This is a genomic window from Flavonifractor sp. An52, assembly GCF_002159385.1.
Lineage (GTDB): Bacteria > Bacillota > Clostridia > Oscillospirales > Oscillospiraceae > Flavonifractor > Flavonifractor avicola.
In genome coordinates this window covers 1-55,024 of sequence record NZ_NFIB01000001.1, presented here as the reverse complement: position 1 = coordinate 55,024, position 55,024 = coordinate 1, and the positions used below count along the sequence as shown (strand labels likewise).

Annotated in this window: 59 protein-coding genes and 1 tRNA gene (1 of these 60 cut by a window edge); 39 read left to right on the top strand and 21 right to left on the bottom strand. The window is 60.9% G+C overall.

Annotated features, from left to right (window positions below):
- The 3 genes in view from B5G06_RS00290 to B5G06_RS00280 are tightly spaced (each overlapping or abutting the next) and all read right to left on the bottom strand, a layout consistent with a single transcriptional unit that may run on beyond the window.
- A protein-coding gene (locus B5G06_RS00290) for a DUF2812 domain-containing protein (protein ID WP_087187119.1) crosses the window boundary here: on the bottom strand, nt 1-25 show its start. 1,106 nt of this gene lie to the left of the window's left edge; 25 of the gene's 1,131 nt are visible here — the first part of the coding sequence; the start codon lies at nt 23-25; the stop codon falls past the left edge of the window.
- Entirely contained in the window at nt 22-1,263 is a 1,242-nt protein-coding gene (locus B5G06_RS00285; RefSeq protein WP_087187118.1) for a DUF2812 domain-containing protein, read from the bottom strand. The genes B5G06_RS00290 and B5G06_RS00285 overlap by 4 nt, the downstream gene beginning before the upstream one ends.
- The gene (locus tag B5G06_RS00280) at nt 1,260-1,583 is read right to left on the bottom strand and encodes a PadR family transcriptional regulator (protein WP_087187117.1); all 324 of its coding nucleotides are present in this window, start codon (nt 1,581-1,583) and stop codon (nt 1,260-1,262) included. The genes B5G06_RS00285 and B5G06_RS00280 overlap by 4 nt, the downstream gene beginning before the upstream one ends.
- 168 nt (nt 1,584-1,751) lie before the next feature.
- Between B5G06_RS00280 and B5G06_RS00275 the strand changes: the two genes are divergently transcribed.
- Nucleotides 1,752-1,839, top strand: a tRNA-Leu gene (locus tag B5G06_RS00275).
- 71 nt (nt 1,840-1,910) lie between these two features.
- The gene (locus B5G06_RS00270) at nt 1,911-2,339 is read left to right on the top strand and encodes a PaaI family thioesterase (protein WP_087187116.1); all 429 of its coding nucleotides are present in this window, start codon (nt 1,911-1,913) and stop codon (nt 2,337-2,339) included.
- Between the two features lie 40 nt (nt 2,340-2,379).
- On the opposite strand, the gene B5G06_RS00265 is transcribed toward B5G06_RS00270, so the two are convergent.
- The 4 genes from B5G06_RS00265 to B5G06_RS00250 all read right to left on the bottom strand — a co-directional run bounded on the left by B5G06_RS00265 (nt 2,380) and on the right by B5G06_RS00250 (nt 7,347).
- Entirely contained in the window at nt 2,380-3,540 is a 1,161-nt protein-coding gene (locus B5G06_RS00265) for a DUF4358 domain-containing protein (protein WP_087187115.1), read from the bottom strand.
- Nucleotides 3,537-5,582: a sensor histidine kinase gene (locus B5G06_RS00260; RefSeq protein ID WP_087187114.1), complete on the bottom strand. Its 2,046-nt coding sequence runs from the start codon at nt 5,580-5,582 to the stop codon at nt 3,537-3,539. Before B5G06_RS00260 ends, B5G06_RS00265 begins: the two co-directional genes overlap by 4 nt.
- Nucleotides 5,557-6,255: a response regulator transcription factor gene (locus tag B5G06_RS00255; RefSeq protein ID WP_087187113.1), complete on the bottom strand. Its 699-nt coding sequence runs from the start codon at nt 6,253-6,255 to the stop codon at nt 5,557-5,559. Before B5G06_RS00255 ends, B5G06_RS00260 begins: the two co-directional genes overlap by 26 nt.
- Nucleotides 6,256-6,402: 147 nt before the next feature.
- Nucleotides 6,403-7,347, bottom strand: coding sequence for a S1 RNA-binding domain-containing protein (locus B5G06_RS00250; RefSeq protein WP_242955284.1), 945 nt, complete (start codon nt 7,345-7,347; stop codon nt 6,403-6,405).
- 135 nt (nt 7,348-7,482) lie between these two features.
- Between B5G06_RS00250 and B5G06_RS00245 the strand changes: the two genes are divergently transcribed.
- The 9 genes from B5G06_RS00245 (at nt 7,483) to B5G06_RS00210 (ending at nt 13,350) form a co-directional block, all read left to right on the top strand.
- Entirely contained in the window at nt 7,483-7,677 is a 195-nt protein-coding gene (locus B5G06_RS00245; protein ID WP_087187111.1) for a DUF951 domain-containing protein, read from the top strand.
- Complete coding sequence (hisC, locus tag B5G06_RS00240) at nt 7,674-8,738, top strand: histidinol-phosphate transaminase (RefSeq protein ID WP_087187110.1); 1,065 nt, start codon at nt 7,674-7,676, stop codon at nt 8,736-8,738. The genes B5G06_RS00245 and hisC overlap by 4 nt, the downstream gene beginning before the upstream one ends.
- A 2-nt stretch (nt 8,739-8,740) precedes the next feature.
- Nucleotides 8,741-9,082: a DsrE family protein gene (locus B5G06_RS00235; protein ID WP_087187109.1), complete on the top strand. Its 342-nt coding sequence runs from the start codon at nt 8,741-8,743 to the stop codon at nt 9,080-9,082.
- 142 nt (nt 9,083-9,224) lie between these two features.
- Entirely contained in the window at nt 9,225-10,073 is an 849-nt protein-coding gene (locus tag B5G06_RS00230; protein WP_087187108.1) for a sigma-E processing peptidase SpoIIGA, read from the top strand.
- 12 nt (nt 10,074-10,085) lie between these two features.
- Nucleotides 10,086-10,808 carry an RNA polymerase sporulation sigma factor SigE gene (sigE, locus tag B5G06_RS00225; RefSeq protein WP_087187107.1) on the top strand — a complete coding sequence of 241 codons (723 nt, stop codon included), beginning with the start codon at nt 10,086-10,088 and terminating at the stop codon, nt 10,806-10,808.
- A gap of 71 nt (nt 10,809-10,879) precedes the next feature.
- Entirely contained in the window at nt 10,880-11,320 is a 441-nt protein-coding gene (locus tag B5G06_RS00220; protein WP_087187106.1) for a MarR family winged helix-turn-helix transcriptional regulator, read from the top strand.
- 119 nt (nt 11,321-11,439) lie between these two features.
- Nucleotides 11,440-12,351 (top strand): MATE family efflux transporter, encoded by a 912-nt coding sequence (locus B5G06_RS00215; RefSeq protein ID WP_343286343.1) that lies wholly within the window; start codon nt 11,440-11,442, stop codon nt 12,349-12,351.
- A complete protein-coding gene (locus tag B5G06_RS14590; protein WP_343286342.1) occupies nt 12,233-12,754 on the top strand; it encodes an MATE family efflux transporter in 522 nt (173 codons plus the stop codon). The genes B5G06_RS00215 and B5G06_RS14590 overlap by 119 nt, the downstream gene beginning before the upstream one ends.
- Before the next feature lie 17 nt (nt 12,755-12,771).
- Nucleotides 12,772-13,350: an AAA family ATPase gene (locus tag B5G06_RS00210; protein ID WP_087187105.1), complete on the top strand. Its 579-nt coding sequence runs from the start codon at nt 12,772-12,774 to the stop codon at nt 13,348-13,350.
- A gap of 52 nt (nt 13,351-13,402) precedes the next feature.
- Here B5G06_RS00210 and B5G06_RS14115 read toward each other — a convergent pair whose 3' ends face one another.
- Nucleotides 13,403-13,579 (bottom strand): hypothetical protein, encoded by a 177-nt coding sequence (locus B5G06_RS14115; protein ID WP_164475006.1) that lies wholly within the window; start codon nt 13,577-13,579, stop codon nt 13,403-13,405.
- Between the two features lie 211 nt (nt 13,580-13,790).
- Here B5G06_RS14115 and B5G06_RS00205 point away from each other — a divergent pair, with 211 nt between their 5' ends.
- From B5G06_RS00205 to rbr, 11 genes are all read left to right on the top strand, one after another.
- Entirely contained in the window at nt 13,791-15,074 is a 1,284-nt protein-coding gene (locus B5G06_RS00205; RefSeq protein WP_087187104.1) for a dihydroorotase, read from the top strand.
- A gap of 30 nt (nt 15,075-15,104) precedes the next feature.
- Nucleotides 15,105-16,031 carry an orotidine-5'-phosphate decarboxylase gene (gene pyrF, locus B5G06_RS00200; protein ID WP_087187103.1) on the top strand — a complete coding sequence of 309 codons (927 nt, stop codon included), beginning with the start codon at nt 15,105-15,107 and terminating at the stop codon, nt 16,029-16,031.
- Between the two features lie 12 nt (nt 16,032-16,043).
- On the top strand, nt 16,044-16,298 hold the full coding sequence (locus B5G06_RS00195; protein WP_087187102.1) for a hypothetical protein: 255 nt from the start codon (nt 16,044-16,046) through the stop codon (nt 16,296-16,298).
- A gap of 18 nt (nt 16,299-16,316) precedes the next feature.
- On the top strand, nt 16,317-17,096 hold the full coding sequence (locus tag B5G06_RS00190; protein WP_087187101.1) for a dihydroorotate dehydrogenase electron transfer subunit: 780 nt from the start codon (nt 16,317-16,319) through the stop codon (nt 17,094-17,096).
- Nucleotides 17,089-18,006 (top strand): dihydroorotate dehydrogenase, encoded by a 918-nt coding sequence (locus B5G06_RS00185; protein ID WP_087187100.1) that lies wholly within the window; start codon nt 17,089-17,091, stop codon nt 18,004-18,006. Before B5G06_RS00190 ends, B5G06_RS00185 begins: the two co-directional genes overlap by 8 nt.
- Before the next feature lie 33 nt (nt 18,007-18,039).
- Nucleotides 18,040-19,200, top strand: coding sequence for a bifunctional histidine phosphatase family protein/GNAT family N-acetyltransferase (locus B5G06_RS00180; RefSeq protein ID WP_087187099.1), 1,161 nt, complete (start codon nt 18,040-18,042; stop codon nt 19,198-19,200).
- A gap of 12 nt (nt 19,201-19,212) precedes the next feature.
- Nucleotides 19,213-21,177, top strand: coding sequence for a YgiQ family radical SAM protein (locus B5G06_RS00175; protein ID WP_087187098.1), 1,965 nt, complete (start codon nt 19,213-19,215; stop codon nt 21,175-21,177).
- Nucleotides 21,178-21,315: 138 nt separating this feature from the next.
- Nucleotides 21,316-22,863, top strand: coding sequence for a stalk domain-containing protein (locus B5G06_RS00170; RefSeq protein ID WP_158094641.1), 1,548 nt, complete (start codon nt 21,316-21,318; stop codon nt 22,861-22,863).
- A gap of 174 nt (nt 22,864-23,037) precedes the next feature.
- A complete protein-coding gene (locus B5G06_RS00165) occupies nt 23,038-23,421 on the top strand; it encodes a Fur family transcriptional regulator (protein ID WP_087187096.1) in 384 nt (127 codons plus the stop codon).
- Between the two features lie 73 nt (nt 23,422-23,494).
- The gene (locus tag B5G06_RS00160; RefSeq protein ID WP_087187095.1) at nt 23,495-23,881 is read left to right on the top strand and encodes a desulfoferrodoxin family protein; all 387 of its coding nucleotides are present in this window, start codon (nt 23,495-23,497) and stop codon (nt 23,879-23,881) included.
- Between the two features lie 52 nt (nt 23,882-23,933).
- A complete protein-coding gene (gene rbr, locus B5G06_RS00155) occupies nt 23,934-24,467 on the top strand; it encodes a rubrerythrin (protein WP_087187094.1) in 534 nt (177 codons plus the stop codon).
- Between the two features lie 347 nt (nt 24,468-24,814).
- Here rbr and B5G06_RS00150 read toward each other — a convergent pair whose 3' ends face one another.
- The 9 genes from B5G06_RS00150 to ylxM all read right to left on the bottom strand — a co-directional run bounded on the left by B5G06_RS00150 (nt 24,815) and on the right by ylxM (nt 31,381).
- Nucleotides 24,815-25,309 carry a GNAT family N-acetyltransferase gene (locus tag B5G06_RS00150; RefSeq protein WP_087187093.1) on the bottom strand — a complete coding sequence of 165 codons (495 nt, stop codon included), beginning with the start codon at nt 25,307-25,309 and terminating at the stop codon, nt 24,815-24,817.
- Nucleotides 25,310-25,407: 98 nt separating this feature from the next.
- Entirely contained in the window at nt 25,408-26,244 is an 837-nt protein-coding gene (locus B5G06_RS00145; RefSeq protein ID WP_087187092.1) for a DegV family protein, read from the bottom strand.
- Nucleotides 26,245-26,370: 126 nt separating this feature from the next.
- Nucleotides 26,371-27,729: an alpha-amylase family glycosyl hydrolase gene (locus B5G06_RS00140; RefSeq protein WP_087187091.1), complete on the bottom strand. Its 1,359-nt coding sequence runs from the start codon at nt 27,727-27,729 to the stop codon at nt 26,371-26,373.
- Nucleotides 27,730-27,750: 21 nt separating this feature from the next.
- Nucleotides 27,751-28,500 (bottom strand): tRNA (guanosine(37)-N1)-methyltransferase TrmD, encoded by a 750-nt coding sequence (gene trmD, locus B5G06_RS00135; RefSeq protein WP_087187090.1) that lies wholly within the window; start codon nt 28,498-28,500, stop codon nt 27,751-27,753.
- Entirely contained in the window at nt 28,493-28,993 is a 501-nt protein-coding gene (rimM, locus tag B5G06_RS00130; protein WP_087187089.1) for a ribosome maturation factor RimM, read from the bottom strand. Before rimM ends, trmD begins: the two co-directional genes overlap by 8 nt.
- A gap of 99 nt (nt 28,994-29,092) precedes the next feature.
- The gene (locus tag B5G06_RS00125) at nt 29,093-29,323 is read right to left on the bottom strand and encodes a KH domain-containing protein (protein ID WP_087187088.1); all 231 of its coding nucleotides are present in this window, start codon (nt 29,321-29,323) and stop codon (nt 29,093-29,095) included.
- A gap of 18 nt (nt 29,324-29,341) precedes the next feature.
- Nucleotides 29,342-29,581, bottom strand: a complete 240-nt coding sequence (rpsP, locus tag B5G06_RS00120; protein ID WP_007489428.1) for a 30S ribosomal protein S16 — start codon at nt 29,579-29,581, stop codon at nt 29,342-29,344.
- 68 nt (nt 29,582-29,649) lie between these two features.
- Nucleotides 29,650-31,008, bottom strand: coding sequence for a signal recognition particle protein (gene ffh / locus B5G06_RS00115; protein ID WP_087187087.1), 1,359 nt, complete (start codon nt 31,006-31,008; stop codon nt 29,650-29,652).
- Between the two features lie 4 nt (nt 31,009-31,012).
- Nucleotides 31,013-31,381, bottom strand: a complete 369-nt coding sequence (gene ylxM, locus B5G06_RS00110; RefSeq protein ID WP_087187086.1) for a YlxM family DNA-binding protein — start codon at nt 31,379-31,381, stop codon at nt 31,013-31,015.
- A gap of 210 nt (nt 31,382-31,591) precedes the next feature.
- Here ylxM and B5G06_RS00105 point away from each other — a divergent pair, with 210 nt between their 5' ends.
- Nucleotides 31,592-32,854, top strand: coding sequence for an Ig-like domain-containing protein (locus tag B5G06_RS00105; RefSeq protein WP_087187085.1), 1,263 nt, complete (start codon nt 31,592-31,594; stop codon nt 32,852-32,854).
- Nucleotides 32,855-32,897: 43 nt separating this feature from the next.
- Here the strand turns inward: B5G06_RS00105 and B5G06_RS00100 are convergent, their stop codons facing one another.
- The gene (locus tag B5G06_RS00100) at nt 32,898-34,037 is read right to left on the bottom strand and encodes an MFS transporter (RefSeq protein ID WP_087187084.1); all 1,140 of its coding nucleotides are present in this window, start codon (nt 34,035-34,037) and stop codon (nt 32,898-32,900) included.
- A gap of 307 nt (nt 34,038-34,344) precedes the next feature.
- Between B5G06_RS00100 and B5G06_RS00095 the strand changes: the two genes are divergently transcribed.
- Together B5G06_RS00095 and murF are read left to right on the top strand one after the other, a co-directional pair.
- Nucleotides 34,345-35,394 carry a D-alanine--D-alanine ligase gene (locus B5G06_RS00095; RefSeq protein WP_087187083.1) on the top strand — a complete coding sequence of 350 codons (1,050 nt, stop codon included), beginning with the start codon at nt 34,345-34,347 and terminating at the stop codon, nt 35,392-35,394.
- A 40-nt stretch (nt 35,395-35,434) separates the two neighbouring features.
- The gene (gene murF, locus B5G06_RS00090) at nt 35,435-36,826 is read left to right on the top strand and encodes a UDP-N-acetylmuramoyl-tripeptide--D-alanyl-D-alanine ligase (RefSeq protein ID WP_087187082.1); all 1,392 of its coding nucleotides are present in this window, start codon (nt 35,435-35,437) and stop codon (nt 36,824-36,826) included.
- A 53-nt stretch (nt 36,827-36,879) separates the two neighbouring features.
- Here the strand turns inward: murF and mtnA are convergent, their stop codons facing one another.
- Nucleotides 36,880-37,869: an S-methyl-5-thioribose-1-phosphate isomerase gene (gene mtnA, locus B5G06_RS00085; protein ID WP_087187081.1), complete on the bottom strand. Its 990-nt coding sequence runs from the start codon at nt 37,867-37,869 to the stop codon at nt 36,880-36,882.
- Nucleotides 37,870-37,957: 88 nt separating this feature from the next.
- On the opposite strand from mtnA, the gene abc-f reads away from it, so the two are divergent.
- The 11 genes from abc-f to B5G06_RS00030 all read left to right on the top strand — a co-directional run bounded on the left by abc-f (nt 37,958) and on the right by B5G06_RS00030 (nt 48,821).
- Nucleotides 37,958-39,859: a ribosomal protection-like ABC-F family protein gene (gene abc-f / locus B5G06_RS00080; RefSeq protein WP_087187080.1), complete on the top strand. Its 1,902-nt coding sequence runs from the start codon at nt 37,958-37,960 to the stop codon at nt 39,857-39,859.
- A complete protein-coding gene (locus B5G06_RS00075; protein ID WP_087187079.1) occupies nt 39,856-40,491 on the top strand; it encodes a YdcF family protein in 636 nt (211 codons plus the stop codon). The genes abc-f and B5G06_RS00075 overlap by 4 nt, the downstream gene beginning before the upstream one ends.
- A 12-nt stretch (nt 40,492-40,503) precedes the next feature.
- Nucleotides 40,504-41,568 carry a peptide chain release factor 1 gene (prfA, locus tag B5G06_RS00070; protein WP_087187078.1) on the top strand — a complete coding sequence of 355 codons (1,065 nt, stop codon included), beginning with the start codon at nt 40,504-40,506 and terminating at the stop codon, nt 41,566-41,568.
- A 40-nt stretch (nt 41,569-41,608) separates the two neighbouring features.
- Complete coding sequence (locus B5G06_RS00065) at nt 41,609-41,866, top strand: hypothetical protein (protein WP_087187077.1); 258 nt, start codon at nt 41,609-41,611, stop codon at nt 41,864-41,866.
- A gap of 147 nt (nt 41,867-42,013) precedes the next feature.
- On the top strand, nt 42,014-43,039 hold the full coding sequence (locus B5G06_RS00060; protein ID WP_087187076.1) for an L-threonylcarbamoyladenylate synthase: 1,026 nt from the start codon (nt 42,014-42,016) through the stop codon (nt 43,037-43,039).
- A gap of 106 nt (nt 43,040-43,145) precedes the next feature.
- The gene (locus tag B5G06_RS00055; RefSeq protein WP_087187075.1) at nt 43,146-43,397 is read left to right on the top strand and encodes a hypothetical protein; all 252 of its coding nucleotides are present in this window, start codon (nt 43,146-43,148) and stop codon (nt 43,395-43,397) included.
- Nucleotides 43,398-43,434: 37 nt separating this feature from the next.
- Nucleotides 43,435-43,917: an RNA polymerase sigma factor gene (locus B5G06_RS00050; RefSeq protein WP_087187074.1), complete on the top strand. Its 483-nt coding sequence runs from the start codon at nt 43,435-43,437 to the stop codon at nt 43,915-43,917.
- Nucleotides 43,910-44,638, top strand: coding sequence for an anti-sigma-I factor RsgI family protein (locus B5G06_RS00045; RefSeq protein WP_087187073.1), 729 nt, complete (start codon nt 43,910-43,912; stop codon nt 44,636-44,638). Before B5G06_RS00050 ends, B5G06_RS00045 begins: the two co-directional genes overlap by 8 nt.
- Before the next feature lie 351 nt (nt 44,639-44,989).
- Entirely contained in the window at nt 44,990-45,583 is a 594-nt protein-coding gene (coaE, locus tag B5G06_RS00040; protein WP_087187072.1) for a dephospho-CoA kinase, read from the top strand.
- A gap of 25 nt (nt 45,584-45,608) precedes the next feature.
- Nucleotides 45,609-47,018, top strand: coding sequence for an aminopeptidase (locus tag B5G06_RS00035; protein WP_087187071.1), 1,410 nt, complete (start codon nt 45,609-45,611; stop codon nt 47,016-47,018).
- Between the two features lie 153 nt (nt 47,019-47,171).
- Entirely contained in the window at nt 47,172-48,821 is a 1,650-nt protein-coding gene (locus B5G06_RS00030; protein WP_087187070.1) for a stalk domain-containing protein, read from the top strand.
- A gap of 45 nt (nt 48,822-48,866) precedes the next feature.
- Here B5G06_RS00030 and B5G06_RS00025 read toward each other — a convergent pair whose 3' ends face one another.
- Both B5G06_RS00025 and B5G06_RS00020 read right to left on the bottom strand, forming a co-directional pair.
- Nucleotides 48,867-50,300: a M15 family metallopeptidase gene (locus tag B5G06_RS00025; protein WP_087187069.1), complete on the bottom strand. Its 1,434-nt coding sequence runs from the start codon at nt 50,298-50,300 to the stop codon at nt 48,867-48,869.
- Between the two features lie 12 nt (nt 50,301-50,312).
- Nucleotides 50,313-50,726, bottom strand: coding sequence for an S-layer homology domain-containing protein (locus tag B5G06_RS00020; protein ID WP_087187068.1), 414 nt, complete (start codon nt 50,724-50,726; stop codon nt 50,313-50,315).
- 182 nt (nt 50,727-50,908) lie between these two features.
- Between B5G06_RS00020 and B5G06_RS00015 the strand changes: the two genes are divergently transcribed.
- From B5G06_RS00015 to B5G06_RS00005, 3 genes are read left to right on the top strand one after another with little or no spacing between them, the layout of a single operon-like run.
- A complete protein-coding gene (locus B5G06_RS00015; RefSeq protein WP_242955283.1) occupies nt 50,909-51,757 on the top strand; it encodes an undecaprenyl-diphosphate phosphatase in 849 nt (282 codons plus the stop codon).
- A gap of 49 nt (nt 51,758-51,806) precedes the next feature.
- Nucleotides 51,807-54,491, top strand: coding sequence for an FtsK/SpoIIIE family DNA translocase (locus tag B5G06_RS00010; protein ID WP_087187066.1), 2,685 nt, complete (start codon nt 51,807-51,809; stop codon nt 54,489-54,491).
- Between the two features lie 5 nt (nt 54,492-54,496).
- Nucleotides 54,497-54,904 (top strand): GNAT family N-acetyltransferase, encoded by a 408-nt coding sequence (locus B5G06_RS00005; protein WP_158094640.1) that lies wholly within the window; start codon nt 54,497-54,499, stop codon nt 54,902-54,904.
- Nucleotides 54,905-55,024: the final 120 nt, after the last annotated feature.

The window sequence follows — 55,024 nt, the reverse complement described above, 5'->3', positions numbered from 1 at the left end:
TACAAGTTTCTTTCCCCTGTTTCATGCCGTGGAAGCCTCCAAATGAATAAGTACCTGATCCAGCCACTGACTGGCGGGTGGTCCGCTCTCCGCCCACAGGATCGTATTACCCCGTCGGAGCACGTAGCTGTCCCCGTCGGTCCACACGCCATCATAGCCGGGGAGAGGGGCCATATTCTGTTCTGTCAGCGCGTTCTGCATACCGTCGGCCAGCCAGTTCCAGGGCAGCACCCAGCCCTGGCCCTCCAGCGTAAGCGTGTAATCTGCCCCATCCGGCGACCACCACTCGGTCCATTGAGTATGAGCGGCCAGGAAGGTAGCGCTGTCCTCCCGGAGGGCGGCCTCCGCGGTTGGGAGGAGCTGCTGTCCTGCCAGGGGAGGGGCCACCTGGAGCCGGGTAGTCAGGGGAGACAGGGGCAGCAGACTGACCACCAGCATCACCGCCGCGCCCCCGGCCATGATCCAGTTGCCCCGCCGGGCCCGGCGGTAGGCTGGGTCCTGTTTGAGCAAGCCGTAGAGGAAAGCGCCGATGATACTGCCTACCATACATGCACGGGAGTATACTCCGGCATTCACATCCAGCAGCAGAGCCAGGAGGAAAAGGGGGATCAGCAGGCAGCCCAGCACCACCAGCAGGCGGGCCGCCATGGCGCTTTTAGGTCCTGGCGTGGGGAAGGGGAGGCCTGCACTTGCCGCCTGCCGCCACTGGATCAGCCGCAGCAGCAGCCGTCCGGACCACAGCAGTCCTCCGGCCAACAGGAGGGGCAGACACAGAAAGACCAGCGCCGCAGTGTTGTACCTGGTAAGAATCCATACCCAGAAGAGCAGGGCCGTCCCTGTACCTGTCCAGTTGGTGGCCACGCCCAACAGGGGCAGCAGCAGAAAACAGATCAGGCAGACCGCCCAGCCGAACATCATACGGTGAAGGGATTTTTTCCGGAACCGCCGGTACTCCAGTTCACCGTCTGTCTGGATGGGAGGTGTGCCCGCCGGGGCCTCATAGATGTTCCAGTAGCCGGTCTGGGCCGCCTGATACCACCCGGCGTCGGCCAGCAGGCGGAGGTAGTCCGGCCCATCCTCCCGAGCGGGGTCGTACCAGTCCAGACTGTAGGTCACCGGCTTCTCCGCCGGAACAAAGCGGGCCAGCAAGTTGAGCCACAGCTTTTCCAGCCGCCAGCCTTCTTCAGCCCGGCGGTTGAGCATAGCCTCCGCCGCCTTGATGTCCATGACAGGATAGGCAAAGAGCGTCCATTTCCGCTTCATGTCGTTTCCTCCTCACGCAATACCTGTTCCATATCCGCCGCCTGCTGGCGGATGCGCTGGTACTCGTCCTGAAGCACCTTGTCTCCCTGAGGGGTAAGCTGATAGTATTTCCGGTTGAGTTCCGTCCGGGTGAGCAGGATCAAACCATCCTTTTCAAATCGCTCCAGCAGGGCGTACAGGGTACCGGCTCCCACGTTCACCCGGCCATTGGTGAGGGCGGTGATGGACTGCATGATACCGTAGCCGTGGCGCTCCTGCCGCAGGACCAGCAATACATAGAACATCTGCTCCGTCAGCGTCTCCAGCTTCTTGCGTGCCAATGGTAACCACCCCCCTTTGTCAGCTTCATTGTATAGCGATATTCGATACAAAGTCAATAGCGAATATCGATATAAAAAGAAATTTAAAAAAAGTGAAAAAGAGTGTTGACAACCTGGATTCGACGTGGTAATATATATCTCGCGCTGAACGACAGCGCAACGCCAAATGCGCGAGTGGTGGAATTGGCAGACTCGCTAGATTCAGGTTCTAGTGTGCATTACGCACGTGCGGGTTCAAGTCCCGCCTCGCGCACCAGATGAAAGGACATCCGAAAGGATGTCCTTTTGTTTTTACTCTGATGATGTCGCAGGAAAGGAGATTGATCTATGCCTGAGCTGAATGAGATCCGGAGCCGCTTTGCAGGGGACCGTTTTGCCACCGAGGCCGCCGGCGCTGCCATCCGGGAGGCCGGGCCCGGACGGGCGGTGTGCGTGATGCCCATCCGGCCGGTTCACCTGAACGCCAACTCCGCCCCTATGGGAGGCGCGGTGTTCACCTTGGCCGACTTTGCCTTTGCGGTGGCTGCCAACGGATTCAGTGACCGTATCACCGTTACCCAGCAGGTGTCGGTCAGCTTTCTCTCCGCCGCCCGGGGGAGCACCCTGATCGCTGAAGCCAGATGCCTGAAGGCCGGCCGTACCACTTGCCTCTATGCCGTGGAGGTGACTGACGATCTGGGGGCCAAGGTGGCCTACCTCACCGTCAACGGCTATACCGTGGGGGCCGCCCCCGGGGCCGGGAAAAATCCTGTCTGAGCGCAAAAAATGGCTGCCGCCGGCAGCCATTTTTTGCGTTTCAGCGTCTCCGGGTGAGGTGCCGCCAGGTCCAGCAAGTACCCTCCGCCTCCTGGACGGCGTCGTAGTCCCACTGGTGGTCGGTCTGCCGGAGAAAATCGCTGGTCACATTAAAGTAAGTGTGGTGCCCAGACTCATTGGCGGCGGGTACATCCACAAAACCGCCCAGAGGATCGTCCCAGGTGGTGTCCACTGCGTACCAGTCCCCATCCAGCTGTACCAGGTTCCAGGCGTGGTCCTGCCGGGAGTCGCTGGAGGCCCCGATCACCGTGACGCAGGGGATATCCAGCAGGTCCATAAACAGCTGGAACGTGTTGGCGTACCCCATGCAGATGGCCTGTCCCTCCACCAGCAGGCCGTAGGGATGGCTGCGGTTGGGGGAGGAATGGGTCTCGTCATAGGCGGCGTGGTCAATGATCCAGTCGTGGACCGCCAGTTCCTGCTCCGCCGGGGACATATCGTTGTCAATCTCCGCCTCCAGCACCTGCCGGCATATCTCCAGAATGGCGGCGTCCTCTTCGGACAGGGCGGAGGTATCCCCAGTGCGGTAGGCCTCCACCACAGGGGCGGTGTCGTAGAGGGGCATCTCCTCCTCATTGGGAGGATCAAAGACCACATAGCCCCGGCTGTCCCGCTCCACCGTATAGGGGCGGGCCGCTGTCTGGGTGGTATCGCCGTCAAAGCGGATCAGGAAGGCATCCTTGGCGGCCTCGGGATCGGGGCAGATGGCCAGCAGAAGCCAGCGTCCCTGCCGGAGCAGCAGAGCGTCCTCCACCAGGGCAGCCTGGTCGGGGGCGTAGCCTGTAAAGTCGGCCTGGCGGCCTTCCAGATAGGCCAGCAGCAGCTCCTCCGCCGATCCGGCATCCACGCCGTCAGCCAGCTGGATCACCGCCAGCTCATAGGCCTGGAGCCCTTCAGAGTAGGCTGCTACGGCGTCCACCCAGTCCTCCCGGTCCAGGCCGTAGGCCGCCGTCAGATAGGCCTCCAGCCCCTCTGGGTCAAGTTCGCTGGAGAGGGGCGTCAGGCCATTGGAGAATTCCTCCGGCTGGGACTCTGCCACCACGCCTCCCAGATCGATGGCGGAGGCGTCTGTGGTGGGTTCCTTGGGGGCGCAGCCCGCCAGCAGCAGAAGTGACAGCAGAAGCAAAGTCACTCGTTTCATGGTGACACCTCCGGTTGGGGTCTGGTCTGGGTCAGGGGGAAGGTTACTGACGCGGTGAACAGATCGGCCTGAGTGCGGATGGAGAAGGAACCGCCGCAGGCCTCGGTAAAGGTACGGGCAATGGACAAGCCCAGGCCGCTGCCCCCATCGGTGCGGCTCTGGTCCCCCCGGACAAAGCGCTCGGTGAAGTCCACGCCGTAGGGAAGCTCCTCCCGGGAGGTGTTCTGAATGACAGCGGCGGCCCTGTCCCCCTCCACGGAGAGGGTGAGGTAGATCCGGGAGCCGTCCAGAGCATATTTCAGGGCATTGCCAATAAGGTTCTGGAACACCCGGTACAGCCGGTCCCCGTCAGCCATAATCCACACCGGTCCATCGGGCAGATTGGAGCGGAGCGCAAGGCCGGAGGCCTGGATGTCCTCGTCCAGGTCGGCCAGAGTCTGGCGGAGCAGCTTGGCGAAGTCCAGGGGCCGTATGGTGACCGGCAGGTTGCCGGTGGCCGCCTTGCTCACGTCAAACACATCCTGCACCATAGCCTGGAGCCGCAGGGTCTTTTGATAGAGCACCAAAATATAGTCCCGAACATGGTCAGGCAGGTCCTCCTCCTGCCGCAGCAGCTCGGTGTAGCTCACCATGGAGGTGAGGGGGGTCTTGAGATCGTGGGACACGTTGGTGATGAGCTCCAGCTTCAGCTTTTCACTCTTCATCTGCTCAGACAGGGCGTCTTTCAACCGTACCTCCATCTGGTCCAGCCCCTCCACCGCAGCCCGCAGGTCAGAGTCTTGGGGCAGAGGTGCGGCTGAGGCTTGACCAGTCCCAGCAGCCTGGATGCGGGAGAGCAGGGTATCCACGTCGGCGGCGGTGCGGCGGTTCTGGCTCATAAGCCACAACTGGGCGGCGATGAGGAAGAGCCCTGCCAGGGCCAGCAGCAACAGGAGAAAGAAAATAGGGAGGCGGGACATGGTGGGGCCGAACAGAAGAAAAAAGACCACGATACAGCCCAGAATAAAGGGCACAGCCGCCAGGAACTGTAGGGCAGAGCGGCGCATCATCCGCTGTCCGGCGGGCCAGGACAGCTCCCCGCCCCGGTACAGCCGGGCCAGAAGGGCGCACAGGCTGTTGGCGGTGATGTGGCCGAAGTTGTATCGCAGGTCGTTGAGATAGAGGTAGGCCCACCATAGGGCCACCGGTACCGACAGATAGAACCAGATGGTGTAATAATGAGCGGTATACAGGCTCACCAGACAGAAAAAGGCGGCGATGCAGGCCAGAAAAAAGGGAATGAGCAGCACCAGCTTGACCTCCAGCCAGATCTTCCCGGTGAACCATGCAATGGCCTGGTCTGCCCGCACCTTGTGTTTGTGCCACAGGATGGACCAGAGCAGCAGCACAGCTCCCACCGCCAGCGGGACCACCACGAACAGGATCAGGGGAAACTGCAGGCGGGCGGCATAATCCATTGTGGAGTAGAGGCCGCTGTCGGTTATGACATCACCGGTCAGAGCAGCGGTGTCCGCAATATAGGCCACCGGTTCTTTGGCTACAGCCATAGTGATGGTGAGCCCGGCGTAGGACTGGGGGACCGGTATATTGTGGTAGCCGGGCAGGTTCCACTGATCTTCCCCCCGATAGTAGCCGTCGCCGTAAATGTCTATTTCCTGGCCGTCCTTTTGAATGGTGACGGTCTCCCCGTTAAAATAGAGCAGGAAGTTGTATCCCTCCGGCAAAGCGTCGGGGGAGAGGCCGTCGGCGTTGGTGGTCACCGTCTGACCGTCTTTGGTTACCTTGTAGAGCAGATTTTGATCGCTCAACTGGTAATGTTCCTGCCAGTCCGGGTCGGCAAAGCTGTAAAACCACTGTGAGATGGTGCGCCGAAAGTCGGCGGTATTCTGATAATCGGACTGGAAAGCGTCGCTGATGCCGTGCCAGCCCAGGGTGTGGACTGCTGAATAGCCGGCGGCCAGGGCCAGTATGAGCAGATTGACGCCGAAAAACAGGGCCCAAAAGGCCAGGGCGGGCTTAATGCTTCTCGATTTTGTATCCAATGCCCCACACCACCTTTAAATACTCCGGTTCTTTGGGATTGAGCTCGATTTTTTCCCGAATGCGGCGAATATGTACCATCACCGTGTTTTCTGCGGAATAGGGCTCCTCGTTCCACACCCGGCGGTAGATTTCCTCGGCGGGGAACACCCGGCCCAGATTGCGCATCAGCAAGTCCACGATCTTCAGCTCAGTGGCGGTGAGCCGCACCGGCGCACCGTCAGCCAGCAGCGTCTTTTGGTCGGGCAGATAGCACAGCCGCCCGGTGACCAGTTCCGCCTTCTGGCTGGGAGCGTTCACGTCTCCCAGTTGGGTGTACCGCCGCAGGTGGCTGCGTACCCGGGCCACCAGCTCCTGGGGGTGGAAGGGCTTGGCGATATAGTCGTCCGCCCCCATGGACAGACCCAGGATCTTGTCGGTATCCTCCCCCTTGGCGCTGAGGATGAGAATGGGCAGGTTGCGCTGCTCCCGGATCTTGAGCACGGCAGACAGCCCGTCCAGCTTGGGCATCATCACGTCCATCAGGATGAGCCGCAGAGACGGGTCCATAGCCAGATCCAGGGCCTGGAGGCCGTTGTAGGCCTTCAGCACCCGGTAGCCCTCTTTTTCCAGCAAAATCGCGATGGCGCGGACGATTTCAGCGTCGTCGTCCACCACAAGAATGGCTTCATTCATATTGATCCCTCCATGGGTACAGCATAGCAGAGGTTTCTTTCAAAGTCGGGGAGGAAACCTTTCGTATTTCTTACGATTTTATCATACCCAAGGAGGGATGGGCAATAACAGAAGCCCCCGGACAGCAAAAGCTGTCCGGGGGCTTGCTCAGTCGGCAAAGATGGTCTCTGCGCCCACCTTCACGCAGCCGGGGGGTGCGTATTTCCAGTGGTCCAGCCGCCCTTCCCGGATGAAGTAGTGGAGAGGCTGGGGGTCTCCCAATGGAGGCAGGGGCTCAATGGCCAGCAGCTTGATCTTCATCCGCGCGGGCAGGATGGCCTTGATGTACACCGACACCCGAGCGCCCTCGGTGAGGCGGCAGTCCTGCTCCGCCAGTCCGGACAGGTTGGGGGTCAGTTCCACGAACACGCCATAGTCCTTGACCCCACGCACCACCCCAGGCACCGTCATGCCCGGCTGGAAGGGGGCGGCGTTCTCTGCCCAGGTGCCCAGCAGCTCCTTGTGGGTCAGGTAGATCCGGCCCAGGGCCGGGTCCAGGTCCAGCACCGCCGCCAGAATGTCCTGCCCCACCCGGAACCGGACGGCGGGGTGGGGGATGCGGGACACCGAAATATTTTCCACCCCAATGAGGGAGGGTACCCCGCAGCCTATGTCCACAAAGGCGCCAAAGGGCTCCAGATGGGTGACCCGGGCGGAAATGACCTGACCGGACTTCCAGTGCTCCAGCAGGTAGGACAGCGCCTTCTGCTGGGCCCGCCGCCGGGAGAGCAGGGGGCGGGGCTCCCCTCCGGATTCCTCCAGAGAAGTAACTGTAAAGCAAACCGGCTTGCCAACCCTGGAGAGGATGGCAATGTCCCGGGTGACCCCCTCGGCAATGCCCAGGGCGGCCTCTGTTCGGGGGATGAGCCCCCGATAGGGGCCTACGGCCACAACGAGATCGTGCTCCGGCGTACACAGCAGGGCGGTCCCCTCCAGCACCGCCTCCGACTCCATAGCCTGCCTGAGCCCTTGGGCGTCGGCGCAGGCAGCCTGATTTTCCGGGGTGTGGAGCAGCCGCCCCTCGGGTGGAAAACGGTTCGTCAATCTGACCAAATCCTTTCTGCGTTGGGGTGATTTTTTTCTTACCAGACAATGATATGCAATGGGGAACCTTGAATTGACAGAGGAGGACCGGGAATTTATAATATTCTTTACACGGATAAAGTGAAGCAAAAAGGGGGAGGACCTATGGACATCCACGTGGGCGACGTGCTGGAGCTGAAGAAGGAGCACCCCTGCGGCAGCCGCCGGTGGCAGGTGCTGCGGGTGGGAATGGACTTCCGCCTGCGCTGCGCGGGATGCGGACATGAGCTGATGATCCCCCGGAGCAAGGCGGAAAAAAGCATTAAGAAGATCATTCGGCCGGGGGAGGACAAGACATGAACCAGTATTGGAGCGCGCGGGCCAGAGCCCTGACACCCTATGTACCGGGGGAGCAGCCTCGGGACCGGAAATTTATTAAGCTGAACACCAACGAGAACCCCTATCCTCCGTCCCCCATGGCCCTGGCGGCCATCCGGGAGGCCGCCTGCGACACCCTGCGGCTCTATCCCGATCCGGAGTGTACCACCCTGCGGGAGCTGCTGGGGGCCACCTACGGCCTCAAGCCTGAGCAGGTCTTTGTGGGCAACGGCTCGGACGAGGTGCTGGCCCTGTGCTTTCAGGCCTTCTTTGACCCGGACCGGCCCATCCTCTTTGCGGACATTACATACAGCTTTTATCCCGTCTATGCCGACCTGTACGGCCTGACCTACCGGGAGGTGCCGCTGGACGAGAATTTTGCTCTGCCTCTGGAGCCTTTCCTGGAGCCCAACGGCGGCGTAGTGATTGCCAATCCCAACGCCCCCACTGGACGGGAGCTGTCCCTGTGCGGCATCCGGGCGGTGCTGGAGGCCAATCCCCAGTCGGTGGTGGTGGTGGACGAGGCCTATGTGGACTTCGGCGCCCACTCCGCCGTGGAGCTCATTGACCGATACCCCAACCTGGTGGTGGTGCAGACCATGTCCAAATCCCGGTCCCTGGCCGGGCTGCGGGTGGGATTCGCCATGGGCAATGAGGAGCTGATTGCCGCCCTCAACTGCGTCAAGAACTCCTTCAACTCCTACACCCTGGACCGGCTGGCCCTGGCGGGGGCAGAGGGGGCCCTGCGGGACCGGAACTACCTGCGGGCCACCGCCATGAAGATCAGCAATACCAGAGAGTATACCGCTGCCCACCTGAAGCAGCTGGGCTTTGCGGTCACCGACTCGGCCGCCAACTTCCTCTTTGTCTCCCACCCGGACGTGCCCGCCAAGACCCTGCTGGACGGCCTGCGGGAGCGGGGTATTCTGGTGCGCTGGTGGAACAAGCCCCGCATCAGCAACTACCTGCGGATCACCGTAGGCACTGACCAGGAGATGCAGGCTCTGTGCGCCGCTATGGCGGAACTGGTGGGGGGAAACTGACCATGGATGAGAATCACCTGCATATTTTGTGGACCAACGCCGACCCTACTGTCTTTGACAAGATGGTGCTGATGTACGCTGTCAACAGCCTGGTCCGGGGCTGGTGGGAGAAGGTGACCGTCATTATCTGGGGAGACACGGCGGCCCTGGCCGCCCATGACCCGGCGGTGCGGGAGCGCATCACCCTGGCCATGGAGCAGGGGGTGGCCTTCTCGGCCTGCGTCACCTGCGCCCGGGAGCTGGGAGTGGAGCAGGAGCTGCGGGATATGGGCCTGGAGGTGATCCCCTGGGGTCCGCCCCTCACCGAGCTTATCAAGAGCCGGGCGCCCCTGCTCACCATCTGATTCCATCAAATCCTGTCATAAAATGGCCCGCCGCGGAGTGTAAATCCGCGGCGGGCCATTTTTGCGCCCTGTCCCCAATCTGACCTTTTTTATGGAGACAGGCAGGTATAATAATGCCTGCACGCTGGAAGGGGGGAGGGGCATGAGGGTGGTCTATCTGGACCAGGTGTTTCTGCTGAACTTTGTGGTGGACTATCTGCTGCTGCTGGCCGCCGGACGGATGGCGGGGGAGATACTCCGCCGGGGGCGTTTGGCTTTGGGGGCCGCCCTGGGGGCGACTTACGCCGGGGCGGTGTTCCTGCCGGGGCTGGGCTTTCTGGTCCATCCCGTGTGTAAAGTGGGGGCAGGGGTGCTGACGGTACTGATCGGCTACGGCGGCAGCCGACGGCTGCTGCGGGTGTGCCTGGTGTTCTTTGTGGTGTCCGCTGCCTTTGGCGGAGGTATCTTTGCCCTTCAGTTGCTGGGCAGCCGCAGCCTTACCATGGCCAATGGGGTGTTGGCATCTCCCCTTGACCTGAAGTTGGTGCTGCTGTCGGCGGCGGGGTGCTATGGGCTTGTTACCCTGCTCTTTCAGCGTGCCGCCCGCCACAGCTCCCGGCGGGAGCTGGCCCCGGCAGTCGTGGAACTGGGGGGACGGCGGGCGGTCCTCACCGCATTGGTGGATACGGGCAACACGCTTACCGACCCGGCCACCGGCAGGCCGGTATTGGTGGCAGAGGGGGAGAAGGTAAAGACCCTGTTTCCGCCGGGGACCGCCCCCTGCCAGGCAGAGCTCCGCGACCCTTCCGCAGCTCTGGAGCGGCTGAGCAACGCAGGCCTGCGGTGCCGGCTGTTGCCCTATCAGGCGGTGGGGGTGGAGTGCGGGCTGCTGCTGGCCCTCCGCAGTGACAAGGTAAAGGTGGGCGGGGAGGACTACGGTCCTTTGCTGGTGGCGCTGTCGCCCACCGGGCTCACCGACGGGGGCGGCTACTGCGCCCTCATCGGAGCATAAAGGAGGATGGCTATGAAGAGCTGGAAGACGCGCTGGTATGGGCGCATACAAAAGCTGCTGGCGCGGCTGGGGCTGAGGCTGCCGGGCAAAATCATGTACATCGGGGGGAGCGACACCCTGCCGCCCCCACTGTCCCGGGATGAGGAGGCGGAACTCATCCGCCGCCTGGATGAGGGGGACGAGGGGGTGAAATCCCAGCTCATTGAGCGCAACCTGCGGCTGGTGGTGTATATCGCCCGCCGGTTTGAAAATACGGGGGTAGGTATTGAGGACCTCATCTCTATCGGCACCATCGGGCTTATCAAGGCCATCAACACTTACCAGCCTGCCAAAAACATCAAATTGGCTACTTATGCCTCCCGATGTATCGAAAATGAGATTTTGATGCATCTGCGCAAGACCACCAATCTGAAAAGCGAGGTATCCTTTGACGAGCCGCTAAATACCGACTGGGACGGCAACGAACTGCTGCTCTCCGACATTCTGGGCACTGACAGCGATCTGGTGATGAAACCCATCGAGGAGGATGTGGACCGCAAGCTGCTCTCCGACGCTCTGGAGCGGCTGGAGGAACGGGAGCGGCATATCATTACCCTCCGCTTCGGGCTGGACGGCAAGCCTGAGCGTACCCAGAAGGAGGTGGCCGACAGCCTGGGCATCTCACAGTCCTACATTTCCCGGCTGGAAAAACGGATTATCGCCCGGCTCAAGCGGGAGATTTTACGGCTGATGTGACCGGCCGCCTTGACAAACCGCGGGAAGGGGTATAATATGTAACTAGTTACTTATTTGGATGAGGTGGAAGTATGACGGGAAGGATGCCCTTTGGCCTGAAGATCGCAGTCATCAGCCGGGAATTTCGCAGGCGGATGGATGAGAAGGCAGCTGCCATGGGGCTGACCTGGGCCCAGCTGCGGGTGCTGGGATCGGTGAGCCGCCTGGAGGCGGCCGGGAAAGAGGAGATCCACCAAAACGATCTGGAGCACATCGAGCACGTGACCCATCCGGCCATGACCAAGATGCTCCAGCGGCTGGAGAGCAAGGGCCTGGTCCGGTGCGTGCCCAGTGAGAAGGACCGGCGATATAAGAAAATTACCTGTACCGAGCGCTCTGCAGGAATCCATGAGACCATTTTGGAGCAGGACAGGGAGGTACTGGAGGAGCTGTGCCGGGATTTTACGCCCCGGCAAAAGGAAATGCTGGGGGAGGCCATTGATCTGATCTTGAGCAACATCGATCTGGAGTGACCCTTTCCGTCAGAAAAAGTGAATTCCCAGGCAGTGTGCTGAGGAGATAACTCAAGCGCGCTGCCTGCTTTTTTATCGCTAAATAAGTAACTAGTTACATAAAAGGGGTGCAAGTCAAGATGGAAAAAGAAGTACCAGAGCGCGAGAGTCCCTTTGCCACGGAGCCCATTGGCCGGTTGATCCTGAAATTTGCCGTTCCCAGCGTCATTGCCCTGCTGGTCAATTCCCTGTACAACATCGTGGACCAGATCTTCATCAGCTGGGGCGTGGGCTACCTGGGCAACGGCGCCACCAATGTGGTGTTTCCCATCACCATCATTGCCCTGGCACTGGCTATGATGATCGGCAACGGCGGCGCGGCCTTTCTGAGCCTGAAGCTGGGTGAGGGCAAGGTGGACGTGGCCAAGAAGGGCGTGGGCAACGCGGTTGCCCTGGTGACCGTGGTCAGCATCGTCCTGGCTGTGGTGTTCCTGCTGTTCATCGACCCGATCCTGACCCTCTTCGGCGCAACCGACCTGCTGCGGTCTCTGGCCTTGGAGTATGGCTTCATCATTGGCCTCGGTTTGCCTTTTATGATGATATCAGCCGCCATCAATTCCATGATCCGTGCGGATGGCAGCCCCAAATACGCCATGTTTTCCATGATCATCGGTGCGGTCCTCAACGTGATTCTGGACCCGGTCTTTATCTTTGTTTTTCATATGGGGGTACAGGGTGCCGCTATCGCCACAGTGATCGGGCAGGTGGCCTCCTTTGTGGTGTCGGCGGTCTATCTGCCCCGGTTCAAGACCGTCCATCCTGATGCCGCCTCCTTCCGCCTGAACGGCCGGACCTGCGGCAATATCCTTACCTTCGGCCTGAGCAGCTTTATCACCCAGTTTGCCATCACCTGTGATGAAGGTCAACCAGATCATGATTGCCATTCTGCTGGGCATCGCCACCGGTACCCAGCCCATCATCGGTTTCAACTACGGTGCCAAGAACTTCAAGCGGGTGAAAAAAGCCCTGGAAATTTCCCTCATCGCCTCTGAGGTGGTATCCATCGTAGCCTTTTTGATTTTCCAGTTCGCGCCCATGAGCGTAGTCATGCTGTTTGGCTCCGAGGAGGGGCTTTATAACGAGTTTGCTGTAAAGGCCTTCCGCATCTTCCTGATGCTCTGCCCCCTTACCGGGTTCCAGACGGTGGCGGCAGTCTATCTCCAGGCGGTAGGCAAGCCTGTTAAATCCGCCATTCTCTCCCTGGCCCGTCAGATCATTTTCTTTGTGCCCGCGGCTTTGATCCTGCCCCTGTTCCTGGGGGTGGAAGGGGTGCTGTGGACCGGCCCTGTAGCCGACGGCCTGGCCTTCCTGCTCTCTCTGGGCCTGCTGATCCATGAGCACAGCCACCTGAAGCGGGAGCACCGGCTGCAATCCGAAGCGCCTGAGATCGCATAAAAAGGAGTGGATCAATCATGAAAAACCGGATCATTACCATCAGCCGTGAATTTGGCAGCGGCGGTCGTACCATTGGCAAAAAGGTGGCCGAAGCTCTGGGCATTGCCTGCTATGACAGTGAGCTGATTGAGAAGATTGCGGCGGAGAGTGGTTTTCACAAAAATTATATCAAGGAGGCGGGGGAGTATGCCCCCGGCGGGATACTGGCCTCCGCCTTTGCCCACGGTACCGCGGGCCCCACCAACGAGGACTATATCTGGAAGATCCAGTGCAGGATCATCACCAAACTGGCGGAGAAGGAATCCTGCGTCATTGTGGGCCGGTGTGCCGACTATATCCTTCGGGACAAGGCCGACTGCCTGCGGGTATTTATCCGCGCGGATATGGCCTTCCGGGCCAAACGGATCGTGGAGGTGTACGGTGAGCGGGAGGCCTCTCCGGAGCAGCGGCTGAAAGAGAAGGATAAGCGCCGGGCGGCCTACCACCGGTTCTATACCGATATGAAGTGGGGCCACGCCCAGAACTATGACCTTACCCTCAACAGCGGAACCCTGGGCATCGACCGCTGTGCGGAGCTGATCCGGCAGCTCTACTGAGTAATTGCAGCAAAAAAGACCGCCAACGGCGGTCTTTTTTGCTGTTTTTGGCTTAAAAGCCCATGGTGTCGGCCAGATCATCCTTCATCTGGTCCATCTTCCGGGTGGCCTTTTTGGCCATGCGGCGCATTTTGGGATTCTGCATCCCCTTGGCGGCTACCGCCATGCCCATAGCGGCCCCGGCCAGAATGCCAAGGCCCATGCCGCCTAAAAAGGTGTGATTAGTCATTTGCTCAGCTCCCTTCCTTGGATGTCCGTATTTATTATTGCCCGGAATGCTGAAAAATCCATTGCTAAAATATGCGATTCAAGTTATAATGAAGGGCGAAGAACAGAGCGGCTTGCAGGAGGGGACGGGGGAAGGACCTGTACCCTTTTTTGCTGTGCAAATGCGGGTTTCGGCCCAAAAGCCGGCCCGTAGAACGGAAAGGAGTGATCCAGTGAAACTGTTGATTCGTCAGGGACGCCTGGTGGACCCTGTGGGGGGCATCGGCGGTGTCATGGATATCCTGATGGAAGACGGAAAGGTGACTGTCATCGGCAGCAACATCAATGAGCCGGGCGCTCAGATCATCGATGCGGCAGGACTGACCGTGTGCGCCGGACTGGTGGATATGCACGTCCATCTGCGGGAGCCCGGATTTGAGTACAAGGAGACCATCGAGACGGGCGCGGCAGCCGCCGCCCGGGGCGGTTTTACCTCTATCGCCTGTATGCCCAACACCAGGCCCACGGTGGACTGCCCCGAGCAGGTGGACTTTGTCCGCAGAAAGGCGGCGGAGGCCTGCGGGGTCCATGTCTGGCCCATCGGCTCGGTGTCCAAGGGACAGCGAGGCCAGGAACTCACCGATTTTGAGGCTCTGAAAGGTGCTGGAGTAGTGGCCCTGTCCGACGACGGTGTGCCCATCCAGAACGCCAATCTGATGCGGGATGGCCTCATCATGGCCCACCGGCAGGATCTCACCATCCTGTCCCACTGTGAGGATGCGGATATGGTGAAAAACTACGCCGTCAACGAGGGAAGGGTATCCCGCCAGCTGCGTCTGGACGGGCGGCCCGCCATCGCCGAGGAGCTGATGGTAGCCCGGGACGCCATGTTGGCCGAGGAGACCGGTGCCGCGGTCCACATCTGCCACATCTCCACCGCAAAATCGGTGGCCATTGTCCGGCGGTACAAGCGCAAGGGCGTACAGATCACCTGTGAGACCTGTCCCCAGTATTTCTCCCTCACCGAGGATGAGATTTTGGCCCAAGGCACCATGGCCCGGGTCAACCCGCCCCTGCGGACCTGGTCCGACGTGGAGGCCATTATCGAGGGCCTGAAGGACGGCACCATCGACGCCATCGCTACCGACCACGCCCCCCATTCCGCCGAGGAGAAGGCCCGGCCCCTCACTGAGGCCCCCAGCGGCATGGTGGGACTGGAGACCGCCCTGGGCGTCACCCTGACCTATCTGTACCACACCGGGGAGCTGCCCCTGTCCGATATTCTGCGGAAAATGACCATCAATCCTGCCTGCATCCTCCGTCTGCCCACCAAGGGCCGGCTGGCCATCGGCGCTGACGCCGACGTGGTTATCTTCGACCCGGATGAGGTGTGGACGGTGGACCCGGAGCAGTTTGCCTCCAAGGGCCGCAACACCCCCTTCGCCGGCAAGGAGCTGAAGGGAAAGATCAAGTACACCATCGTGGGCGGAAAGATCATTTATCAGGATGAGAAATAAGAGATTTTAAGAGATAAAGGAGAATGAACTATGTCCTTCGATCGTCTGCAGGAAGCCATCATTGCCAAGAAAAATCCCACCGTGGCGGGTCTGGACCCCAAGCCGGAGTATGTGCCCGCCCACATCCGCAAGGAGTGCTATGACAAGTACGGCGAGACCCTGGAGGGTGCCGCCGAGGCCATTTACCGCTTCAACTGCGGTCTGATGGACGCACTGAAGGACATCGTGCCCGCCGTCAAGCCCCAGTCCGCCTATTATGAGCGCCTGGGCTGGCGGGGTATGGAGGTGCTGGAGCGCACCATCCGCTATGCCAAGGAGCAGGGCCTGTATGTCATCGCCGACATCAAGCGCGGCGACATCGGCTCTACCGCCGAGGCCTATTCCGACGGCTGGCTGGGCAAGACCAAGGTAGGGGAGCAGATGCTCAGCGTCTTTGATGCCGACTGCGTCACCCTCAACGGCTACATGGGCGCCGACAGCGTCAATCCCTTCCTCAAGACCTGCAAGGAGATGGACAAGTGCGCCTTCATCCTGGCCAAGACCTCCAATCCTGGCTCCGGCGAGCTGCAGAACGTGTCCGCCGGTGAGGGCGACACCGTGTACGGCCTGATGGCCGACCTCATTGAAAAGTGGGGCGCGGGCACCGAGGGCAAGTATGGCTATACCATGGCCGGTGCGGTGGCAGGCGCCACCTATCCGGAAGAGCTGCAGAAGCTGCGCGCCCGGATGCCCCACACCTTCCTGCTGGTGCCCGGCTATGGCGCCCAGGGCGGCACTGCCGAGGATGTGCAGTATGCCTTCCAGAAGGACGGCCATGGCGCTATCGTCAACTCCTCCCGCGGCATCATCTGCGCCTGGCAGAAGACCGGCAAGGACGGCATGGACTACCAGGAGGCTGCCCGCAACGCCGCGATCGCCATGCGGGACGACATCGCCCGCTTTACTACCATCGCGTAATCGGAGCGGCCTATGTCAGAGCAAGAGAGAGAGAAACAAGGTGCCCGTGAGGACGAGGTCAGCAAATGGAAGATCGGCCAGCACCGGGAATGGAACTGGCAGGAGATCCTTCAGCAGCAGATCGCGGCGGGACTGGTGGCAGCGGAGCCCTTCCGCTGCCCCACCTGCGGTACCATGCGCCGCAACCGGATCTGTCCGGTGTGCGGCAGCATCATGGATCTGAAGACCATGACTGAGACCGTCCACGGGGACGAGTCTGCCAAATAAGTGGAAATGAGGGATAGTATGCCCATTGAACAGATCTGTATCATCGTTGAGGCGGCCAAGCTGAACGAGTATGCCTATTCCTTCACCCTGGAGGTGGGGGATATGGTGAAAAAGGAGGGGCTGATGGCCGGTCAGTTCCTCCATATCGCCTGCGGGGAGGGTTTGCTTCTCCGCCGGCCCATCTCGGTTTGCATGGTCCAGGAGGACGAGCCCCAAGACACCGCCCGCGTGGTCTTTGAGGTGCGGGGTGAGGGTACCAAGTGGTTGGCTCAGCGCCAGGTGGGGGACAAGGTGAATGTGTTGGGCCCTCTGGGCAACGGCTTTACCGTTACCCCCAATGACCGGCTGCTGCTGGTGGGCGGCGGCATCGGTGTGCCCCCGCTGCTGGGTCAGGCCGCCTTTACCGCCAAGAACTCCACCGCTATACTGGGCTTCCGGTCTGCCGACCGGGCCATGCTGGTGGAGGATTACCGGGACTACTGCGAGGCGGTTTACCTCTGCAGTGACGACGGTTCCCTGGGCCGCCACGGCTTTGTGGACGCCCAGCTGAAGGATATCCTTGAAAAGGATAAAAACTTTACAGCTGTTCTGGCCTGCGGCCCCAAGCCCATGCTGAAGAATGTGGCCAAGGTAGCGGCCGAGTACGGCGTGCCCTGCCAGGTCTCCCTGGAGGAGCGGATGGCCTGCGGCGTGGGTGCCTGCCTGGGCTGCGCCGTCCAGATGGCCGACGGCACCATGAAGCACGTCTGCAAGGACGGCCCGGTATTCGACGCCAAGGAGGTGGACTGGAATGTCTAAGGTGGATCTGTCCGTCGATCTGGCGGGCGTCAAGATGAAAAATCCGGTGGTGGTGGCCTCCGGTACCTTCGGCTTCGGCCGGGAATACGGCCAGTTCTATAACCTGAATGAACTGGGCGGCATCTGCTGTAAGGGCCTTACCCTTCACAGAAGAGAAGGCAATCCGCCCCCCCGGATCGCCGAGACTCCCATGGGTATCCTCAACTCCGTGGGTCTGCAGAACCCCGGTGTGGACGCCTTTATCGAGCACGAGCTGCCCGTGCTGAAGAAGCACGATCTGGCTATCATCGCCAATATCTCGGGCAACACGCCTGAGGAGTATGGCATCATGTGCGAGAAGCTGTCGGCAGCGGGTGTGGATATGATCGAGGTCAACATCTCCTGCCCCAACGTGAAGGCGGGCGGTCTGGCCTACGGCACCAAGCCCGAGCTGGCCGCCGAGGTCACCAAGATGGCCAAGAGCCATTCCACCATTCCTGTGATGGTGAAGCTGTCTCCCAACGTCACCGATATCACCGAGATCGCCCGTGCGGTGGCTGATGCCGGCGCTGACGCTCTGTCCCTCATCAACACCCTGCGGGGTATGCGCATCGACCTGAACACCCGCCGCCCCATCCTGAAGATGAACACCGGCGGCCTGTCCGGCCCTGCCGTGCTGCCTGTGGCGGTGCGGATGGTATGGGAGGTAGCCTGCGCCGTGGATCTGCCCATCCTGGGCATGGGCGGCGTGGCCAAGGGAGAGGACGCGGCCCAGCTGATGCTGGCGGGCGCCTCCGCCGTGGCGGTGGGCACCGCCTGCTTTGCCGATCCCTACGCCCCCATCAAGGTGCGGGACGGCCTGGCGGCAATCGCCTCTGCCCAGGGCCTTGATAAGGTTTCTGACCTGACAGGCGGCGTGCGCCCCTGGTAATGCTTTTATCCTGATCCGAAGAGGGTGCCTACTGTGACTAAGGTTTATATCATCCGCCACGCGGAGGCGGAGGGCAACCTGTACCGCCGGGTTCACGGCTGGTACAACAGCCTCATTACTGACAACGGATACCGGCAGATTGCCGCCCTCCGTGGACGGTTTGCCGACGTGCATATCGACGCGGTGTACTCCAGCGATCTGTTTCGTACCATGACCACCGCCACGGCCATCTATCCCAGCCACGACCTGGAACTGAACACCACCCCGGCCCTGCGGGAGATCGGCGTAGGAGAGTGGGAGGACAAGCCCTGGGGTGACCTGGAGCGGCACGACGCCATGCGGCTCATCCGCTTCAACCATGCTTCCCCCGAGTTCCAGGTGGAGGGGGGCGAGACCTTCGCCCAGGTTCAGGCCCGGATGAAGGGCGCGGTGCTGGATATCGCCGCCAAGCATCCCGGCCAGACGGTGGCTCTGTTCTCCCACGGCTCTGCCATCCGCTGTCTCCAGGGTGCCATCCGGGGCCTGGGTCCCGGTGAGATGGACAGCCTGGGTCACAGTGACAACACCGGTGTCACCTGTCTGGAGGTGGAGGGAGACCAGATCTCCATCGTCTATGAGAACGACAACTCCCACCTGCCGGAGGAGATCTCTACCCTGGCCAGACAGAAGTGGTGGAAGTCCCGGGAGGGGAGTATTGCAGACGCCAATATGTGGTTCCGTCCTCTGGACCTGGAGCGGGAAGAGGAACTCTATCTGGCGGCCCGGCACGACGCCTGGATCGATATCCACGGCAGCGAGGTCCCCTTTGACGGGGCGAGCTTCTGCAAGGATGCCCGTCACTGCTGGGAACAGGACAAGGAAAAAGCCTTGACAGTTGCCATGCAGCGAGATGAGGTGGCGGGCGTGCTCCAGCTGGATCTGGCCCGCTTTGCCGATGAGGGCATCGGCTATATCCCCTTTGTGTACATGAATCCCCAGCACCGGAAGCGGGGGCTGGGCGTTCAGCTGATTGGCCAGGCGGTGTCGGTATTCCGCCCCCTGGGCCGCACCCGCCTGCGGTTGCGCTGCGCTCCGGAGAATGCGGTGGCTCAGCGCTTCTATAAGAAGTACGGCTTTGAAAAGGTAGGGGAGGAGCACGGCAGCGTGACCCTGGATATTCTGGAAAAATACATTGGCTATGAGACCAAGGACTGACTGAGGAACGATATGAATGGATTTTTGCCCGTCTCTAAGGCGGATATGGAAGAGCGTGGTTGGGACGGGTACGACTTTCTCATCATCACCGGCGACGCCTATGTGGACCATCCTTCCTTTGGCTGCGCCATCATCTCCCGTGTGCTGGAGGCCGAGGGCTACCGTGTGGCCATCCTGGCCCAGCCGGACTGGCGCAAGGCAGAAGCCTTTACAGCACTGGGGCGGCCCCGGCTGGGGGTGATGCTGTCTGCCGGCAATCTGGACTCCATGGTGGCCCACTATACCGCCGCCCGGAAGCGTCGGCACGACGACGCCTATTCCCCGGGCAATCAGGCGGGACTGCGTCCCGACCGGGCCTCCATCGTGTATGCCAACAAGGTGCGGGAGGCCTTTGGAGACATCCCTCTGATCATTGGCGGGCTGGAAGCATCCCTCCGCCGCTTTGCCCACTACGACTACTGGGAGGACAAGGTGCGCCGCTCGGTGCTCTTTGACAGCCAGGCTGACCTGCTGGTGTACGGCATGGGTGAGACTGCCACCCGGGAGATTGCTGCCCGTTTGGCCTCCGGTACCCCGGTGGGGGAGATCACTGATGTAAAGGGAACTGCCTTTATTGCAAAAGATCCCTCCGCCTGCGCCTATCCCAAGGCGGAGTGCCCCTCCTATGAGCAGGTTTCTACTGATAAGCGGCAGTATGCCGTGGCCAATATGATCCAGTATGAGGAGCACGATCCGGTGCGGGGGAAGGCCATCCTCCAGCGCCATGGGGACCGGCTGCTCATCGTCAATCCCCCCGCCATGCCTCTCACCACGGCGGAGCTGGACTTTGTGGCCGAGCTGCCCTATGTCCGGGAGCCCCACCCCATGTACGACAACATGGGAGGGGTGCCGGCCATTGAGGAGGTGCGCTTCTCGGTGGCTCACAACCGGGGGTGCTTCGGCGCCTGTAATTTCTGCTCCCTGGCCTTCCATCAGGGGCGGATCATCACCTCCCGCAGCCACGAGAGTGTGCTGAGAGAGGTGGAGGGGCTAACCCATCACCCCGGCTTCAAGGGCTATATCCACGACGTGGGCGGCCCAACCGCCAACTTCCGGCGGCCTGCCTGTAAGAAGCAGATAAAGGCCGGACTGTGCCGAGGTAAGGCCTGTCTGGCCCCCGAGGCCTGTCCCAACCTGGACGCCGACCACACCGACTACCTGATGCTGCTGCGGAAAATCCGGGCGGTGCCGGGGGTGAAAAAGGTGTTCATCCGCTCGGGCATCCGCTTCGACTTTATGCAGAAGGATAAGAGCGGGGAGTTCTTCGCCGAACTGGTGAAGTACCATGTGTCTGGCCAGCTGAAGGTGGCCCCGGAGCACTGTGTCAACTCGGTGCTGGACTACATGGGCAAGCCCCATATCGAGGTATACGAGAGATTCAAGCGGAAGTACGAGTCCCTGAACCAGAAGTACGGCAAGGAGCAGTATCTGGTGCCCTACCTCATGTCCTCCCACCCCGGCTGTACGCTGAACGACGCGGTGGAGCTGGCCCAATGGCTTAACCGCACCGGCCGTCAGCCTGAGCAGGTCCAGGACTTCTATCCCACACCGGGCACTCTGTCCACCTGTATGTACTATACCGGCATTGATCCCCGGACCATGAAGCCGGTTTATGTGCCTAAGGACCCCCACGAAAAGGCCATGCAGCGGGCTTTGATGCAGTGGAAGCGGCCGGAGAAACGGGCCCTGGTACGGGAGGCCCTCCACCGGGCCCACCGGGAGGACCTGATCGGTTTCGGCAAAGACTGTCTGCTGCGGCCGGAGAAATATGGCAAGCCTCAGGAGAGCAAGCAGACCTCCAACCGGGGCAGAACCGGCAAGGGGAGCAAACCGGCGGCCCAGAAGAGCGCCAAGCCCCAGGCCAAACCCACCCGCAAAGCCGGGTGGGCGGTAGCCAAGCCAAAAAAGAATGCCCGTCCCCGCAAGGGAAAGGGATAACATACAGCCGGCAGAGCGCGCTCTGCCGGTTTCTTTTTGCCTGAAATACTATGCGGCAAGAGCATTGAAGCTTCCTTTCAGAATTGGTATACTAAACTTAAATACTCCCTCTGGGGAGAGAAGAGAGGATGTATGCCTGTGAAAAGACGCGTATTGTCCCTGCTGGCTGCGCTGGTGCTGATGCTGGGCCTGATCCCCGCCGCCTCCGCTGCACAGCCTGATCTGGTCATCACCATGCGGTACAATAGCCCCTGGTGCGTGATTGGTGATACTGTGACTCAAATCGACGAGACCAGCAGTGCCGTGGTGCTGATGGCCGAGAATGGCCGTACCATGTTGCCCATTCGCCGGATGATTGAGGCCTTCGGCGGAACCGTGGAGTGGGTACAGGAGACCAATGGTGTGCGCTGCTCCCTGAACGGCACCTCGGTGGAGCTGGAGCTGGACTCCACCACCGCCCTGGTCAATGGGGAAGAGGTGACCATGGATGTGCCTATGCGGGCAAAAAACAACCGCACCTTCGTGCCGGTGCGCTTTGTCAGCGAGAATCTGGGCCTGACCGTGGAATGGGAGGGCAAGAACCAGATTGTGGTGGTAGCCAACGGCGAGGTGGATAAGAACAATCTCACCAGCCTGCCCCAGGTCCAGAAGCTGGTGGAAAAGACCACCCCCAAGGAGGACCCGGTGACCCTTACCTCCAAGAGCTACACGCTGGCCTCCGGCACCGTCAATGCCAACGTGATCACCGTCAATATGAAGGACCCCCGGATGAGCGTCAAGTCGGTACTCGCCGGCGGCAAGCTCAATTCGCCTCAGAGCTTCCAGTCCATTGCCGCCAGTTCCGGGGCAGTAGCGGTGATCAACGCCAACTTCTTTGAGAGCGAAAAGACCATCAAGGACCCCATCGGCCACCTGATGGTGAACGGCCAGTTTATGTATGCCAGCTCCGGCCTGTCCTCTCTGGGTATCACCGATACCAACGAGATGCGCTACGGCCGGCCTCCCGTCTTTGTCCGCATTGAGACGGTAGACGGCGGTACCTACCGCTGGTGGGACGCCTACGAGGTCAATATGCTCAAGCAGTTCAGCGGCCAGGCGGTGCTCTACACCCCCGCCCGAGGTACCTCTTTCCAGGTCACCTATCCTGGTTCCGCGTTGACCGTAGTCAACAATGTGACCACCAGCTTCCAGATGGTATCCGCCGGTCAGACGGTAGCCATCCCCGCTAACGGCTATGTGCTCTACTCCAGCGACACCGTCACCAACTACGACTTCTTCAATCAGTTTGAGGCAGGCCGCACTGTGGCCCTGCGGCCCTACCTCCAGCGGGATGATGAAGAGGGCTTCGATCTGACCGGTGTGCAGACCATGGTGTCTGGTTCCCCCCGGTTGGTGAAGGACGGCGTAAAGTTCACCGGTCTGGACAACGGCTTTAAGGAGGCCCGCTTTACCACCGCCGTCACGCCCCGTACCGCTGTAGGTACCACCAAGGACGGCAAGCTGCTGCTGGTCAATGTAAAGGCTGCCTCCATTGAGCAGATGCGTGATCTGATGCTGGCTCTGGGCTGTGTGGATGCCATCAACCTGGATGGCGGCGGTTCCACCGCTATGTATTATAAGGGGCAGACCCTGGCCACCCCCGGACGTAACCTGACTTCTACGCTTCAGGTCTTTGTGTCCGAATAAATCGCCGGAAAGAACGAGCTTGCCGCCTCTGCGGCAAGCTCGTTTTCTTTATAGGGAAGGGGAGACGAAAAAAATTTGAGAAAATGAAAAAAAGGACTTGCAAGAATTGGGGAAGTCTGCTATTATATCAATAACAGTAATAGTTACTGTTTATATTAGAAAGAGTGGTGACTAATGAACGGAAAGCGATACTCACGTCAGCGAGAGCTGATCTATGAGGCCCTGATGCACACGGACCAGCATCCCACCGCTGAAATGGTGTATCAATGGCTCAAGCCCACCAATCCCAACCTGAGTTTGGGGACGGTATACCGGAATCTGAATCTGCTGGTGGACGAAGGTGCTGCTGTGCGGATGGCTTTCCCGGTGGAGCGGTACGATGCCAACGTAGAGCCCCATCCTCATTTCCGCTGTGAAGTGTGCGGCGGGGTCTTTGATCTGGATCTGCCCTATGATAAAGGGTTGGACGAGAAGGCCTTGCTGGCCAGCGGCCATGATATTCGGTCCCATGAGCTGATTTTTCATGGGGTCTGCGTTAACTGCAAACCAAAACATTGAGTTTTTTCAGATAATATGGTAAGTTTATTTTGCACCAAAGTGCCAATACTGTGATTAGAAAGGATGTAATAACATGGAGTTCAAGCTGTATCGCTGCGCGCACTGCGGCAATGTGATTTTTAAGGTTGTGGATAAGGGTGTGCCCGTTATGTGCTGTGGCCAGAAGATGGAAGAGATCACCCCCAATACCACCGACGCGGCTCAGGAGAAGCACGTCCCTGTGGTGGAGAAGACCGCTCATGGCAGCGGGAACTCCGTGACCGTCAAGGTGGGCGGTGTGGAGCATCCCATGCTGCCGGAGCACTATATCTCCCTGATTGCTGTGGTGGACGGCGACACCGTGACCATGAAGTTCCCCAAGCCCGGCGACGCGCCCGAGCTGAAGACCTTCTGCCGGAGCGATAAGGTGGAGGCCTACGAGATCTGCAATCTCCACGGCTTCTGGAAGGGCGAAGGCTAACATATTCGCTTTATAAGAGACAACATGATTTTAGAAAGGAAGGTATGATTATATGGAACTGAAGGGCAGCAAGACCGAAGCCAATCTGTGGAAGGCATTTGCGGGGGAGAGCATGGCCCGCAATAAGTATACCTACTTTGCCAGCAAGGCCAAGAAGGAGGGCTACGAGCAGATCGCAGCCATCTTTGAGGAGACCGCCGGCAATGAGAAGGAGCACGCCAAGCTGTGGTTCAAGGAGCTGGGCGGCATTGGTGACACTATGGCCAACCTGAAGTCCGCCGCCGCTGGTGAGCATGAAGAGTGGACTGAGATGTATAAGGAGATGGCCGAGACCGCTCGTGAGGAGGGCTTTGAGAAGCTGGCCTTCCTGTTCGAGGGCGTCCTCAAGATCGAGAAGGAGCACGAGGAGCGCTACCTGACCCTCCTGAAGAACCTGGAAGAGGGTGTTGTGTTCAAGCGGGGCGACGAGTATATGTGGAAGTGCCGTAACTGCGGCCACATCCACTTTGGCAAAGAGGCCCCCCAGGTGTGCCCCGTGTGCGCGCATCCCCAGGCCTACTTCGAGATCCGCGCCGTCAATTATTGATGTGACTCCGCGGGGGGCCTCTTTTGGGGCCCCATCGGAGATGGGGTGGCGCTTGCGCCGTACAAGCGTTTTTACCGCGTAAAAACCTTGAGCCCGGGTGGATTCACTCCACCCGGGCTTTTTATAATCAATGGGGTCCCCGCCCGGCTTGAGCCGGGTGGGGTGGCCCCCCAGGTGTGCCCTGTGTGTGCGCATCCCCAGGCCTACTTCGAGATCCGCGCCGTCAACTATTGATCGGTAAAAGGAAATGCAGCCCGGAAGAAAATCTTCCGGGCTGCGTTTTTTTACTTAGATATACAGGCCGATGAGGGCATCGGTTCATCCAGTGGGGGAGGAGTATTGGCAGGTCAGGGGCGCAGTCGGGCCATCATGTATTCATCGGCATATTTGCCGTTCCGCACGGTGGTCATGCGCTTGAGCCCTTCCTTCTCAAAGCCCAGCTTCTCATACAGGTGGATGGCCCGCTCATTATCGGCAAATACAGTGAGCTCAACACGAACCAGCATGAGCCAGTTATCCGCCAGATCCAGCAGCGTCTTTAAAAGGGCAGAACCGACCCCCATATTCTGATAGTCCCTATGTACCATCAGGGCCACACTGCCAGTATGGCGCATCCGGGGATTGCCAAAGACTTGCAGACAGGCTACACCGATGACTGTGCCGTCGTCCAGTACCGCCACGAAATGGTGGTCGTTGGGGCCCAGGTTCGCTAAGAAAGCATCGCTGTCCGCGGTGCGGTAGGAGGAAAGTCCCAGAGTGGTTTCCAAGACCCCGGGCATCCGGCGCAGGGCCGCGGTGCCAGCGGCGTCCCGGGGTTCCGTGGGACGAATGGTGTAGTTCATAATAATGCCTCCCAAACAGATTTGGATCATATTAGCATATCCGACCATAAAAAGCAACCGCCCGGGCTATGTGCCCAGGCGGTTTGCGGTACGTTGGCTTAGTAAGCGGCGATGACACCGCCGTCGTTGGCGTACACCGTGGAGATGCCGCCGGTCTCGCTGATGAGGATCTCAGAGAATTTGCACTGCTTCTGCACCAGTTCTTTTAGATGGAAGGCCCGGTCCAGGCAGTTGCAGTGGACAATGCACAGTCGTCGGCCGGCGTGATTGGGGTCGGCTGCCATCATGGCTGCCATTTTGCTCAGGGCCTGCTTAATAGACAGAGCCTGACCCTTTTTACAGATCTCACCCTGGGGGGTGGAGCCCATCAGCAGCTTGATGTGCAGGGTGCTGGTCACCAGAGCCTGGGTGCGGGTGAGCCGCCCGTTTTTCCGCAGATTGTCCAGAGTCTCCAGTACGAAGAGGGTATTCATCTCCTCGATATACTGGGAGGCCTTGCTCACCACGGTGGTAAAATCCAGTCCGGCCTCAGCCAGCTCCTGGAGCTTCAAGGCCACCAGTACCTCACCGGCAGAGGCAGAGCAGGAATTGAAGATGTGAATATTGGCCCCAGGGTGATCCTCCAGCCACAGATTGCGGGCCTGGGCCGCAGCATTGTGGGAGCCGGACAGCAGGGCGGACAGGGTGACTACATAGATGTCGTCAGCGCCGCAGTCAAAGGCATCCATATACTGAATAGGGGAGGGGCAGGCGGACTGGGGAGCAGTGGGACAATCCCGCATCATTTGCAGCAGGGCTTTCTGATCGAAGGATTCGTCATCCACAACGGTCTCATCCCCCACGCGGATGGTGAGGGGGACCTTGATAAAACAGTCCTCCCGCAGCTCAGCAGGGGTAAGGTCGCAGCAGCTGTCAACAATGATCTTAAAACTCATAACAAAAACCCTCGAATATAATTATCAAAATGATATTTGCCATTGCCGCTATTGTATCACCATCAGCGGGAAAAGTAAAGGGAGAAAGTGTGAATATTCTGGAACGGGCAGAAAGATGAGGCAGATTTACCAGGTAAAGCGGTCGGGGGCGCCTACCAGAATACGGGCTCCGCAGGGGGACACGGGCAGCCAGGTGCGTCCGCCGTCGTTGTTGAAGACCTGGTTTTCATTGAGTACATCCTGGAGCACCGGCTCCTGGTGGGGGAACTCCACATGGACCTCCTGGGGCTCCAGGTTGAGGACCACATAGACACGCTGGCTGTCGGTAGCCCGGCGGAACACCAGCTGCTGGTTCTTGATGACCACATTTTCGTACTGACCCTCCTGAAGGGCGGGGAAAGCGGCCCGGATGGCGGCCAGCTTAGCCAGGTGATCACACAGACTCTGGTCCAGAGCCATCATCTCCTTCAGGTCCAAGCAGGGGCGCAGGGGGGCATCGGAATGCTTGGTGCGCTCCCCTTTGATGGCCCACTCACTGCCGTAGTAGAGGGAAGGTACGCCGGGCATGGTGTACAGCAGGGTGTACAGGTTGCTGATGTGGGCCGGGTCCTTCAGCTTGGAGGCCAGCCGGTCCACGTCGTGGTTGTCGGCGAAGTTGTACAGGGTAATGTTGCGGTAGATGCCGCCGGGGCCGCACTGACGATGGAGAGAGTGGGCGATTTCAAAGTAGTTCTTGTCGTTGTGGGAGGACCACAGGCCCTTCCAGCACTCATAATTGGTGACGCTGTCCAGCATCTCCGGGTTGGCCCACCGGGCGTAGTCCCCGTGGATGATCTCGCCCATGAGCCAGAAATCCGGGTCCTTGCCTTTGACGAAGCCCTTGAGGGTGCGGAAGAAGTCAAAGTCCACGCAGTCGGCGGCGTCCAGCCGCAGACCGTCAATGTGGAATTTGTCCATCCACATCCCAACCGCGTCCAGCAGGTGGCGCACCACGTCGGGGTTGCGGAGATTGAGTTTTACCAGCTCATAGTGGCCCTGCCAGGCGGTGTACCAGAAGGGGTCGCCCATGGGGGAGGGGCCGCCGAAGTTCAGGTCGTGGAACCAGCCGCAGTAGGGAGAGCCCTGGCCGTGCTCCTGCACATCCCGGAAGGCCCAGAAGCCCCGGCCCACATGGTTGAACACCCCGTCCAGCACCACACGGATGCCGTTGGCGTGAAGCTCATCACACAGGGCGGCGAAGGAATCGTTGTCTCCCAGGCGGCAGTCGATCTGGAAGTAGTCGGTGGTGTCGTAGCCGTGCTTCACCGACTGGAACACCGGACCCAAGTAGAGGGCATTGACACCCAGTTCCTTCAGGTGGGGGATCCAGTCTTTCAGCTTGTCCAGCCGGGGCACCGGGGCGCCGCCGGGGTTGTACTCCGGTGCACCGCAGAAACCAAGGGGGTAGATGTGGTAGAACACGGACTGATTGACCCAATGACTCATATTTGACTCCTCCAGTCTCAATTAAGATTGGGTTTCTTCTTCCTCCAGCTCACGCAGCAGCTTCTGGTCCTCCTTGGAGGACAGATCCAGCTTCTCATACAGGTCGGGCCGCCGCTGGCGGGTGCGGAGGATGGATTGCTTCCGCCGCCACTGGGCGATTTTCTTGTGGTCGCCGGAGCGGAGAATAGGGGGGACCTTCCGGCCGTGCCACTCCTCGGGCCGGGAGTACTGAGGATATTCCAGCATCCCGTTCCAGTGGCTCTCGTTTTCAAAGCACTCAGGATCGGCCAGCACGCCGGGTACCAGCCGGGCCACCGCGTCGGCCACCACCATGGCGGCCAGCTCGCCGCCGGTGAGCACGAAGTCGCCGATGGAGATCTCCTCGTCCACGCACTCGTCGATAAAGCGCTGGTCGATGCCCTCGTAGTGGCCGCATACCAGGATCAGGTGGTCGTAGTCGTCCCGGAGGCGGCGGGCGTCGGACTCGGTAAAGGTCTTGCCGCAGGGGGACATATAGATCGTATGGCCGGGGCCGTAGGTGTCCACAATGTGCTTCCAGCACTGGTAGAGGGGATCGGCCTGCATCACCGCCCCCCGGCCGCCGCCGTAGGGGTAGTCGTCCACCTGCTTCTGCTTGTTGAGGGTGTAATCCCGGATCTGGTGGGCTTCAATGCGGATGATGTCCCGCTCCTGGGCCCGGCCCAGGATGGACTCATTCATCATGTCGCCCACAGTCAGATCGAAGAGGGTCATGATATCAATGCTATACATCGGTACGCATCCCTTCAATGAGGCGGACCTTGATATAGCCGCCCTCCACGTTGGTCTCCGCCAGGAACTCGTTCACGGCGGGGATCATATACTCGTGCTCGCCCTTGACCACATAGACCTCGTGGGCAGGGGGGGTGAGCACGTCGGCCACCACGCCAATCTTCTCGTCGGTGGCGGCGTCGATGACATCCAGCCCCATCAGGTCGGCGATAAAGTGGCGGCCGTCGGGCAGCTCCACGCCGGTGCGGTCGATGAACACCGTCTTGCCCTTCATGGACATGGCGGCATTTACGTCATTGACACCCTCCAGGAAGGCAAGCACATTGCCTTTGTGGATGCGGGCGGAGCGGATCTTCACCGGCTTGCCGTCCACATACAATACATCAAACTGGCAGAGAAATTCCGGAGAATCGCACCAGGGGACGATCTTGACCTCGCCCTGGATGCCGTGGGTGTTGACGATCTGACCTGCTTCTAAAAATTGATTTTTCATCGGTATCACCCCGAATCGTACAAAATCTGCAAGATATGAAAAAGCCGACCGACCACAGGGTCGGTCGGCTTTTTCATATCCGGGGGGAGGCCCCCGGAGTTAGTCGACGATATCGACGGAAACCTTGGTGCCCTGGCGCTGGGCCACGGAGCGCATCAGCGTGCGGATCTCCTTGGCAATGCGGCCCTGGCGGCCGATCACCTTGCCCATGTCCTCGGGGGCCACCCGAAGCTCCAGGATGGTCTCGCTCTCACCTGCGTGCTCGGTGACCTCCACGGCGTCGGGGTGGTCCACCAGATTGCGGGCGATATAGGTGAGCAGTTCCTTCATGCCAGCTGTGCCCTCCTATCAGATGGCGCCAGCTTTTTTCAGCAGAGCCTTCACGGTCTCAGTGGGCTGAGCGCCGGTCTTGATCCAAGCCTGGGCGCGCTCGGCGTCCACCTTGATCTCGGCGGGCTGGGTCAGAGGATTGTAAGTGCCGATCTCCTCGATGAAACGGCCGTCACGGGGATAGCGGGAGTCAGCCACCACGATGCGGTAGAAGGGAGCCTTCTTGGCGCCCATACGACGCAGTCTGATCTTAACCATTGTATCTTCACCTCCATGTAATCGTAAAGCATATCTATGGAAACGCGGCGTGGCGCGTTTACCACCGTTTAGAAGGGCAGACCAGGCATTTTGCCCAGCTTACCCAGTTTCCCCAGCTTGCCAAGACGCTTCATCTGCTTGCCGGAGAACTGTTTGCTCATCTGCTGCATCATGTCGAACTGCTTGAGCAGACGGTTGATGTCCACCACCTGGGTACCGGAGCCGGCGGCGATGCGCTTTTTCCGGCTGTTGTTGAGCAGGGAGGGGTCCTCCCGCTCGGCAGGGGTCATGGACAGGATAATGGCTTCGGTGCGGGCCAGGGACTTCTCGTCCACGTTAGCACCTTCCAGAGCCTTGGCGTTGACGCCGGGGAGCATCCCCGCAATGTCGGACAGGGAGCCCATGCTCTTGATCTGCACCAGCTGATCGTAGAAGTCCGAGAGGGTGAAGCGGTTTTTCCGCAGCTTCTGCTCCAGCTCGGCGGCCTTCTTGGCGTCAAAGGTCTGCTGGGCCTTCTCGATGAGGGAGAGCACGTCGCCCATGCCCAGGATACGGGAGGCCATCCGGTCGGGGTAGAAGATGTCCACCTGGTCCAGCTTCTCACCCTGGCCCACGAACTTGATGGGCTTGCCGGTAACAGCTTTGATGGAGAGGGCTGCGCCGCCCCGGGCGTCGCCGTCCAGCTTGGTGAGCATGACGCCAGTGATATCCAGAGCCTCGTCAAAGGCCTTGGCGGCGTTTACCGCGTCCTGACCGATCATGGCGTCCACGATGAGCAGGATCTCGGTGGGGTCAATGGCCGCCTTCATGTCCTTGAGCTGTTCCATCAGCTCCTCGTCCACGTGGAGACGGCCGGCGGTGTCGATGAATACGATGTCGTTGCCGTGCTTCTTGGCGTGCTCAATGCCCGCCTTGGCGATGTCGATGGGGTCGATCTGACCCATCTGGAACACAGGCACGTCTACCTGGGAGCCCACAACCTCTAGCTGAGTGATGGCGGCGGGGCGGAAGGTGTCGCAGGCCACCAGAAGGGGCCGCTTGCCCTGCTTTTTCAAAAAGCCCGCCAGCTTGGCGCCGTTGGTAGTCTTGCCGGCGCCGTTGAGGCCGCACAGCATCACAACCGTGGGGGGCTTGGGAGAGATGGTCAGCTTGGTGCTTTCGCCGCCCATGAGATTGGTCAGCTCTTCGTTGACGATCTTGACGATCATTTGAGCGGGAGTCAGGCTCTCCAGTACGTCGGAGCCCACGGCCCGCTCGGTGACAGAGGCCACAAACTGCTTGACCACCTTGAAGTTTACGTCGGCCTCCAGCAGGGCCATCCGGATCTCCTTCATGGCCTCCTTTACGTCGGCCTCGGTGAGACGGCCCTTGCCCCGCAGCCGCTTAAAGGCGGCGGACAGCTTTTCGGTCAGTCCTTCAAATGCCATGGGGTCACTCCTGTTTCAGCTGATCCAGAACACTGCGGATGCGGTTGCACTGGATCTCAACCTCGTCGTCCTGCCAGCGCTGGTCGTTGCGCTGGGCGATGGCGTTCACCGCCTCTTCCACCTCCAGGAACTGCTGCTGCATCTTGTGGAAGCGCTTGATGATGCCGGTTTTGTCCTCCAGCTCGGTGAGGATGGCCTCGGCCCGGACAATCACGTCCCGGACGCCTTGGCGGGTGATGCCGTAGTTCTCGGCAATCTCAGCCAGAGAGAGGTCCTCATTGTAGTAGAGGTCGTAGAATTCCTTCTGTCGGTCGGTGAGCATATCTCCATAAAAATCATAGAGCAGAGCCATGCGGTAGGCCTGGTTCTTCATGGTACACCCTCCTTCAGTAAGTCGTTCTGTAAAGGAAGTAAAGTTTCAAAGCTTTACAACAGAGGTGATGATACACGATTTTCCTCCGTTTGTCAAGGGGGAACGGGGGAATTCTTTTCTTTTTTTCGCCCCGGTCCGGGCTGGTGGCGGACGCATATTTTTCCCCTGCCGGTAAAGACTAGAGCCATTGAAGAAAAGGAGGTTACACCCGTGAAAACCCGTATCCTGACGGCCGCAGCGCTGACGGCCGCCCTGCTCACCGCGGCCCTGCCTGCCTCGGCGCTCTTTCTGGACCAGGAGGAGACCAGCCCCACGGTGCTGGACGTGGTGAAGAACGGTATGGCCACCGAGACCATCGCCTTCCAGTCCTCAGACTTTGTGGTGGAGGGGGAGGGCGCTCTGGACGCCATCGTGATCACCCAGCTGCCCGAAGAAGGCATACTCACCGTGGGCGGCCAGATGGTGGGAGAGGGGGATGTGATCGCCATGACTGCCGTGGACGGCCTGCGCTTCACCCCCTCTGTTACCCCCACCGCTCTGGAGGCCAGCTTTACCTTTCAGCCACTCTTTGCCGACGGTGAGCCGGGACAGGAGGTTGGGGTGGAGGTCCATCTGCTGACCGAGGCCAACGGCGCCCCGGTGGCGGAGAATCTGGAGCTGTCCACCTATAAAAATGTGGCGGTCACCGACCGCTTTTCCGCCGTGGACCCGGAGGGTGACCTGCTGACCTACCGGCTGGTGAAGAAGCCCGCCCGGGGTTCGGTGACCATCGGGGAGGATGGCCAGTTCGTCTACACCCCCTATGAAAACAAGACCGGCAAGGACTCCTTCACCTATATTGCCATGGACACAGTGGGCAACGCCTCCGACCCGGCTACAGTCAAAGTAAAGATCGAAAAGCCGGACACCAAGGTGACCTACGCCGATCTCAGCGGTCACCCGGCTCACAAGGCGGCCATCCGCCTGGCGGAGGAGGGTGTCTTTGTCGGCGAGTGCATGGGAGGGGAATACTTCTTCCAGCCTGACGCCGCTGTCACCCGCAGCGAGTTTGTGGCCATGGCTATGAATGCTGCCGGGGTGGAGTCCCTGGAGGGGGTGTTCCGCACCGGCTTTGCCGACGACGAGAGCATTCCCACCTGGGCCAAGCCCTATGTGTCCTCCGCCCTGAAGTGCGGTCTGGTCCAGGGCACCACCGATGATGAGGGCCGGGTGGTGTTCCGGGCCGATGATTCCATCACCACCGCCGAGGCGGCGGTGCTGCTGGACCGGGTGCTGTCCGTCACCGACGTGGACGCCCAGACCTTTGCCGCCGACGCTCCCGCCTGGGCGGCTCAGTCGGCGGCCAACCTGTCCACCTGCGGGGTGCTGCCGGCGGAGGCCGGCCTCACGGAAACTCTGACCCGTGGAGAGGCGGCCCAGCTGCTGTGCGCCGCCCTGGATCTGCTGGACAGCCGGGACACCGGCTGGTTTTAAAGGAAATATGAGAAAAACGGCCGCCATCGGCGGCCGTTTCCCTTTATGCACGGGGGCGCAGTTTATACCATATGATAAAAAGAAGTAACCCGGCAAGGCAGATTCCGCCGCCCAGCCAGAAGGACCAGGACAGATTGATTTCCGCCAGAGCACCGAACGCCAGGTTGGTACCAACTCCCACCCCATCTATGATCATGGCCTGGACACTGAGGGCGGTGGCCCGGTGGGGTGTGGTCACCTGCTTGTTTTGCAGCTCCATCAGGAAGGGCTGGCACAGGGTATTGCACAGCCGCAGAGTGAGAATGGCACAGATGGAGGGGAGAGGGGCAGTGGTCAGAGCCAGGGCGATACAGGCCAGTACCCCGCCGCCGCAGAGCAGCACCGCCGTTCCCACGGTGCCTGTCCGGCGGGTGAGTCGGGCGGACCAGATTCCCGCCATGCCCAGTACTGTGGCGGCGATATAGAGGGCACCAATGGCCCAATCGGGCAGGCCGGCGCGGGCATATTGCAGCTGATTTAAAAAGGTGGTGATGGTCTGGTGGGCCTCGGAGAGGAGGGCCGCCGACAGGAGAAAGAGGAGCAGACGTCGATTGGTCAGCGTCTGGCGCAGGATATCCAGGGTCAGCCGTGGAGAGAAGGGGGCGGGTGACTTCACCTCGGTGAGCCCCAGGGCGCACAGGGCGGCGGCGCCATAGCTGAGGACAGTGAGGCCCCCCGCCAGGGCGTAGTTGTCTCCGACAAACAGGGAGAAGATGAGGGCGGCGATGAGCAGCCCGGCGGTCTGGAGGCTGTTGTACCACCCAAAAACCTGCTGGCTGTCCTGCTCGCCTCTGGAGAGGTAGAGAATGCTGGTGTCTACCCCGGACATCCCGGCTACCACCACGCTGAGCATGACCCGCTCCAGCAGGAAGCCGCCGAAGCCGTCTGCCTGCCAGAACACGATTTTGGACAGGAAATAGAGAAAACAGCACCCGATCATGGTGCGTTTGTACCCCAGCTGGTCGGCCAGGATCCCCCAGGGCACCTCCAGCAGGATGCACAGAGCCAGGGAGATGCTCTCAATGAGGGTGATCTGGGCGATAGACACGCCCTGCGCTTCCCGGTAGAGGGTGGCCACAGGGCCGTAAAAGACCATGCCCTGCAAGAGGGCGATGGCGTACATACATCTTAAATTCCGTTTCATGAAAAAGATCCAATCCTTCCTGAATTTCTGCATCAAAACAAGGCGCTGGATCACAGCGCCGGGATGTTAGGATGCACCTCAGATGGGATTGGACCGATACATCATAGTTGCTTCACTCTATGAAAGGAAGTTCTGGGTTCAATGTAGCAGAATGGCGGAGGAATGTCAAGCGGTAGGGTATGACCACCGAAAAAAGAAAGATTTCATGCACAGATAGTCGAAAGGTAGTTGAGTATAGAGGTAAAGCGTGCTATAATATACCATTAGCGCGTATCATATTGTATCAAACTGGCAACTGAGGTGTATTATGAAGATCGTAGTTTTGGCCGGGGGTCTGTCCCCAGAGCGGAACGTGTCCCTTTCCACCGGCACCATGGTGACCGAGGCCCTGCGGGCTCTGGGCCATCGGGCGGGACTCATCGATATGTTTTTCGGCCTGGAGCAGGGCTGTGCAGACGAGTCTTTCTTTGATGCGCCGGTGCCCGAATCCTTTAAAAAGATCAGCCGGGAGGCCCCTGACCTGGAGCAGATCAAGGCCAGCCGTCCCGGCGACAGCAAGAGCGTGTTTGGCCCCGGTGTGCTGGAGCTGTGCCAGATGGCCGATCTGGTGTTCCTGGCCCTCCACGGCACCTGCGGCGAGGACGGCAAGGTCCAGGCTGCCTTTGACCTGATGGGCATCCCCTACACCGGTGCGGGCTACCTGTCCAGCGCCATCGCCATGGACAAGGACCTGACCAAGCGGATGGTGGCCGACGTGGTGAATACCCCCGGCTGGAAGACCGTGGAGTACAAGGCGGAGGACATTGAGGGCCTGGTCAAGACCGCCCGGCTGCCTCTGGTGGTAAAGCCGGTAGCCAGCGGGTCCTCCATCGGTGTGTCCATCGCCTATACCGCCGACGAGCTGCGCAAATCCCTCACCGACGGCCTGACCCTGGGAGGCCGCACCGTGCTGGAAGAGTATGTGAAGGGCCGTGAGATCCAGGTGGGCATCCTGGACGGCAAGGCCCTGCCCTCCATCGAGATCATCCCCAAGGAGGGCTTCTACGACTACGCCAACAAGTATCAGCCCGGTGCGGCTCTGGAGGTGTGCCCCTCGGAGATTCCGGCGGAGTGGGAGGAGAAGCTCCGCGCCGCCGCCCTGCGGGTGTATGAGACCCTGGGCCTGTCCGTCTATTCCCGGGCCGACTTCATCGTCACCAGCGACGGTGAGCCCTGGTTCCTGGAGATCAACACCCTGCCCGGCATGACCCCCACCAGCCTGCTGCCCCAGGAGGCCGCCGCGGTGGGCATTGATTACAACAGCCTGTGCCAGCGCATTGTGGAGGCCTCCCTGGAGGCCAGAAAACAGGGCCGGTAAACCGGCATCCGGAACGAGAGAGATTGAAGGAGACAACAACATGGAGCCGATGACCATACGAGAGATCATGGAAGCGGTAGGCGGCAGCCTGCTGGGTGAGTTCGGAGATCTGAACCGGGCGGTGAGCCGGGTGGAGACCGACAGCCGTACCATCCATCCCGGTTCTCTGTTCATCCCCCTGGTGGGAGAGCGCTTTGACGGTCATGCCTACATCAACGCCGCCCTGGAAGGGGGCGCTGACGGGTGCTTCACCCAGCGGGAGCGGGACAGCTATCTGCCCGGCAAGTTCTATATTAAGGTGAAGTCCACCCACCGGGCCCTGCGGGATCTGGCCAAGTATTACAAGCAGAAATTCCCCATCCCTGTGGTAGCCATTACCGGCTCGGTGGGCAAGACCACCACCAAGGACATGGTGGCGGCGGTGCTGGGGGAGAAGTACAACGTCCTCAAGACCGAGGGCAACCTGAACAACGACATCGGGGTGCCCATGACCCTGCTGCGGCTCAAGCCGGAGCACCAGATCGCCGTACTGGAGCTGGGCATGAACCACGCCGGAGAGATCGACTATCTCTCCGCCATTGTGGAGCCCGACATGATCCTCATGACCAACATCGGCGACTCCCACATCGAGCATTTCGGCTCCCGGGAGAAGATCCTGGAGGCCAAGAGTGAGATCTTCCACCACGCCAAGCCGGGCGCGCCCGCCGTCATCAACGGCGACGACCCGCTGCTGAACACCCTGCCCGGCAAGCTGGACCACCCCTTTATCCGGGTGGGCTCCGCCCAGGGGCTGGACTACCGGGCAGTGGATCTGGCCAGCGACGGCAAGAGCCGGATCAGCTGTAAGGTGGAAACGCCTGACGGTGATTTCCCGGTGGAGATCCCGGCTCTGGGTGACCATATGATTTATCCTACCCTGATGGCGGCGGCGGTAGGCCAGCACTTCGGCCTGACCGCTCAGGAGATCGCCGACGGAGTGCTCCACTTCGCCCCCACCAAGATGCGGATGAACATCCTCACCCGTGGGGATGATATCACCATCCTCAATGACACTTACAACGCCAATCCCCAGTCCATGCGGGCGGCGGTGGAGGTGCTCTCCAACGCCAAGGGGGAGTACAAGGTTGCGGTGCTGGGCGATATGTTTGAGTTGGGCCCCCTGGCTCCCGCCCTACATGCCGGCATCGGCGAGTACTTGGCCAAGGCGGGCATCCACTGCCTGGTAGCAGTGGGCGAGCTGTCCAAGCATATTTACGATGCCGCCAAGGCGGCAGGTGTGCCGGTGTGCTGGCACTGCGCCGACAAGGCAGAGGCCAAGCCGGTACTGGACAGCGTGGTGCGCCCTCACGCTACCATTCTGGTAAAGGCCTCCCGGGGCATGGCCCTGGAGGAGCTGGTGGAGTACCTGCTGACCATCACCAAAGAGGCGTAATGGCGAAAAAAAGACCTTCCCCCCACCGGGGGAAGGTCCTGATGCTATCTGTGTTATCCAAACAGCTTCTGCAGATTCTCCTTGAAGGGCGGATAGATGACGCCCTTCTCGGTGATGATGCCGGTGACCAGGCTGTGGGGGGTCACGTCAAAGGCGGGGTTGTACACCTCCACCGTGGCCGGCGCGGTCTGGACTCCGTACAGGGTACGTACCTCGTTCTTGTCCCGCTCCTCAATGGGGATGCGGTCGCCATCCGGGATCGTCAGGTCGATGGTGGAGCAGGGGAGTGCCACATAGAAAGGAACCCCGTGATGGTGGGCGTTCACCGCCACCGAGTAGGTGCCGATCTTGTTGGCGAAGTCCCCGTTGGCCGCCATCCGGTCGCAGCCCACCACCACCATGTCGATCTTGCCCTTGGCCATCAGGCTGGCAGCCATGTTGTCGGCAATGAGGGTGGCGGGGATGTGGTCGGTGACCAGCTCGTAGGCGGTGAGCCGGGCACCCTGGAGCAGGGGACGGGTCTCATCTGCGTAAACCATGTCCACTTTACCCTGCTCGTGGGCGGCCCGGATGACTCCCAGAGCGGTACCGTAGCCGCCGGTGGCCAGGGCTCCGGCATTGCAGTGGGTAAGGATGTGGGCGTGATCAGGCACCACAGAAGCGCCATAAAGGCCCATAGCTTTACACATAGCCACGTCTTCCTGATGGATGGCAATGGCTTCCGCAATCAGGGTTTCCGGATCGCCGCCGCAGGCTTCGGCTTTGCGGGCCATCCGGTCCAGAGCCCAGAACAGATTGACCGCCGTGGGACGGCTGGCGGCCAGGACGGCCTTGGCCTCGGCCAGGTCCTCCCCGGCCAAAGCGGCCAGGCAATAGGCGTAGGCGGCGGTGACGCCAATGGCGGGTGCACCCCGCACTACCATGGTGCGGATGGCATTGGCCACCGGCCGGTAATCGGTGTAGGGGAGCCAGGTCTCTTCCACCGGAAGCTTTGTCTGATCAAGTAAGTAAAGGGTATTTCCTTCCCAACGGATCGCGTCCATAGAGAACTCCTCCTTGTGATGCGGCCCCGGCGGACCGGGGCGTTTTGTTCCAACCGATTGTACCACACACACCATTTGGAGGCAAGCAATGATCGATATCTCCGTCTCGAACCTGTCCAAAGAGTTCGAGGTAGGCAAAAAAATATTGGACGGCCTCACCTTCCAGATCGACCAGGGGGAACGGGTGGGTTTGCTGGGCAAAAACGGCGCCGGCAAGACCACTTTGTTCAAGATCCTTACCGGCGAGCTGGACTGGGACGACGGTGAGGTCCACATCGCCCCTGGCAAGGGGGTGGGGCTTATCTCCCAGATCCCCGTCTATCCGCCGGAGTACACGGTGGAGGACGTGCTCCAGACCGCTTTCGGGCGGATCCGGGCCATGGAGCGGGAGATGGCGGAACTGACTGAGCGCATGGGCCGGGACAGCGACCCGGCTCTGCTGCGGCGGTACGATGCCCTCACTGCCGCCTTTGAGGCGGGGGGCGGTTATGATACCATCACCCCCCTGAATAAGGTGTGCAATGGCCTGGAAATTTCCCAGGATATGCGCAGTCAGCTCTTTTCCTCCCTGTCCGGCGGCGAAAAAACCCGGGTCAACCTGGCGCGGCTCATTCTGGAGGACACCGATATCCTGCTGCTGGACGAGCCCACCAACCATCTGGACCTGCGGGCCACGGAGTGGCTGGAGGAATATCTGGACAAGTATAAAGGTACTGTCCTTGCCATCTCCCATGACCGCTGGTTTCTGGACCGGGTGGTCAAGCGGGTCATTGAGATCCAGGACGGCAAGGCGGAGTTCTACGAGGGCAACTACTCCTTCTACGTGGTGGAGAAAGAGCACCGCTACCAGGAGAAGCTGAAGCAGTACGAGAAGGAACAGGCCAAGATCGAGCAGCTGGAGAAGGCCTCCCAGCAGCTGCGGATCTGGGCCTACTCAGGCAACGACAAGACCTTCAAGCGGGCCCAGTCCATGGAGAAGCGGATTGAGCGCCTGCGTACCACCGACAAGCCCGCCAAGGAGCGCCGCCTGGATATGAAGTTCGGGGAGCGGGAGTTCCGGGGCGACGAAGTTTTGACCATCAAGGAACTGAAAAAGTCCTTTGACGGGCGCACCCTCTTCGACCACGTCAATCTGGAGGTGGTGGGCGGCGAGCGCATCGCCCTGCTGGGAGATAACGGCACCGGCAAATCCACCCTGCTGAAGATTTTGCTGAAGGAGGAGGAGCCAGACTCCGGAAAGCTAAAGATGGGGCCAACTGTAAAGGTGGGTTACCTGCCCCAGATCATCCATTTCTCCCACCCGGAGCGCAACCTGGTGGACACCATGATTTACGATCAGGACTGTTCCACGCAAACCGCCCGCAACCGGCTGGCCGCCTTCAACTTCCGGGGGGAGGATGTGTTTAAGCCGGTGTCCGCCCTGTCCGGCGGCGAACAGAGCCGCCTGCGGCTGTGTATGCTGATGGATGAGCAGATCAACCTGCTTATCCTGGACGAGCCCACCAACCATCTGGATATTGCCAGCCGGGAGTGGATTGAGGAGGCGGTGGCCGACTACGAGGGCAACCTGCTCTTCGTATCCCACGACCGCTACTTCATCAAGCAGTTCGCCACCCGGATCTGGATGCTGGAGGATGGACATATCACCGACTTCCGGGGCACCTTTGAGGAGTTCCGGGCAGCCCGGGAGCGGGCCAAGGCCCAGGCTGCCGCCCCGGTGAAGGCGGAGCCGGAGAAGCCCAAGAAGGAGAAGCCCAAGCGCCCCGGCGGCACCAAGGAGCTGGAGAAGCAGGTAGCCGCGGCGGAGCGGGCGGTGGCCAAGGCGGAGGAGCGGCAGTACGAACTGTCCCTGAAGGCTGAGGAGGTGGCCTCCAACTATCTGGAGCTCCAGAAGGTGTATGAGGAGCAGAAGGCGCTGGAGGACGAGATCGCCACCCTGTACACCAGGTGGGAGACCCTGGCCGCAGAATTGGAAGAGGCCAGAGGATGAGACGAAAGAAACAGTATTACCGCCCCTACGGAGGGCGCAGAAAGCCGGTATGGCTGCTGGCTCTGCTGGCGGCGGTGCTGGCCGCTCTGCTGAGTTTTGCGGTGCTGCTGGGCGTGGTGCTGTCTGGCGCCCACGACAGTATCACCGGCGAACCCAAGGTGATGGTGATCCTGGGCTGCAAGGTGGAGTCCTGGGGGCCGTCCATCCTGCTCCAGGACCGGCTGGACAAAGCTCTGGACTACCTGGAGGATCACCCGGACCTGACCATCGTGGCCTCTGGCGGACAGGGCTCCGATGAGCACCAGAGCGAGGCCCAGTGTATGTACGACTATCTGACCGACCACGGGGTGGATGGAAACCAGATCCTGCTGGAGGACCAATCCCACAACACCTGGGAAAACATCCGCTTTACCCAGGCGCTGCTGGAGCGGGAGGGGATCGACACCAGCCAGATGCTGGTGGTGTCCAACGGCTTCCACCTGACCCGGGTGAGGATGCTGTGGGACAGGGCATGGGAGGGCGATTACACCCTGTCCACCCTGGCGGCCCCCAGTTCCCACATTCCATCCCGGCTGAAGATGTACATCCGGGAGCCGTTGGCTCTGGTCAAGTCCTATTTCTTTGACAGGTGATATGATTTGGATATGCAGCAAAAACTAAGCGCCCTGGACCTGCGTTTTGCCAGTATCGAGGCCCAGCTGGGAGCGGGTGAGACCTATAATGACCCGGCCCTGGTGGCTAAGCTCAATAAGGAGCAGCGGGAGCTGGAGCCGGTGGTCACTGCCTGGCGGGCCTATACCCGCCGTCAGCAGGACCTGAAGGACGCGGAGGAGCTGATGGGCGATCCCGACATGAAGGAGCTGGCCCAGGAGGAGTATCAGCAGGCCAAGGAGGACATCGCACGGCTGGAGGATGAGATCCGCATCCTGCTGCTGCCCCGGGATCCCAACGACGACAAAAACGTCATTGTGGAAATCCGGGCCGGAGTAGGAGGGGAGGAGGCGGCCCTGTTTGCCCACTCCCTGTTCCGGATGTACTCCATGTACGCCGACGCCCGCCGCTGGAAGGTGGAGGTAGACTCGGTGAATGAAACCGAGCTGGGCGGCGTCAAGGAAATCTGCTTTACCATTGAGGGAGACGGGGCCTACTCCCGCCTGAAATTTGAAAGCGGAGTACACCGGGTCCAGCGGGTGCCCGAGACCGAGTCGGGCGGGCGCATCCATACCTCCACTGCCACCGTGGCGGTGCTGCCCGAGGTGGACGAGGTGGACTTTGAGCTCAACCCCGCCGACATTGAGATGCAGGTGTTCCGCTCCTCCGGCGCGGGCGGACAGCACGTCAACAAGACCTCCTCTGCTGTGCGGCTGATTCACAAGCCCACCGGCACGGTAGTGGAGTGCCAGCAGGAGCGCAGCCAGTTCCAGAACCGGGACAAGGCCATGCAGATCCTGCGCTCCCGGCTGTATGAGGAGAAGGTACGGGAGCAGGAGGAGTCCCTGACGGCGGAGCGCCGCAGCCAGGTGGGCACCGGAATGCGGAACGAGCGTATCCGCACCTACAATTTCCCTCAGGGACGGCTCACCGATCACCGCATTGGCCTGACCCTGTATAAGCTGGAGAATGTGATGAACGGCGACCTGGACGAGATCATCGATGGACTGGTTACCGCTGACCAGGCCGAGCGGCTCAAACACAGCCAGGAGGAATAAACGGGAGGCATCCCGGAATCCTAGAAAAGGAGCACTGACCATGGAACTGATCATTCATTTCAATACCCTGCCGGAGGGGCTGACCCTGGATCTGGTACGGGACGATCTGGCGAACCTGCTGGAGGACGACGGCTGGCTCACCGGCTCGGGCGCCGACTATCTGGAGCTGGAGCTGGAGGACGAGAAGGTCAACCCCAAATACGGCATTCTCACCGTGAAGGGCTATCTGCAAAAGGCCAAATTCGCCCCCGATACCACCATTGAACTGGCGGGCACGCCGGTGGGCATCTACGAATAACAAAGGAGACTTGGGTATGAAAAAGGCCATTGGCATCCTGCACATCCTGTCCGGTGCCGCCCTGCTGGCGGCAGGTATCCTGACGGTGGTACAGAGGGACCGCCGTCGCCGCCGCCGTCATCGGTTTTGAGAAAGCGGTGAGGAAGGATGCATACCCTGCGTTTGAACGATAAGCAGATCGGGGAGGCGGCGGACATCCTCCGCCAGGGAGGTCTGCTGGGCATCCCCACTGAGACGGTGTACGGCCTGGGGGCCAACGGGCTGAACAGCGAGGCGGTAGGTCACATTTTTGCGGCCAAGGGCCGTCCCCAGGACAACCCGCTGATTCTTCATATCCCCACCGCCGACTGGCTGGAGCGCTACTGCGAGGACATCCCGGAGGCAGCCTATGCCCTGGCCGACAAATTCTGGCCCGGTCCTATGACCATGATCCTCAAGCACAAGCCCATTGTGCCTGCCGCTGTTACCGCCGGACTGGACACAGTGGGGATGCGCTGCCCGGCCCATCCGGTGTGCCGGGCTATCATCGCTGCCGCGGATGTGCCGGTAGCTGCTCCGTCGGGCAATACTTCCGGGCGGCCCAGCCCCACCAATATGGCGGATATGCTGGAGGATATGGACGGCAAGATCGACGGCATCGTGGACGGCGGCCCCTGCTCCGTGGGGGTGGAGTCCACCATTATCGACCTGACCGAGCAACCGCCCAGGCTGCTGCGTCCCGGTGGCATCACCTTGGAGCAGCTGAAGAGTGTACTGGGCGAGGTGGCGGTGGACCCGGCAGTGACCCGGCTTATGGGTGCCGGGGAGCAGCCTAAGGCCCCCGGCATGAAGTACCGCCACTACGCACCCAAAGCGCCGGTGACGGTGGTTCAGGGTGCGCCCGAGACGGCGGCCCGGTACATCCAGACCCATATGGACCCCGGCGACGGGGTGATCTGCTTTGACGAGTATACCCATCTGTTTGAGGGCCACCCCCTGGAGCAGCTGGGCCCCAGCACCGACGTGCCCGAGCAGGCCAGACGGGTGTTTGACGCCCTGCGTTGGTTTGACGGCACCGACGTGACACACATCTGGGCCCAGTGCCCCGACGCCACCGGCATTGGTCTGGCGGTGGCCAACCGGCTCAACAAGGCGGCCGGATTCCATATCATCCGGGCTGATCAGCCCGATTAACGAAGATGGCCGTGTTTTCACGGCCATCTTTTTTCAAAGTGTTGAAAGGATTCCGTCCTTTGGTTCGTATTCAGGGTGAAACCAAATGAAGTAAGGAGGAATTCACATGAAGAAAATCCTGATGGGTACCGCCATTGCCGCTCTGGTGCTGACGGTGGGAGTGACCGGCGCCTTTGCCGCCGGGGGGCAAAATTATGTGGACGCCAACGGCGACGGGATCTGTGACAACCGGGGGAACTATTGCCGGTTTGTAGATACCGACGGCGATGGGGTGTGTGACTACCATGGTACAAGCTGCCGGTATGGCGGTGGGTACAGTGGACACGGCTGCCACGGCGGCGGCCATCACGGCTGGTAACAGGTCCGGCTGAGCCGAAGGGGAGGTGAGGGTGTCCATGCGAAGCGAAGAGGAGACCAATCAGGCCGTGGAGCGGTATGGAGATACCGTCCGGCGGCTGTGCATGATCCATCTGAAGAACGAGGCGGACACCCAGGACATCTTCCAGACGGTGTTTTTGAAGTATCTGCTCCACGACAAGCCCTTTGAAAGCGGCGAGCATGAGAAGGCCTGGTTCATCCGGGTGGCCCTCAATGCCTGCAAGGACCTGCTCCGCAGCTTTTTCCGCAGAAATACCGTGCCTCTGGAGGAATTGACCGGCCAGGCCGACCAGCTTACCGGCCAGGGGCAGGAGGTGCTGGCCGCCGTGCTGGCGTTGCCCCAGAAGGAGCGGCAGGTGGTATACCTCCACTACTACGAGGGCTATACCGCCCCGGAGCTGAGCCGCCTGCTGGGTAAGAACGTGAACACCATCTACACCACTCTGGCCCGGGCCAGGGCGCACCTGAAGGAAACGCTGGGGGGTGAGGACCATGGATGAGCAGATCCGGGAGGCCTTTGGGCAGCTTCACGCCGGAGAAGCCATGAAGGAAAATACCCGGGCCGCCCTGGACCGGGCGCGGAGCCGCCGCCACCGGCCTGTGGGCTACCTGGCCGCGGCGGCGGCCTGCCTGGTGTTGCTGCTGGTGGGACTGGGTGGATACCGTTACTACTTTATACCAACCACCTATCTCAGCGTGGACATCAATCCATCCCTGGAACTGGGGATCAACAGGTTTGATAGGGTAGTGACCGTCCGCGCCTGGAATGAGGACGGTCAGGAGCTGGCCGACAGCCTGGACCTGAGATTGATGGACTACCAGGAGGCCCTGGAACAGCTGGTAGCCAGTGAGAGCATTGCTGACCGGCTGGCTGCAGGTGAGCTGTTGTCCATCACCGTGGCGGGGGAGGACGAGGTCCAGTGCAGCCGGCTGCTGGCGGGGGCGGAGGACTGTACTGCCGGGCAGGAGAATGTCCAGTGCCATCATGGGGATGCGGAAGCGCTGGAGGAGGCCCACCATGCCGGGCTGTCCCTGGGCAAGTACCAGGCGTTTCTGGAACTTCAGGCTCTGGACCCCACTGTGACGGCGGAGGATGTGGCGGGGCTGACCATGCGGCAGATCCGGGACTGGATTGGATCGCTGGAGCAGGGAAACATTGTAGAGAGTGCCCCGACGGGGAACGGCCACGGCCATCACCACGGCTGGTCCGAGCATGAATAGCGATAAAATCGGGACGGCGAATAAAGCTTCGCCGTCCCGATTTTTCGGCTTTGGAAAAAATCGTTTTCCAAAGGGGCGGAACTTGTGGTATACTAATTAGGCTGCGGATGTGGAGAAGCCGCCACAATTTACAAATCGCTCACACACCCCTTGTGCAGTGTAGTATAATAAGCGCAAAAGCCGCAGATATGCAGCTGTGCATTTCATGCACCTGCTCTTTGCGCAGCAAAGGGCAGGTTGCGTTTGTTACACCATGACTAAGCCGGCAGAGCCGGCTTTCGCCGGATATCTGGCGGGCAAGCGGTGAAGCCGCTTGCTGTCATGGTATACTAACTGCTGGAGGCGAAGGACATGAAACGCATCGGCATCACCGGCCCCACCGGGGCGGGTAAGACCACCGCCCTCAACGTATTGACCGAACTGGGGGCCCATATCATTGACGCCGATCAGGTGTATCATGACCTGCTGGCCCACAGCACTCCCATGGGGGACGCCCTGACGGCCCGTTTCGGTTCTGCTATCCTGGATGAGACGGGACAGGTGGACCGGAAGGCCTTGGGCAGTGTGGTCTTTGCCGATCCCACCGCTTTGGCCGACCTTAATGCCATTACCCATCGATTTATCATCGAAGAGATCGACCGGCAGGCCGCCCAGGCAGAGACGGACGGACGGTCGGCGGTAGCCATCGATGCCATCGCCCTCATCGAAAGCGGCGTAGGGGAGACCTGCGACGCGGTGGTGGGTATTCTGGCTCCCAGGGAGATCCGTATCCGCCGCATCATGGCCCGGGAGGGTATCCCGGAGGACTACGCTCGCAAGCGGGTGGAGGCCCAGCAGGGGGACGGTTTTTTCCGGGCCCACTGTACCCACATTCTGGAGAACCAGGGCACGGCGGAGGAATTTGGCCGAAAAGCCCTGGCTCTGTTTCAAACGCTGATCCCATAAGTTTTCTATATAGGAGGAATCTCACATGGAAGAGAAACAAAAGACCCCCGGTGAGCTGCGGCGGGAGGCCCTGCTCTATCAGCCCAAGAACGGCTATGACCGCCTGAATCCTGCGGAGGAGGCGGATCTGAACGCATATTGCGAGGACTACAAGAAGTTCCTGGACGCCGGCAAGACCGAGCGGGAGTGCGTGGACGAGACCGTCCGCCTGGCCGAGTATCACGGCTTCAAGCCCTTTGTCCGTGGTATGGCCCTCAATCCCGGCGACAAGCTGTATCGGGTGAACCGGGGCAAGGCCATCATGCTGGCCGTTATCGGTACCAAGCCCCTCAGCGAGGGCGTCAACATCGGCGCCGCCCACATCGATTCCCCCCGACTGGACCTGAAACCCAACCCCCTCTATGAGGACGCTGAGCTGGCCTTCTTTAAGACCCACTACTACGGCGGTATCCGCAAGTATCAGTGGGTCACCATCCCTCTGGAGCTCCACGGCGTGATCGCTCTGAAGGACGGTTCCACTGTGAAGGTGTCCATCGGTTCCGGAGAGGGCGAGCCCCGCTTCACCATCGATGACCTGCTGCCCCACCTGGGTGCTGAGCAGTCCAAGAAGCCTCTGGGCGAGGCCATTCCCGGCGAGAGCCTGAACCTGCTCATCGGCAGCCGTCCCTTTGCCGGTGACGAGGGCTCCGACCGGGTGAAGCTGGCCGTTCTGGACCTGCTCAACCAGAAGTACGGTATTACCGAGGAGGACTTTATCTCTGCCGAGCTGTCCGCCGTGCCCGCCTTCCAGGCCATGGATATCGGCTTTGACCGCTCCCTCATCGGCGCCTACGGCCACGACGACCGGGTGTGCGGCTTTGCCGCCCTGGCTGCCCTGTTTACCCTGGGCACCCCCGCCCGCACTGCCGTGTGTATGCTGGCCGATAAGGAGGAGATCGGCTCCGAGGGCGTGTCCGGTATGCAGTCCGCCGCCTTCGATACCTTCATGAGCGATCTGTGTGACGCCCAGCGGGTGACCCTGAAGGCCTGCTATGAGAAGTCCTTCTGCCTGTCCGCCGACGTGACCGCCGCCTTCGACCCCAACTTTGCCGACGTGTACGAGAAGCGCAACAGTGCCAAGGTCAACTATGGCATGGGCCTGTGCAAGTACACCGGCGCCCGGGGCAAGTCCGGCGCCTCCGACGCCTCCGCCGAGCTGGTAGCCTACACCCGCCGTGTGCTGGATCAGAACGGTGTGGTGTGGCAGATGGCCGAGCTGGGCAAGGTGGACGCCGGCGGCGGCGGCACCGTGGCCTGCTATATGGCTGAGCGTGACATCGACACCATCGACGCCGGCGTGCCTGTTCTGTCCATGCACGCCCCCTTCGAGACCGTGTCCAAGCTGGACTGCTATATGACCTACAAGGGCATGAAGGCGGTTTACGAAGCTCAGTAAGTAAAAAGCAAATAGGGAGCGCCCGGCCATCAGGCCGGGCGCTCCCTATTTGCTTGCCCGGACGGCAAAAAAGAACTGGCATGGGTTGATATACAAGGATAAATATGGTATACTACTTCCAACAAAAATAAAAATGGAAATGGAGTGGATCCCATGAAAAGACGCAGATTCTTGTCCCTGATGCTCTCTGTGCTGCTGTTGACGGCGGCCTTTGTGCCCGCCGGGGGCGCTGCCCAGGCGGCGGGCAGCGAGATCTCCGTGTATGTGGATGGGGCGAAGCTGACCTTCGACCAGCCGCCCGTCGCCCAGAACGGACGGGTGCTGGTGCCCTTCCGGGCCATTTTCGAGAAGCTGGGCGCTACAGTGGAGTGGGTACCAGAATATCAGGGAGTGGCGGCCCAGAGGGGCGATACCCTGATTGCCATGCAGTTGGGGAAAAATGTGCTGGCAAAGCAGGTGGGCGACGGTCAGGCCCAGTACTTCGAGTTGGATGTAGCTCCTATAGCTCTCAACGGCCGGACCCTGGTGCCCGTCCGGGCGGTGTCTGAGTCGTTGGACTGCAACGTGCAGTGGGACGGGGCCAACAACCGAGTGGTCATCACCTCCGGCGGCCAGTCGGCTGCCGCCGACCAAAACCGGGTGTACAAGGACATCACCTACAAGGAGGTCCGGAGCAGGGCGGTGTTTGACGGGGACATCCTCTACTTCTCCTTCGGGGGGCAGACCACGCTCTACCGGTATGACGGCGTCTCCGTCACCTCCTTCAACGCGGCGGTCTATCCCGCTGAGATCATTCCCTACGACGGGAAGGTCTACTACCATGGGAGCGGCAGCAATCAGGCCGTCTACCGCATCGATCCCGCCACCGGCGCCAGGTCCATCGTATTCAATCAGGACGGGAAACTGGAGATCGCGCAGATGATGATTTACCGGGACTATCTGGTAGTCACCGGCGAGAACGAGAACTCGGTGTACGCCGTGGACCTGAACACCGGCAGCAGCAGGCAGCTCTACCACAACGATGGGCTGTCCAATTACATCAATATGACGGCTGCGGGCGGCAAGATCTATCTCAGCGACTACTTCTATTCCAATGCCGCCTGGTCCCACTCCATCATTGAGGCCGATCCGGCCACCGGCGCCAGCCGGACTCTATATGACAACGTGGGGAGCGATCTCTTCTGCGCAGCGGACGGCTCGGGCATCTACTTTGATGACGACGGCGCCTATTACTTCCACAACGCCTCCACCGGCGTCCGTCAGAGTGTCAGCGAGAGCAGCTACAACGCTGCCGAGAATGGTTTCCGGCAGGCCAACGTCTATACCTGGACGGCGGATTGGCAGTATGGTCACAGCCAGACCAAGGTGGTGCGGGTCAACCGCAGCACCGACCTCCAGGAGGTGCTCTATCAGGGCAGCTACCAGTGCAGATGCCTGGCCAACAACGACTCCAAGGTGGTCTTTCTTGAGAGCCAGAGCGGCTTTACTGCCGGGTCCAGCTCCTGGGGCGCTACCTCCATCTATATTATGGACAGTAACGGCAGCAACGTGAAAGAGATATTCAACAACGGTACCAGTACCTCCGGCGGCAGCAGTTCCGGCAGCGGCGGCTCCGCCGTGGGCTCTGAGCCCTGCGCCGTCTGCGGCGGAGACGGAATGGTGACCTGCCCCTATTGCAGAGGCACCGGTCAGGGGCAGTCTATCTCCGTCATGGGGATCGAGACCCCTCAGAAGTGTACCTACTGCGGCGGAACCGGCCAGAGGCTGTGCAGCGGCTGTGGCGGTTCCGGTGTCAAAAACTAGATCAGATCAAAGAGAGAGGCAGGACGAAATGTCCTGCCTCTCTCTTTATCCAGGTGTGGTGCTGCGGCAGCGGGTGATCTCAAAGCCGCCGGTACAGGTACGTCCCTCCGCCAGGGTGCGGGCGGCATAGTCGTTGAAGTGCCACCACTCCGACTCCAGGGGCGTCATGCCCGCCTTGCGGAAATAACTCCGCAGGGCCAGAGCCGGGTCATTCATGGTGGAAGCCAGGGTTGTTTCGCCGGGACCAGTGGTGGAGGCTGCCGCCATACTCAGTTCATGGATGGGGGTGGGCATCTCATATTCCTGATACTCCACCGGTTTCATGTAGGAGTACCCGCCGGTGGTGCACAGCTGGGTTTGGGTGACCTTCACCAGGCTTACGTCCACCGCGAAGCCTTTCTGGTGGTTGGAATAGTCGGTGTTGATAAAGTAGGTCATGGACCAGGGCTTTGTGGTGATGCCCGCCTTTACTTCAGGATCCTGCTCCGCCAGAGCGGTGAGGGCCTTCACCACCGCCCGCTGGGCGGTGTAGGGCCGGTAGGCCTCGTACAGCTTCAGGCTGTTGCCCTGGGCCAGGGCCAGCTGCTGGGCGGCGCAGATCTTTTTGGCGGCGGCGTACAGCACCGGCATCAGGTACTGTTCCTGGTCAAAACGGGGATTGTATACCTTACCGTGATAGAGGGCTTTGCCGGTGATACCCGGGATGGTCTTGCCGGAGCTGGTATACCGGGAGGCATAGGAATTGGTGGCGTCATATACGATAGAAGGGACCACATCGGGCAGGTTGATCATGCAGAACCGGTGCTCCACCCACCCTGTGCCGTAGTCGGAGGACACCTTCCACCAGTTTTCCTTTTCCCCCAGGATGGTAAAGGAAGCACCGGCGGGGAGCACCGCGGCGGCCCCGGCGTAGGGATCGGCGGCGGGCTGGGCCTCAGAAAGCTGAGTCGTGGCCTGGGCCTGAACAGGGGAGGGCAGGGGACTGGCTTCCGGAGTGGGCGAGACGGACGGCTCCGCGGCTGGTGTCTCCGAAAGGGCCGGCTCTGGTGCGGAAGAACCAGAGGGCTCCGGTTCAGCGGAGAGGGCAGGTGTTGGAGCAGGTGTGGGAGAAGGCGTCACAACAGGCGTGGGGGAGGGGGTGGCTGTGGGGGTAGGCGCGGGAATGGCGGCCCACAGGCCCTGTTCTACCGCGGCATAGCCGGTGGCGCCGTAGACCGGCAGCTCCAGCCCGCCGGTCAGCTTGGGGACGCTCCGGTCCAGGGTATGGTCCTCATCCCACACAGGTACGGTTGGGGTGGGGGTCGGTGTAGGCTCCGCGCTGGGGGTGGGAGAAGGCTCCGGAGTGGTGGTGGGGATGGGAGTCTGCGTGGGGGAAGGCGAGGGCGGCGTTGGAGAGGGCTCCGGCTGTGGGGCGGCGCAGGCGGCCAGACCGGCCAGCAGGGCCAGGGCGCACAGCAGAGCGGCGGCGCGTCTCATCATACCCATTCTCCTTTATTGTTCCAGCATCTCAACCACACGGCTGAGCACAGTGGCGGCCTCGGCCCGGGTGGAGGTGGCCAACGGCATCAGAGCATTGCCGCTGCCGCCCTGGAACAGCCCGGCGGCGGAGGTGCGGGCGGCGGCTTCCAGGGCCCAGAAGGCAATGTCGCCGTCATCGGCAAAGCCCAGGCCGTTTTCGTCGGGCAGGTCCAGGCAGCGGTCGATGATGGTCATCATCTCCTGCCGGGTAATGGGTCGATCAGGGGCAAAGATGTTTTCATCGGAGCCAGCCACCAGACCCAGTCGGACGGCCTGATGGATGTAGTCGGCGGCCCAAGTGCCTTCCACGTCAGCAAAGAGGGGCTCCTCCACACCTTCGGGTGCCTGAGGCAGAGCATTCTTCTGCGCCAGGGCAGTGTACAGCATAGCGGTAAATTCCGCAATTTTTTCAACTGGTGGGAAAAAGGATGGAAAAACTCCGCCGGATATGATATGATAAAAACTAACCGCCCTGACGCAGTATACCGCGTACAGGGGCGATGTACCGGGGACGAACTCATTTTCAAACGGGTTTCGATTCCCAAAAATCGTGAATGGAGGAAGTCGTTTTGAGCTATTTGTTGGCCATCCTCATGGGGATCATCCAGGGTGTGGCGGAGTTTCTGCCCATCTCCAGCTCCGGCCACCTGGCCCTGTTCCAGCAGTTCTTTGGTATGGAGAACATAGAAGAAAAGTACATGATGTTTACGGTTATGCTCCACTTCGGTACCCTGATCTCGGTGCTGGTGGTCTACTGGAAGGAAGTGGTGGAGATGATCCGGGAGTTCTTCCTGGGCATCGCCGCCCTGGCAGGGAAGGACACCGGTACTCCGCCGCCTCCCGCCCGGCGGATGGTAATGCTCATTATCGTCGCCACCCTGCCCCTGTTTGTGATGGTGCTGCTCCAGGATGCGGTGAACGCCCTGTTTGCCAGCTCCATTATGGTGTCCATTGCGCTGCTGGCCACCGGCTGCATCCTCTTTTTCTCCGACCGGCTGGCCCACGGCCGCAAGACTGCCAAAAACGCTACCATCACCGACGCGCTCATCGTGGGCTGCGGCCAGGCGCTGGCGGTGATCCCCGGCCTGTCCCGCTCCGGTACCACCATCTCCGTGGGTATGCTGCGGGGCTTTGACCGGGCCTTTGCCGTCCGCTTTTCCTTCCTCATGTCCCTGCCCGCCATTGTGGGCGCCAATATCCTGGAGCTGAAGGACGCGGCGGAGAGCGGCTTTGTAACCTCTGAACTGCCCATGTACCTGGTGGGTGTGGCGGTGGCTGCCGTGGTAGGCTATTTCGCCATTCGGTTGGTCAAGACCCTGTCCAATAAGGGCAAGTTCGGCAAGTTCGCCTACTACTGCTGGGCGGTGGGCCTGGGCAGCCTGATTGCCGGAATTGTAAAGACTGTGGTGCTGAAATAAGCACTGCCGCTGTAAAGCGGAAAACCCGACCCTGAAAGGATCTGATACCATGGCCACCGCAAAGAAGAAAAGCACCGGAGGGAAGCGGACTGCCTCTTCCAGCCGGTCCTCCTCTTCCCGCACCACATCCAGCCGCAAAAAGCCCGCCCCCCGCCCGGTCCGGCGGGAGGTGGGGGCCGTGGTGTGTTTGCTGCTGGCCATCTTCGCCGCGCTGGGCTACTTCCACATCCAGGCCATCTTCATCGACTTCTTCTGCGGGCTGGTGAAGGGGCTGATCGGCTACGGCTATCTGCTGCTACCCCCCATGCTGTTGGTGGCCAGCGGTATTCTGGCCTTCCATCGGGGCCGCCCGGTGCGGCTTCGGGTGTGGTGCGCTCTGCTGCTGCCGGTGCTGGCAGGCGGCTTCTTCCACCTGCTGTTGGCCCAGGCTGCCTATGCCTGGGATATGAAGCTGCCGGAACTGCTCTGGAAACAGGGCGAGGCTTTGGCCAGCGGCGGTGTGATCAGCGGTGTGATTGCACTGGGTCTCACGGCTGTGTTCAGCAAGATCGGCGCCGGTATCATTTTTGTGCTGCTGGCTGTGATCCTGGTTATGGTGTGCTTCCATATTTCTCCCACCGATGTGGTGGACAGGCTTCGCAGCCGTCCGGAGTACGAGGAGGAGGAGATCCCCGAGCCCCGTCCCCGCCGGAAGAAAGCCGAGCGTGAGCCGGAACCTGTCCGGGAGGGCCGCAGACAGCAGCCCCAGATCGACATCCCGGTGGACGACGGTCCCCTGGTGGGCAAGAAGCGGGAGCCCAAGCCCATTGAGAAGAAGGAGCGCTTCTTCAACCGCAAGCCTTCGGTGCCCACCCCCGACCAGGTGCTGACCGGCACTACCCAGGCCCAGACGGAGGCGCCGGAGGAGGAGGCTCTGCCCTTTGCCGCCCCGGCAGAGATCCGGCATGAAGCCGTCCAGCCCCAGCCTGTGGTCCAGCCGGAGTCGGAACCCATTCCGGAACCTCAGCCTGTGCCCCAGCCTGCACCTCAGCCTGTGCCTGAGATCGTGCGGGAGCCCGCCGTGCCCCCCACCTCCGCCAAGGCCCGCCAGAAGGAGGAGACCGCCCAGGTTGCCGCCGAGGTGGCCCAGGACATTGCCCGAAGCCTGGAGGAAGAGCCTGTGGCTTACCAGTATCCCCCTGTCTCGCTGTTGACGGAAGGGGAGGGGGTATCCAGCTCCGATGTGGCGGGGGAGCTGCGGGTCAATCAGGCCCGTCTGTCTGATACCATCCGCTCCTTCGGCATCGACGCCAGCATCTCCAACGTGACCCGGGGCCCCTCGGTGACCCGGTATGAGCTGGAGCTGGATCAGGGCGTGCGGCTCAACAAGCTGACCAACCTGGCCGACGACATCGCTCTGGCTCTGGGCGCCACCGGCGTGCGTATCGCCCCCATCCCCAACCAAATCTCCATGGTGGGAATCGAGGTGCCCAACCGTCTGGTGTCCCCGGTGTACATCCATGACGTCATCGACTCCCGGGAATTCCGGGACAACCCCTCCAAGGTGTCCTTTGCCGTGGGCAAGGACATCGGTGGCAACAATATTGTGGGCAACATCGCCAAGCTGCCCCACCTGCTGATCGCCGGTACCACCGGCTCCGGTAAGTCGGTGTGTACCAACTCCCTCATCATCTCTCTGCTGTACAAGGCTACGCCGGAGGAGGTCCGCCTCATCATGGTGGACCCAAAGATGGTGGAGCTGGGCATCTACAACGGCATTCCCCATCTGCTCATCCCGGTGGTTACCGACCCCAAGAAGGCCGCCGGCGCCCTCCAATGGGCGGTGGTGGAGATGATGAAGCGATACCGGGCGTTCTCCGAGATCGGCGTCCGGGACCTGGCCTCCTACAATGCCCACGCCGCCAAGACCGACGACATGGAGAAGATGCCCCAGATCGTGGTGGTCATCGACGAGCTGGCCGACCTGATGCTGGTGGCCGCCAAGGAGGTGGAGGAATCCATCTGCCGGGTGGCCCAGATGGGCCGTGCCGCCGGTATGCACCTCATCATCGCCACCCAGCGGCCCTCTGCCGACGTGATCACCGGCCTGATGAAGGCCAACATCCCCAGCCGTATCGCCTTCGCCGTGGCCTCCTCTCTGGAGTCCCGTATTATTCTTGATACCACCGGCGCGGAAAAGCTGGTGGGCCGGGGCGATATGCTGTATTTCCCCCTGGGCTCCGGGAAGCCCCAGCGTGTTCAGGGCTGCCTGATCTCCGATGAGGAGGTGGCCGCCGTGGTGGGCTTCATCAAGCAGAACAGCGGCGGGGCCGAGTACGATCAGGAGATCATGCACGACATCGAAAAGCACGCCGCCGAGAAGGAAAAGGGCTCCAAGGGCGTGGGCGGCTCCGAACCCGAGGATGTGGGAGACGACTACGACGAGCTGCTGCCTGCCGCCATCGAAGTGGTGGTGGAGACCGGTATGGCCTCGGTGTCCATGCTCCAGCGGCGGCTCAAGCTGGGCTATTCCCGTGCCGCCCGTCTGGTGGACCAGATGGAGGAGAAGGGGGTCGTTGGACCCTTTGAGGGCTCCAAGCCCCGGCAGGTACTCATCAGCAAGGAACAGTGGCAGGAGATGCAGTTCAAGCAGGACATGGCCGGCAGTGCGCCGGAGCCGGTGCCCGACGAGCTGGAGTTTGAGGGGGACGCCATTCCCCAGAGCCGGGATATGCCCCCCTTTGATATGGAGTGATGGGAATGGAGCAGTTTGTAATCCGTCCCGCCGACGAGGGGGCCGGTGAGGCCATCCACGCCGGACTGCGGGCCTATAACCGGAAGTTTGTGCCGGATACGGCGGATCTGTCCCTGGTGGTTATCGACCAGGCCGGGCGGATCATCGGCGGCTGCGATGCCTTCCGGATGGGGGAGCTGGCCATGCTGGATGTGCTGTGGGTGGCAGAGGACCACCGAGGCGCCGGTCTGGGCGCCTGCATCCTGGAGCAGCTGGAGGAGAACGCAGCCCGGCAGGGCGCCAAGCGGCTGGAGCTGAATACCTTCGGCTTTCAGGCCCCCCGCTTCTATGAGAAGATGGGCTACCACCGCTTCGGTGCGGTAGAGCAGGGGACCGGCAGCTACGGCCACTATTTCTATGTCAAAGAGCTGTAATCAGTCAAAACCTCCGGCTAAGCCGGAGGCTTGAGTAGGCCCTAAAAGGGCCTGATACGGACGAAGCCCCTTAAGGGGCCCCGAAAGGTTTGCCGACTGCATTTCTTTCTCGGGCTTACC

What these genes read in the sequence shown, in the direction of transcription:
- B5G06_RS00285 (WP_087187118.1), bottom strand. Translation starts at nt 1,263, where the DNA reads ATGAAGCGGAAATGGACGCTCTTTGCCTATCCTGTCATGGACATCAAG.
- B5G06_RS00270 (WP_087187116.1), top strand. Translation starts at nt 1,911, where the DNA reads ATGCCTGAGCTGAATGAGATCCGGAGCCGCTTTGCAGGGGACCGTTTT.
- B5G06_RS00265 (WP_087187115.1), bottom strand. Translation starts at nt 3,540, where the DNA reads ATGAAACGAGTGACTTTGCTTCTGCTGTCACTTCTGCTGCTGGCGGGC.
- B5G06_RS00255 (WP_087187113.1), bottom strand. Translation starts at nt 6,255, where the DNA reads ATGAATGAAGCCATTCTTGTGGTGGACGACGACGCTGAAATCGTCCGC.
- B5G06_RS00245 (WP_087187111.1), top strand. Translation starts at nt 7,483, where the DNA reads ATGGACATCCACGTGGGCGACGTGCTGGAGCTGAAGAAGGAGCACCCC.
- hisC (WP_087187110.1), top strand. Translation starts at nt 7,674, where the DNA reads ATGAACCAGTATTGGAGCGCGCGGGCCAGAGCCCTGACACCCTATGTA.
- B5G06_RS00235 (WP_087187109.1), top strand. Translation starts at nt 8,741, where the DNA reads ATGGATGAGAATCACCTGCATATTTTGTGGACCAACGCCGACCCTACT.
- B5G06_RS00230 (WP_087187108.1), top strand. Translation starts at nt 9,225, where the DNA reads ATGAGGGTGGTCTATCTGGACCAGGTGTTTCTGCTGAACTTTGTGGTG.
- sigE (WP_087187107.1), top strand. Translation starts at nt 10,086, where the DNA reads ATGAAGAGCTGGAAGACGCGCTGGTATGGGCGCATACAAAAGCTGCTG.
- B5G06_RS00220 (WP_087187106.1), top strand. Translation starts at nt 10,880, where the DNA reads ATGACGGGAAGGATGCCCTTTGGCCTGAAGATCGCAGTCATCAGCCGG.
- B5G06_RS00215 (WP_343286343.1), top strand. Translation starts at nt 11,440, where the DNA reads ATGGAAAAAGAAGTACCAGAGCGCGAGAGTCCCTTTGCCACGGAGCCC.
- B5G06_RS14590 (WP_343286342.1), top strand. Translation starts at nt 12,233, where the DNA reads ATGATTGCCATTCTGCTGGGCATCGCCACCGGTACCCAGCCCATCATC.
- B5G06_RS00210 (WP_087187105.1), top strand. Translation starts at nt 12,772, where the DNA reads ATGAAAAACCGGATCATTACCATCAGCCGTGAATTTGGCAGCGGCGGT.
- B5G06_RS14115 (WP_164475006.1), bottom strand. Translation starts at nt 13,579, where the DNA reads ATGACTAATCACACCTTTTTAGGCGGCATGGGCCTTGGCATTCTGGCC.
- pyrF (WP_087187103.1), top strand. Translation starts at nt 15,105, where the DNA reads ATGTCCTTCGATCGTCTGCAGGAAGCCATCATTGCCAAGAAAAATCCC.
- B5G06_RS00195 (WP_087187102.1), top strand. Translation starts at nt 16,044, where the DNA reads ATGTCAGAGCAAGAGAGAGAGAAACAAGGTGCCCGTGAGGACGAGGTC.
- B5G06_RS00190 (WP_087187101.1), top strand. Translation starts at nt 16,317, where the DNA reads ATGCCCATTGAACAGATCTGTATCATCGTTGAGGCGGCCAAGCTGAAC.
- B5G06_RS00185 (WP_087187100.1), top strand. Translation starts at nt 17,089, where the DNA reads ATGTCTAAGGTGGATCTGTCCGTCGATCTGGCGGGCGTCAAGATGAAA.
- B5G06_RS00175 (WP_087187098.1), top strand. Translation starts at nt 19,213, where the DNA reads ATGAATGGATTTTTGCCCGTCTCTAAGGCGGATATGGAAGAGCGTGGT.
- B5G06_RS00165 (WP_087187096.1), top strand. Translation starts at nt 23,038, where the DNA reads ATGAACGGAAAGCGATACTCACGTCAGCGAGAGCTGATCTATGAGGCC.
- B5G06_RS00160 (WP_087187095.1), top strand. Translation starts at nt 23,495, where the DNA reads ATGGAGTTCAAGCTGTATCGCTGCGCGCACTGCGGCAATGTGATTTTT.
- rbr (WP_087187094.1), top strand. Translation starts at nt 23,934, where the DNA reads ATGGAACTGAAGGGCAGCAAGACCGAAGCCAATCTGTGGAAGGCATTT.
- B5G06_RS00150 (WP_087187093.1), bottom strand. Translation starts at nt 25,309, where the DNA reads ATGAACTACACCATTCGTCCCACGGAACCCCGGGACGCCGCTGGCACC.
- B5G06_RS00145 (WP_087187092.1), bottom strand. Translation starts at nt 26,244, where the DNA reads ATGAGTTTTAAGATCATTGTTGACAGCTGCTGCGACCTTACCCCTGCT.
- B5G06_RS00140 (WP_087187091.1), bottom strand. Translation starts at nt 27,729, where the DNA reads ATGAGTCATTGGGTCAATCAGTCCGTGTTCTACCACATCTACCCCCTT.
- trmD (WP_087187090.1), bottom strand. Translation starts at nt 28,500, where the DNA reads ATGTATAGCATTGATATCATGACCCTCTTCGATCTGACTGTGGGCGAC.
- rimM (WP_087187089.1), bottom strand. Translation starts at nt 28,993, where the DNA reads ATGAAAAATCAATTTTTAGAAGCAGGTCAGATCGTCAACACCCACGGC.
- B5G06_RS00125 (WP_087187088.1), bottom strand. Translation starts at nt 29,323, where the DNA reads ATGAAGGAACTGCTCACCTATATCGCCCGCAATCTGGTGGACCACCCC.
- rpsP (WP_007489428.1), bottom strand. Translation starts at nt 29,581, where the DNA reads ATGGTTAAGATCAGACTGCGTCGTATGGGCGCCAAGAAGGCTCCCTTC.
- ffh (WP_087187087.1), bottom strand. Translation starts at nt 31,008, where the DNA reads ATGGCATTTGAAGGACTGACCGAAAAGCTGTCCGCCGCCTTTAAGCGG.
- ylxM (WP_087187086.1), bottom strand. Translation starts at nt 31,381, where the DNA reads ATGAAGAACCAGGCCTACCGCATGGCTCTGCTCTATGATTTTTATGGA.
- B5G06_RS00100 (WP_087187084.1), bottom strand. Translation starts at nt 34,037, where the DNA reads ATGAAACGGAATTTAAGATGTATGTACGCCATCGCCCTCTTGCAGGGC.
- B5G06_RS00095 (WP_087187083.1), top strand. Translation starts at nt 34,345, where the DNA reads ATGAAGATCGTAGTTTTGGCCGGGGGTCTGTCCCCAGAGCGGAACGTG.
- murF (WP_087187082.1), top strand. Translation starts at nt 35,435, where the DNA reads ATGGAGCCGATGACCATACGAGAGATCATGGAAGCGGTAGGCGGCAGC.
- mtnA (WP_087187081.1), bottom strand. Translation starts at nt 37,869, where the DNA reads ATGGACGCGATCCGTTGGGAAGGAAATACCCTTTACTTACTTGATCAG.
- abc-f (WP_087187080.1), top strand. Translation starts at nt 37,958, where the DNA reads ATGATCGATATCTCCGTCTCGAACCTGTCCAAAGAGTTCGAGGTAGGC.
- B5G06_RS00075 (WP_087187079.1), top strand. Translation starts at nt 39,856, where the DNA reads ATGAGACGAAAGAAACAGTATTACCGCCCCTACGGAGGGCGCAGAAAG.
- prfA (WP_087187078.1), top strand. Translation starts at nt 40,504, where the DNA reads ATGCAGCAAAAACTAAGCGCCCTGGACCTGCGTTTTGCCAGTATCGAG.
- B5G06_RS00065 (WP_087187077.1), top strand. Translation starts at nt 41,609, where the DNA reads ATGGAACTGATCATTCATTTCAATACCCTGCCGGAGGGGCTGACCCTG.
- B5G06_RS00060 (WP_087187076.1), top strand. Translation starts at nt 42,014, where the DNA reads ATGCATACCCTGCGTTTGAACGATAAGCAGATCGGGGAGGCGGCGGAC.
- B5G06_RS00055 (WP_087187075.1), top strand. Translation starts at nt 43,146, where the DNA reads ATGAAGAAAATCCTGATGGGTACCGCCATTGCCGCTCTGGTGCTGACG.
- B5G06_RS00050 (WP_087187074.1), top strand. Translation starts at nt 43,435, where the DNA reads ATGCGAAGCGAAGAGGAGACCAATCAGGCCGTGGAGCGGTATGGAGAT.
- B5G06_RS00045 (WP_087187073.1), top strand. Translation starts at nt 43,910, where the DNA reads ATGGATGAGCAGATCCGGGAGGCCTTTGGGCAGCTTCACGCCGGAGAA.
- coaE (WP_087187072.1), top strand. Translation starts at nt 44,990, where the DNA reads ATGAAACGCATCGGCATCACCGGCCCCACCGGGGCGGGTAAGACCACC.
- B5G06_RS00035 (WP_087187071.1), top strand. Translation starts at nt 45,609, where the DNA reads ATGGAAGAGAAACAAAAGACCCCCGGTGAGCTGCGGCGGGAGGCCCTG.
- B5G06_RS00030 (WP_087187070.1), top strand. Translation starts at nt 47,172, where the DNA reads ATGAAAAGACGCAGATTCTTGTCCCTGATGCTCTCTGTGCTGCTGTTG.
- B5G06_RS00025 (WP_087187069.1), bottom strand. Translation starts at nt 50,300, where the DNA reads ATGATGAGACGCGCCGCCGCTCTGCTGTGCGCCCTGGCCCTGCTGGCC.
- B5G06_RS00020 (WP_087187068.1), bottom strand. Translation starts at nt 50,726, where the DNA reads ATGCTGTACACTGCCCTGGCGCAGAAGAATGCTCTGCCTCAGGCACCC.
- B5G06_RS00010 (WP_087187066.1), top strand. Translation starts at nt 51,807, where the DNA reads ATGGCCACCGCAAAGAAGAAAAGCACCGGAGGGAAGCGGACTGCCTCT.
- B5G06_RS00005 (WP_158094640.1), top strand. Translation starts at nt 54,497, where the DNA reads ATGGAGCAGTTTGTAATCCGTCCCGCCGACGAGGGGGCCGGTGAGGCC.